Raw genomic sequence first — 57,671 nt, 5'->3', positions numbered from 1 at the left:
ACGTCGGAATGATCCTGACTCAGCGCGTCCGGCTGCGCCGGGCATGGGCGGAAGGGCAACGGCGGAAGGGCAAAGGCGGTATAGCTCGTCGTTATGACGAGGGGCTTCAGGCCCGATGAGCGCAGTGACCCGGCGCTGCCGGGTCACTGTTTAATATTCGTCGCCGCGTACCCGACTGCGATAGCTTTCCCAGTCGAAGCGCACCCACAGGCTGTTGCCGAGGCGCATACGGTCCATGACACGTTCGCCCAGCAGCGTATTCATGCCCGCATGGTCGAGGTTGGATAACATGCCGGTCGGGCGTTTCGAGGAGGACCGGCGATCGACAATCTGGTTAATAATCACTTTTTCGTAGCGCGATTCGCTCTGCATACCGATCTCATCAATCACCAGCAGATCAACACTGCTGAGATCCTGAATCAGCCGCTCTTCGGTAATGCCGCTGCTGCCGCTGAAGGTGCCCTTCATGCTCGACATCAAATCAGCAACCGTCACGATCAGCACGCTTTTACCGCGCAGGATCAGGTCGTTGCCAATCGCGGCGGCCAGATGGTTTTTACCGGTGCCGGGACGGCCTGAAAAGACAAAACTGGCGATGCTGCCATCAAATTCAGCGGCATACTGACGCGCCAGTTCCAGCGCCTTGCGCTGCCCCTCGTTCTCCACCCGGTAATTATCAAATGAGCAGTTCATATGCAGCTCGCGAATGCCGGAACGGCCCATTACGCGCTGCATTTTCATTGCGCGATTCTCACGCACAATCGCCTCTGATCGCAGGCGACCCTGCTCCTGATTCCACGCCAGCAGCTCTTCGCCATTGGCAAATTTAGGACGTGTGCCTGCGGGCATCATTTTTTTCAGACGGTTAAAGAGATCGTTTGGCGTTTTCATCATTCACCTCGGAAACCATCGGGAATGGTACGGTCAGGATCGGGCAACTGCGTGATATCACGCTTCGGTTGCCCGCCGTTTGCGGCACGGTTCATCTGAATGCTGCGTGCCAGTTTCTGTTGCCACTGTACATGATGGAACATCCGGCCTTCCGCCTGCCAGTAAGCCACAAAGGCCGCCAGCTCGCTGGGGGTCACCGGTTCACCCAGCGACACACCCCAGATCGCGGCCTGGCGCGTAAAGTCGGCATCCGGCTGCCAGCCCTGATACATGGCGAACTTACCTGCCGGCGTATGGATCGCGGCGGGGGAATCGTCATACAGGCTGTCATCCAGCGCCACATCATTCGGCTGCCGGGCGGCGGCTTCCAGCGCCAGCAGCTCAGCCAGACGCTTAGGTGTGATGGCGTACATCACCGGCGCATAATTATCTAACACCGCCAGCGTGCCCTTTTCCGCCTGCTGCAGGGCAGTCAGCGGATCCTGTCGGAAGGCATCCAGGCCAATGAGCGTTGAAGTTAAGATTTTAGCTGACATGAAAAGACCTGAGGTTAACGAACACCTTGCGCCGGGAACCCGTCGCCGACGCAGAAGTGTTTATTGTACCTTTTTTAATGATGCGGATCGCTTAAAAAGCAAGAGTGCGGATCAGTGCGAGGTGACCGGAGAAGTGGCGTGACGGGCCGGTGCAGATTCGGTGGCGTGCACGCTGACGGCAGCGGCGGCCGGACGGGTCTGCCATAAATAGCGAACCGAGGCCAGCCAGCACAGGCCGTAACCCAGCAGTTCGGTGCCCTCTTCGGCCATGTTTTTCACCACGCGGTTGTAATCTCCCAGCATCAGGTGCTGCCACAACGCATGAATACCAAACAGTCGTGAGAAGACCAGCACCACTAAAAAGCCGGAGGCCATCACCGGCCAGCTGCGGTGCTGCAGCAGCCTGGCCAGCGCATGCAGGGTTTTTTTCGGCGTCCGCAGCGCGACGGCCAGACAACCGGCCGTCACCGCCAGGGCGAACCAGATCCAGCTGCCATGCTGGATGGCATCAAACACAAAGTCGAGCTCACGGATCAGCATACAGCTATAGAAGCCCGCCACTAAGGTCAGCGCGCCGCGCTGAGCCGGACGGCGCTGGGCCGCAATAAAGAACAGGGCGGCAATCACCGCCAGCATGATTTCCTGGGTGGTTTCAGTAAAAGAAGTTTCGTGCAGCGCATCATTCATCCAGGCCACATCAATATAGATGGGCAATATCATCAGAGCGAGAAAGAGTGCTGCCAGTATGAAGACCGTCATTTCACGGCCAATAATTGTCAAATCGTTGCGCATAGTGTTACCAGTATAATGATTAGCGGACTCATTATATTTTAAACGCCCGATTCCCTTTCTCTTTTCATGCCCCGGTCAGAAGCTGGCGCTGAAGCCAAAGGTATAAAGTTGCTGCTCCTGGTTATTCAGCGCTTCGCTTTGTGAAAACGCGGCGAAAGCCGCCAGATTATCGTTCAGAGGCACTTGTGCACCGATGCTCAGATCGATGCCTTCGGACTGATCGGTGCCGTTCGTCGCCTCACGCCGGGGATTCTGCGGCGTGTCTGCCAGCAGATAGTGATAACTCAGCTGCGCCCAGGGCGATATCCATCCCTGCTGTGAATCGATGCGCCAGCCGACGCTGGCGCTCTGCTCACGACTCTGCTGATCGCTGTAGTCACATTGCAGACAGTTCATCTGCTGCGGATCAACGGCATACTGCGCCACCGGCCCGGTGGTAAATGACGGGGCAATGGGCAGGTCAACCCCAGCCCGATAGCGTTTTCCCAGCGGGGTGGTGCCTACGCTGCCGGTTTCACTGTGGACGGCGATGGGTGACGCGGTGGGAGAGTTGATGGCGGCTTCAAACAGGGCGCGGCTCTCATCGCTGAAGGCGAGTGGCGTCAGGGCGATCTTCTCCGCCAGAATCGTATCGTAGTCGGGCAGAAAGTCGGGATGTTGAGGCGCAGAGATGCCGCCGCGCGCAAAAGTCGGTTGCGTTAAGATTAACAGCCATACAGCACAGCAGATCCGCAGACCTTTCCAACCGCTTCTCGGCAACATCGCTTCTCCAGGCAAGGCTGAAGTTATTATCCGGCGTTTAAATTAAATTTCGGCCCGTCTCTGTTATTTAACCGGTGATCGTTTAACTATCAACCGATTAATTCTAAGATCAAGCGGACCGCTAAAATATTCTCGTTATAAAGGAACAATGCGATGCAACGATGTGGTTGGGTAACGCAGGATCCCCTCTATCTGGCTTATCACGACAGGGAGTGGGGTGTGGCACAGAGAGACAAGCGTGCGCTGTTTGAGATGCTCTGTCTGGAAGGACAGCAGGCGGGGTTATCCTGGATAACCGTGCTGAAAAAGCGGGAAAACTATCGGGCGGCGTTTCACCAGTTTGATCCGCAGGCCATTGCGTTGATGGATGCGGCAGAGATCGACACGCTGATGCTCAACAGCGGCATTATCCGCCACGCCGGAAAAATCGCGGCGATTATCGCCAACGCCCGTGCTTATCTCCAGATGGAAGCAAAAGGGGAGGATTTCAGCCACTTCGTCTGGCAATTTGTCGATAACGTGCAAATCGTTCACCATTATCCTGACTATAGCCAGGCTCCCACCACGTCAGAGCAGGCCATTGCGCTCTCGAAGGCGCTAAAGCAGCGTGGTTTCAAATTCATCGGCCCCACAATCTGCTACTCCTTTATGCAGGCCTGCGGGCTGATAAACGATCATCAGAGCAACTGTTTTTGCCATCCTGACAACCAAAAGGCGTAATTCCCGCTAAATCAGGATTTTTCCTCACTACATTCCCGGCCACCAGGCGGCATAATCGTGCCACTTATGGGAAAGGTTTTCCCCTGTGTGTCGAATGTAAGGGAACAAAAATGCAGAAGAAATTAATCGCCATCACCTTGTTATTAAGCGGCAGTCTGGCCCTGCCAGGTTGTACCACCAATCCTTACACCGGCGAATCTCAGGCGGGTAAGTCAGGTGTGGGCGCAGGCCTGGGTGCGTTAGTGGGTGCCGGTGTCGGCGTACTCTCCTCGTCGAAGAAAGATCGCCGTAAAGGTGCGCTGATTGGTGCTGCAGGCGGAGCCGCACTGGGCGGTGGCGTGGGCTACTACATGGATGTGCAGGAAGCGAAACTGCGCGACAAGATGCGTGGAACGGGCGTCAGCGTGACCCGTAATGGCGATAACATCGTCCTGAATATGCCAAACAATGTCACCTTCGACTCCAGCAGCAGCAATCTGAAACCTGCCGGCGCGAACACCCTGACCGGTGTTTCAATGGTGCTGAAAGAGTATCCGAAAACCGCGGTAAACGTAGTGGGTTATACCGACAGCACCGGCACCCGCGCGCTGAACATGCGTCTGTCACAGCAGCGTGCTGAAAGCGTCGCCAGCGCGTTGATCGTGCAGGGTGTTGCCAGCGATCGCCTGCGCACCCAAGGTGCAGGCCCGGATAACCCGGTTGCCAGCAACAGCACCGAAGCAGGCAAAGCGCAAAATCGTCGTGTTGAGATCACGCTCAGCCCGCTGGGATAAACGCGGTCGCCCCCGCCCGGGGGCGCCTTTTTTCTGTAAAGCATCGCGTTAAAAGTATCAGTAATGTTTCTGCGAATAGAGCCAGCAGAGGCTTTATGGTAGTCTGATCAAAAATTGATCAATGGACGCCTTCCCATGTCTCTTAAAGCCATCGCTGCGGTTTTAGGTCTTTCCGTAACGACCGTCAGCCGCGCCCTCAACGGTTATCAGGATGTCGCTCAGGAGACACGTAAACGCATCGAAGAGGAAGCGCAGCGGCGTGGCTACCGGCCTAATGCGGCGGCCCGGCGTCTGAAAACCGGCCGTGCTAACGCGGTGGGGTTCGTCTACCCGATCGGTGCCTCTCCCCTGAATGGCAGCGACTTCAGCGACATGCTGCTGGCGCTGGAGCATCACCTTGCCCGTTATGACATTAACCTGCTGTTGCTGGCGGATAAGCAGCAAAGTCAGGCGACGCTGACACGCCTGCTGCGCAGTGGCGCCGTTGATGCCCTGATCGTCGGCCACACCACGCCAGAAGACAGTCGGCTTCATGCTCTGCTCCAGACCAATTTTCGTTTTCTGGCGCTGGGCCGCAGCGATCTGCCATCGACCTATGCGTGGTTTGATGTTGATCACCTTGCCGGTTCACAGCTGGCGGTGGGCTGGTCGCTGGCGCAGGGACGGCAGCGGATAGCCTGGCTTGGCAGCAATGAAAACAGTACGCGGGTGCGTGACCGGCGTCAGGGTTATCTGACGGCGCTGGGGGAAGTTACGCCTTACGCGATGGCGGCGGTGGCACCGTCGCGCCGCGCCGGCTATCAGCAAACCCGGGAGTGGCTGGCAGAGGGGCCAGTACCGGAAGTGATCATCACCGACTGCGCTGCGCTGGCTGAAGGCGCGGCTCTGGCGCTGCAACTGGCGGGGCGTGCAGCGGGCGAGGGTGCCATTCTGCTGGCGGGCTGGGAAGGATTGCCGCGAGATGCGATTCTCGATCATCCCATTGTCGCCATTCGTCAGGCGACGCCGCATCAGGCCGGTGAACAGGTGGCTGAAATGGTCATCCGGCTGATTGATGGCGCACCGCCGGAAACGTTACAGACCCTGTGGCAACCCTGGCTGCAATTACCGGCGTAGCGCTTTTTGCGCCGGGCTTTGCTTGTGCTAGTCTCTGCCGGGTTTCTTATTACGCAGGATATCTCATGAAAATCAGGCCGCCTCGCGCCACCATCAGCGATGTTGCTCACGCGGCACGAACCGGTAAAACCAGCGTTTCACGCTATCTCAATGGTGAACTGCATCTGCTCTCTGCCGGTCTGAAAGCGCGGATCGAACAGGCTATTGCTGATCTCAGCTATCGCCCGAGTCAGATGGCGCGCGGCCTGAAGCGCGGACGTACCCGCCTGATCGGGCTGATTATCGCCGATATCACCAATCCCTATTCTGTTGATGTCATGAGCGGTATTGAAGCTGCCTGCCGCGAGCAGGGCTTCACGCTGCTGATGTGTAATACCAATAACGAAGTGGATCTGGAGCAGCACTATCTGCAATTGCTGAGCAGCTATCAGGTTGAGGGCATTGTGGTTAACGCCGTCGGGATGCGCGAAGAGGTGCTGAACCATCTGCAACAATCCCTGCTGCCGATGGTGCTGATTGACCGTAAAATCCCCGATTTTCCCTGCGATGTGGTGGGCCTGAATAACGCCGAGGCAGCTGAAACGGCAACGCGGCATCTGGTCGACAATGGCTATGATGCGCTGCTGTTTCTTAGCGAGCCGCTGGGCAGCGTCAACACGCGCCGTGAGCGCCTGCAGGCCTTCCGCCAGCTACTGGCAGAGCATCCGCAGGTTGAGCATGAGAATACGGAAGTGGCGCTGCATCAGCCCGCCGCGCTGGATCAGGCGCTGCTGGCCTTTCATCAGCGTCACACCGGCAAACGTTGCGCAGTGATGGTCGCCAACGGGGCGCTGACCCTGCAGGTAGCGCGATCGCTACAGCGACTCAATCTGCACTGGGGCCGCGATATCGGCCTGCTCGGTTTTGACGAACTGGAGTGGGCGGCGCTGGCCGGTGTCGGTATCACCACGCTGAAACAGCCCACCTGGCAGATTGGCTACAGTGCGCTGGAACGGCTGATTGCGCGCATCGAAGGCAGCGGATTGCCGGTTGACGAGCAGGTCTTTTCTGGCGAACTTATCGTTCGCGGCTCCAGCCAGCCTCTTAACTGAATTTTAGATTTAACCTTCCGTTTACGTGCTCGCTTCGTGAGCACGATCATAATTTCACAGTTTGCTGCTTTGCTTTGGAACCGGTTCCATTTAGGGTTTTTGTATTCGTTATGGGCAGAACCCTGCCATGGAGTAGAACATGAAACCTGACATCATCGTGGTGACCGCCGCATATGGCCACGCACAGATCGCCGCTCTCGGCGGTCAGCGTGCGCTGCTGCCGATTATCCAGCAGGCGGGCGCAGACGGGGTCGAAATCCGCCGCGAACTGCTTGATGACGCGGCACTGGCCGATCTGCCGGCACTGGCCCGGGCGGTGGCGCAGCATCAGCTGCACAGCAGCTATTCGGTGCCCGATACGCTGTTTTGTGACGGCGGCGAAATCAATCCCCGTATAACCCACTACGTTGAAGAAGCACGCCAGTTAAACGCTCAGCGGCTGAAAGTGGCGCTGGGAGAGTTCACTGGTGCGCTGCCTCGCGAAGCGTTGCAGGCGCTGCTGGCAGATCTGCCGTTTCAGCTGACGGTGGAAAATGACCAGACTGAGCATGGCCGACTGGCTCCGTCAGTCGCCTTTTTCACGGCGGTCAGGGAAGCGGATCTGCCGATCAGCATGACCTTTGATATGGGTAACTGGTGCTGGACCGGTGAGGATGCCGATCAGGCGGCGCAACAGCTGGCTGCGCAGGTGGGCTATGTGCATGTCAAAGCCGCCGTGGCGCACCAGGATAGCTACCGCGCGATTGCGCTGGATGAGGCTGATGACCACTGGCGCACACTGCTGCAACAGTTGCCCGCACAGGCAGCGCGCGGTATTGAATTTCCGCTGGAAGGCGACGATCTGACTGCGGTGACACGCCACTACGTGTCGCTGCTGCGTAACGTGTAAGGAGTGAAGATGACCACGCATCACACTATGCATCACAACGGTCCGCTTGATGTTGTCACTATCGGTGAAGCGATGGCGATGTTCATCGCCCGTGAAACCGGCGACCTGGCCGCAGCAGAGACCTTTGTTAAACGCGCGGCGGGCGCTGAACTCAATGTGGCGACCGGCCTGGCTCGTCTTGGCCTGAAAGTGGGCTGGGTCAGTCGTATTGGCGATGACGCTTTTGGCCGGTTTATCTGCCAGCAGCTGGAAAAAGAGGGTATCGACCACGCCCGGGTGACGGTCGATAAGCGCTATCCCACCGGTTTTCAGCTCAAGTCCAAAGTCGACGACGGCTCTGATCCACTGGTGGAATATTTTCGTAAAGGCTCGGCGGCCAGCCATCTGTCGGTCGACGATTTTGACGCGGACTATTTTGGTTCGGCGCGACATCTGCACCTGAGCGGTGTGGCGGCGGCGCTGTCAGAGAGTTCGCTGGAGCTGCTGAAGCACACCGCCAAAGAGATGCGTGCGCGCGGTAAAACTATCTCGTTTGACCCTAACCTGCGGCCGGTACTGTGGCGCAGCGAAGAGGAGATGCGTAAGCAGCTCAATCTGCTGGCGGAGTATGCCGACTGGGTACTGCCGGGCGAAAAAGAGGGGCTGATTCTGACCGGCTATCGTCAGCCAGAAGCGATCGCGGATTTCTATCTCGATAAGGGCGTGAAAGCAGTCGTGATTAAAACCGGTTGTGACGGTGCCTGGTATAAAACGGCGCAGGGCGAGCAGGGCCAGGTTGAGGCGATAAAAGTCGACAACGTGGTGGATACCGTAGGCGCCGGAGACGGCTTTGCCGTTGGCGTCATCAGCGCCCTGCTGGAAGGTCAGTCGCTGCCGCAGGCGATTCGTCGCGGCAACAAAATTGGTTCGATGGCGATTCAGGTCATTGGTGACAGCGAAGGTCTGCCGACGCGTCAGCAACTGGGCGACGTGTAGTTCGCGCCCCTCTACAGTCACAGGAGTTCCCGATGAAAAAGCAGACAATCGCGCCAAAACGCTGGTGGTTCATCATGCCCATCGTGTTTATCACCTACAGCCTGGCGTATCTCGATCGTGCAAATTTTAGCTTCGCTTCTGCTGCCGGGATTAATGACGATCTCGGCATCACCAAAGGTATGTCCTCGCTGCTGGGTGCGCTGTTCTTCCTGGGTTACTTCTTTTTCCAGATCCCGGGTGCAATTTACGCCGAACGCCGCAGCGTCAAGAAACTGATCTTCTGGTGCCTGATCCTGTGGGGCGGCTGTGCCTCACTGACCGGCGTGGTCAGCAACATTCCGATGCTGGCGGCCATTCGCTTTATTCTGGGCGTGGTGGAAGCCGCGGTGATGCCCGCGATGCTGATCTACATCAGCAACTGGTTTACCAAGTCGGAACGTTCACGCGCCAATACCTTCCTGATCCTGGGTAATCCGGTCACGGTGTTGTGGATGTCGGTCGTGTCAGGCTATCTGATCGAATCGTTTGGCTGGCGTGAGATGTTTATCTTCGAAGGGATTCCGGCGGTGGTCTGGGCGATCGCCTGGTGGTTCCTGGTGCAGGATAAGCCGGCGCAGGCGCGCTGGATGAGCGATGCCGAGAAAGCGGCATTGCAGGCTGAACTGCAGAAAGAGCAGGAAAATATTAAAGCGGTGCGCAACTACAGCGAAGCGTTCCGCAACCGCAACGTGATCATTCTCTGCCTGCAATATTTTGCCTGGAGCATCGGCGTCTATGGCTTTGTGCTGTGGCTGCCGTCGATTCTGCGTAACGGCACGCAGATGGGCATGGTAGAGGCGGGCTGGCTCTCCGCAGTGCCTTATCTGGCGGCGACCATTGCGATGGTGGTGGTATCCTGGGCTTCGGATAAAACCCAGAACCGTAAGCTGTTCGTCTGGCCGCTGCTGCTGGTGGGCGCGCTGGCGTTCCTGGGCTCTTATCTGGTGGGATCGAACAATTTCTGGATGTCCTACACCCTGTTAGTGATTGCCGGTGCCGCGATGTATGCGCCTTACGGACCGTTCTTCGCCATTATTCCTGAGATGCTGCCACGCAATGTCGCCGGTGGCGCAATGGCGCTGATTAACAGTATGGGTGCGCTGGGGTCGTTTATCGGTTCATGGATTGTCGGCTATCTTAATGGAGCCACCGGCAGCCCGTCCGCGTCCTACATCTTTATGGGATCGGCCCTGCTAGTTTCGGTGTGGCTGACGCTGATTGTGAAACCGGCGCAGAACAAAGCGCCGCCGCTGCAGGGTGCAAAACCCGCCTGAAAGCGTAAACGTTAGCCTCTATTTCTCCGGGCGGCCTGCAAGCCGCCCGCTACTTATTGACCGGGAGCCACCGAATGAAACCCGCTGTAATTCTCTATAAAAAACTGCCCGACGATCTTTATGCTCGCCTGGCTGAACAGTGTGACGTGACGGAAATCAGCGATCTCTCGCCGGAAAGCCAGCAGGAACATGCTGCGGCGTTCCAGCAGGCAGAAGGTCTGCTGGGATCGGGCGGTAAAGTGAATGGCGAGCTGCTGGCGAAGATGCCCAATCTGCGCGTCTGCTCCAGCGTCTCTGTAGGCTATGACAATTTTGATGTGGATGCGCTGAATCAGCGTCACGTGGTGCTGATGCACACGCCGACCGTGCTGACCGAAACCGTGGCGGACACCATGATGGCGCTGGTACTGAGCACCGCGCGTCGGGTGCCGGAACTGGATGCCTGGGTCAAAGCGGGCAACTGGCAGAAGAGCATCGGTCCGGCACAGTTCGGCATCGACGTGCATCATAAAACGCTGGGTATTCTCGGCATGGGACGTATCGGGATGGCACTGGCGCAGCGCGCCCACTTTGGCTTCGGCATGAAAATCCTCTACAACGCCCGCCGCGAGCATGAAGAGGCGCAGTCGCGCTTTGGCGCACAGCGCTGTGAGCTGGAGGCGCTGCTGAAGCAGAGTGATTTCGTCTGCATCAGTTTGCCGCTGACTGAAGAGACGCACCATCTGATCGGTGCCGCCGAGCTTGAACTGATGAAGCCGGATGCGGTGCTGATCAACGCCGGTCGCGGGCCGGTGGTGGATGAGAATGCGCTGGTCGCCGCATTGCAGGCGGGCAAACTGCATGCCGCCGGGCTGGATGTGTTTGAGCAGGAGCCGGTCTCTGCCGACTCTCCGCTGCTGTCGCTGCCCAATGTGGTGACGCTGCCGCATATCGGTTCTGCCACCCATGAAACCCGCTACGGCATGATGCAGGATGCGGTAGAAAATCTCCTCGCTGCACTCGGCGGAAGCGTCGAGAAAAACTGCGTGAACCCGCAGGCGCTGAAGTAATCCCCTCGCCTTTCCATTGCGCCCGCCCATGGCGGGCGTTATGGTGGACCCCCGATTCGCTATCACAAATATTTAACCGCTATGTCTTTTTCTCAGTTCGGCGACAAATTTACCCAACATTCCGGCATCTCACGTCTGATGGAAGATATGGGCGCGGGCCTGCGAACGCCCGGCACCATCATGCTGGGCGGCGGTAATCCGGCGCAGATCCCGGCCATGAACGACTACTTTCAGCAACTGCTGCAGCAGATGCATGAGGAAGGCAAACTCAGCGAGGCGCTGTGCAATTACGACGGCCCGCGCGGAAAAGCGACGCTGCTGGCGTCGCTGGCCGGGCTGCTGAGCGATGAGCTTGGCTGGCCCATCACCGCACAGAACATTGCGCTGACTAACGGCAGCCAGAGCGCTTTCTTCTATCTGTTCAATCTGTTCGCCGGTCGTCGGGCCGATGGCAGCAAAAAGCGGGTGCTGTTCCCGCTGGCGCCTGAGTATCTTGGCTATGCGGATGCCGGCCTGGAAGAGGGACTGTTTGTGTCGGCGAAGCCGAACATTGAGCTGCTGCCGGAAGGTCAGTTTAAATATCATGTCGATTTTGAGCATCTGCCGATGAACGAAGAGGTCGGGCTGATCTGCGTATCGCGCCCGACCAACCCTACCGGCAACGTGATCACCGATGATGAGCTGATGCAGCTCGATGCGCTGGCGCAGCAGCATGATGTGCCGCTGCTGATCGACAATGCCTATGGCGTGCCGTTCCCCGGCATCATCTTCAGCGAGGTGCGCCCGCTGTGGAACCCCAACATCATTCTCTGCATGAGTCTGTCGAAGCTCGGCCTGCCGGGTGCGCGTTGCGGCATCATTATCGCTGACGAGAAGACCATCACCGCGCTGAGCAATATGAACGGCATCATCAGTCTGGCGCCCGGCAGTATCGGTCCGGCCATTGCCAATGAGATGATCCGTCGCGGCGATCTGTTGCGGCTCTCCGAAGAGGTGATTAAGCCGTTCTATCAGCAGAAGGTGCAGCAGACCATTGCGATCCTGCGGCGCTATCTGCCGGAAGACCGTTGCCTGATCCACAAGCCGGAAGGGGCGATTTTCCTCTGGCTCTGGTTCCGCGATCTGCCGATCACCACCGAATTGCTTTATCAGCGGCTGAAAGCGCGCGGCGTGCTGATGGTGCCGGGCCACTTCTTCTTCCCGGGACTGGAACAGGCGTGGCCGCACACCCATCAATGTATGCGGATGAATTACGTGCCGGATGCAGAGAATATTGAGCGGGCGGTGCAGATTCTGGCGGAAGAGGTTGAGAACGCCTGGCGCGACAGCTAATCCTGCGTATCGGTTAACGACAGCTGGCACCACTGTGCCAGCTGCTGAATCGCCTGTTCCACCTCTGCATTCCAGCCAAAACCGGCATTCAGCCGGAAACAGTGATCGTAGCGCTGGTCGGTGGCAAAAATGTGGCCCGGCGCAATGCCGATGCCCGCGTTGCGCGCTTTCAGAAACAGCTCGCGCACGTTCAGCGCCTGTCGGGGCATCTCAACCCACAGCACATAGCCTCCTTCCGGATCGGACACCCGGGTTCCCGCCGGAAATTCCCGTAACACTGACTGACGCATTTCACGGATTTGTCGTGCCAGCTCACGCCGCAGCTTACGCAGATGAGCATCATAGCCGCCGCTGCGCAGCAGTTCCGCCACCGCCGCCTGCGACAGCACCGAGGTGCCCATGGTTGAGGTATATTTCAGTGAGGCGATTTTACGCATGTAGTTGACGCTGTGAACCCAGCCAATACGAATGCCTGGCGCCACGGTTTTAGAGAAGCCGCTGCAGAGAATGGCGTTGGGGCTGAAGGCGCGCATCGGGAAAGGGCGGCGTTCACCGAAGGCAGTATCGCCAAAAATATCATCCTCAATAATCACCACGTCGTTTTCATCCGCCTGCCGCGCAATATAGGCCTTATGCTCGTTGGGAATGCTTTTTCCCAGCGGATTGTTGACGTTGCACAGAGTGAGAAAGACCCGCACCGCCTTGCGCTGAAACAGCCCGGTGAGCTTCGCGACATCGACATACCCTTCCGGCCCGGCTTCCACTTCAATCACCCGTAAATTGAGGTTATGCAGCATCTGCAGCAGCACGAAATAGCAGGGTGATTCCACGGCGACTACATCGCCCGGCTGGGTCGTGGCGCGTAGCGACAGCGAGATCGCCTCAATGCAGCCGTTGGTGATCAGAATATCGTCAGCGCTGATATTACAGCCGTAACCCACTGCCCGGCGGGCAATCTCTGTTTTCAGCGGCGCATAGCCGGTGCCCTTCACCGTATTCCCGAGCAGGGCCGGTTTGCTGTAGCCCATCTGACGCATCAGCAGGCCGATGCGCTTGACCGGATAGAGTGCGCTGTCACCGTTGGCCAGATCGAGACGCACCCGGCAGTCTGAGCCAAGCATCGCCAGATGAAGTTCTGTCTGCTCATCAAGCGGCGCGATGGCGCGCGGCTGTTCACTGACGGCGGGCAGCTGACGGGAAGAGGGCCGCTGCGGGGCAACAAAAAAGCCCGATTTGGGGCGGGCAACGGCGTAGCGCTCATCTTCCAGCGTGCGCAGTGTCTTCAGGGCGGTGGTAAGGCTGACATTGTACTGCGTCGCCAGCGTGCGCACCGACGGCAGACGGCTGTCAGGTGCCAGCGAACCGGCATGAATGGCCTGCTTGATCTGTTCTGCGATCTGGCGGTAACGACTGCTCTGACTCTCCTGTTCCCCGATAATATCGGCCATCTGTTCCACCCCATATCGCGCTGATCTGTGCATATTCAACAGAGTACATTCAAAGTACTTTAGGCTGCATCTCTTAATTATTCATAACGCTAAACGGCCCGGCAACCCCGTCAGCCCCGGGCTTCAGACCATAAAGTGATTCTGTTCACCTGAGGAAAACGTGAGAAATGAATAATCTGCCCGCCATGATGAAGGAGATGGAAGCGTATCTGTCACCCGCCATCATTGAGTCTGCTCAGCGCTGCTCTCTTCGCCTGCTGGCAGCGTTGCCGGATCAGCAGCTGCTGGAGAATAACCGTGTGCTGCTCGCCTATGGCGGGGGAAAAGATAGCAGCTACATGGTGGCTTACGTGCGTTACATTCAGGGACTGATCTGGCAGCAGCAGGGCAGCACCTTTCATCTGCGGATCAGCACCAATCGCCATGCGGCGATGAATCAGAGCGTAATGGAGAATATCCACCGCGTTTATCAGTCGCTGGCGATGCATGACGATGAGCGGGTGGAGTGTCTGGTGGTGGATGGCCTGCTGATCCGGCCGTTTGACCGCGACCTGCCGATGCCGGAGAGCGTGCGGCAGCAGAACCGCAATGACGTGCTGATGAATGGCCACCGGTTTCGCGCCGACGCGCGCTCGACCTTCTGCAACGCCTGTAATCTCAGCATGGTGAACTCCTTTGGCCTGGCGGCAGACTACAACGGTGGCGTGGATCTGATTGTTACCGGCGACTCGCCACAGGAGCAGGCCGCCTATGTCGCCTGGGCGCGGCACCTCTCACGGCTGTTTGATGCGCCGGTGGCGGACAAAACCCGGGGCTTCAGCGGGTTTCTGCAGACGCTGGATGGCGTGGCAGAGCGCTACTTCAGCGATGTTTATGGCGCCGATCAGCTGACGCCTGCGCACCGCATCACCCACCAGCTGGCGCGCAATCCACTGTTCTTCAACATCTATCAGGACACCGCCTATGAAGCGGGCGCGCACTGGGCACTGCTCAGCGAATTTATGCGCTTCCGTTTTGATGCGCTGATGTTCAGTTTTTCCGAATCCGACTGCGGTAATCCGACGCTGATGGCGCACCTGCGCGGATTGCGGGCAGAAACGCTGCTGCAGCGCCACTATGCCGAAGGGATCCGCGAATATGTGCGCTTTGCGCTGGGACTGATGGTGAAGAAAGATTTTCCGCCCGCGCTAATCGATGAGATGGCAGCACGCTATCAGGATGACGCCGCGATCCAGCGGCAGCGGCAGCGCGCGGCGGACTTCGCCATACAGGCGTTTGACCTCAGCGAAGATCAGCTGATCTGCATGATCTACTCCCCGTTCCTGGCGCAGGGAGAGCAGCTCGGACACTGGCTGATGCAGCAGCAGATTACGCTGGATGAGGCGGCCATCCGCGACCTGCTTGAGCAACGCAGTGAGGATGGCGCGCTGGCACAGCAGTTAACCCGGCTCTCTGGCATGACGCTGACGCAGATGCGGCACTGCTGGCAGAGCAAGCCGGTCAGTTCGCTGCTGGAGGGCAAAAGTGCCGATCCGCTGTCGCGCGTGCTGCGTTTTGATCCCCACAAAGCGGTGATTCAGGTCAATAACGGTGTACTGAATGACATCGTGACAGAAATCATTTCCGGGCGATAACCCGGTAAGGCGAGGCGATGAAAAAGATTTTTCTGCAAATTGGCGCCACCCGCGACGGGCAAAATCCTTACTGCGCGGTGGCGAAGCGCGACGGCTATTTTACCGTGCTGGCTGAAATGGGTGATTTCGTCGATTACCAGTCGTTAAGCCTGGCTCTGCCATTTGATCTGATCATTCGCCTCGATCGACCCGAGAATCCCTGGGAGGTGATGCAGGCCTATCTGCACGCCGGTTTACTGGCGCATCCGCTGGTGGTGCTGGCGGGCTTTGAAGCCTACAACGCCAGCGCCGGACGACTGCGCGAGATGCTGGCCGGGCCGGATGCGCCCGCCGCCTTTATTCCGCTGGATAAATATGCGCAGCGCATGGCGCTAAAAAAAGCCTGGCCGCGCTTCCCGCAGCCGGAGTTCCGCTTTTTCGCCTCGCCGCTCAGCATTCTGGATGCCGGACAGGCGCTGATCTATCCCTGCGTCGTGAAGCCGGTGGATGGCGGCGGCGGCCTGGGCATCTGGCTGATTGAGCATGCCGATCAGCTGCATAGCGTAGTGAAACAGCTGGTGCAGACCATGAATTACGGCGGACGCGGTTTCAGCGGCTTTATTGTGGAAAGCGCACTGATCGGCGATGAGTTTTCATTACAGGGCGTGGTGCATCAGGGACATCCCCAGGCGCTGACCTGCTGCCAGAAGGTGATTGAGCAGCACCGGGATGCTGAGGGCTGCGTCAGCTTTTATGAGTCGGGGCATGTGGCGATGGCGGCAGCGGCCCTGCCAGCCTCGTTCAGCAGCCTGATGACCTTCTGTTGTGAAACCTTTGGCTATTGTCAGGGTGCATTTCATATCGATTTTATTGTGGTCAACGGCGTGCCGCATTTCCTGGAGATGGGGTTCCGGCTCTCCGGCATGGGTGTGGCGACGCTGGTGCAGGAGGCGACCGGCATCAACTGGGCAGAAGTCACCTTCCGGCTGGAGGCGGGTGGCGCATTGCCCGCGTTTGCCTTCACCACACCCGGTGCGGTCGGCCAGCTGCGGTTACGGCAACCGGCGCAGCTGCAGGCTGCCGAACGCTGGATCGATCAGCATCAGCAGGGCGCGCTGTTACCGCCACTCAGATTGCCTGCGTTACAGGTTTCGTCACGCTCATCGCTCTATGCCGACCTGACGCGTCACGCGGGCATTCTGGCCACTTTCAGCCTGACGGCCACAGCGCGTGAGCCGATTATGACCACTTTTCAGCAGGTGATTGCCGCGCAGCCGGTGGCGGCCGGGAGAGATAAAGTATGTGCAGGATGATTCTGGCGCATGGCCGGTTCGACAGCGCAGAAATTCTGGAGGCGGCGCGCGCCATGAGCTGCGGTGAAAGCGCCGAACACGATGGCCCGATCAAATCACACCCTAACGGCTGGGGCTGTCTGTGGCTCGAAGAGGGCGAGATTCGTACCCTGCACGGCACCGGCGAGTTCGCAGAAGCGCTGCCGGGTATCGATGTGGATCGCCTGCGCAGCCGGTTTCTGGCGGTGCATGTGCGGCACGCCACGCTGAGTAAAAATCAGGGACTGGCGTTTTCTCATCCGCTGTGGCGCAACAGCGCCGGACATCAGTGGTACATGATGCATAACGGCTTTCTGCCGACGATTTACCGTCAGCTCGGTCTGGCCGAATCGCGCTTCGATTCAGAAGAGTATCTGCGTTATCTGGTAGATCAGACCACGCCTGCCGATTTCACCCGCGACTATCTGCGCGCAAAGATGGCGCAGGTAGAGCCGGGCGGCAGCGCAGGGAATGCCATTTTCGTCACCCGTGACAAAGCCTGGGCGTGGCAGTGGTATCCGCACGACACGCCCTGGCCCGACTATTTTACGATGCATTTTCAGCAACAGGATGGTTGCACGCTGATCGCCTCTGAACCCGTGGCAATACCAGGCAGCGCTGGCAACTGGCGGCGAATGAACAATCATGAACTCTATGAAATACCGTTTAGGGAGTGATAAACATGGCAATTTTCAATCAGTTCCGCGTGATTAATCCCAACATGTTTGTGGAATCGACCTGGCTGGATGACATCGTTACCGCACGGGTGCCGCTGCTGGTGCTGCGTAATTTCCTGACGCCAGAGGTGCGGGAAGCGGTGGTGACTGACCTGCAGAGCTGCCGGGAAAAGATCCGTGTCTCCCACTATCCCAATGGCGCGCTGACCACGCTCGGCCCCTATCTGGCGCGTCATACTGCGGCTCCCGATAACTACTTTACCGAGCTGCGCGATATCCAGCCGGCGTTGCCGCCCTCGCTGAATACGCTGCGCGAACAGATTTACCGCTGGGTTCAGCATGCGCTGCGGCTGGAAAGTTTACGCATCGCCCACGAACCGGGTTGTGGAGACTATGCCGGTTCTATCGTGCGCTTTCATGCCAATGGCGTCGCGAACCCGCTGCATAACGACAATATCGTGCGCGACGCCGCAGAGACTTCGCTGGTGGTGACGCAAATCCTGCATCAGCTCAGCTGCGTGGTCTGCCTGCAGGAGTGCAACGCGGGCGGAGCACTGCGTATCTACAACAAAAAGTGGTCGCCAGAGGATGAGCAGTTCAAAACCGCCGGGGAGCTGGGTTATCGCAGTGGGGTGATTGAAAACAGCGAGATCTGCGAATTTTCACCACGCAGTGGCGATATCTATCTGTTTAATCCTGCGTTTTATCATGAGATCGATCGGGTCGAAGGCGATACCCGTATCACCATGGGTTTCTTTTTCGGGCTGACCGATAAAAAAATGAAACACGCTATCGCCTGGAGCTAAGCCGGGTCGTGCCAGAACAGGAGAAGGGAATGACGACGTTTGAAAAAATTACTGCGCTGCTGGATCAGCAGCAGGCCAGCTACCGCGTGGTGGAACATGAGGCGATAGGGCAGACCGAACAGATCAGCCAGATACGCGGTAACCTGCTGGGTCAGGCGGCCAAAGCGATGGTGCTGGAGGTCAGCATGCCGGACGGTGCGCCATCGCGTCAGCTGCTGGCGATAGTGCCGGGCGACTGCCGGATCAATTTCAAAAGTGCGGCGCGCGCCATCGGCGGCAAAAAATCCTCTTTCGCCGCTCCGGAGCTGGCGCAGGCGCTGACGGGCTGTGTGATGGGCGCGGTACCGCCGTTTAGTTTTGATGACCGGCTGGCGCTGCGGGTGGATACCCGGCTGCAACAGGTCGGAACGTTATGGTTTAACGCGGGCGAGCTGGATAAGTCGATCGCGCTGGCTGTAGATGATTATTTTCGCATCGTGGGTGAAGGCTGCTGTGCCGATATCGCGACCCCGATTGCGGTCACCGCCTGACGGCGGGACAAGGAGTTTCTGATGTCGGTAAAAGATATGCTGTTAGCGCTGTGCGTGGTGGTGGCGTGGGGCGTCAATTTTGTGGTGATCAAGCTGGGGCTGCAGGGTATGCCGCCTTTTTTGCTCGCCGGGCTGCGTTTTACCCTGGTCGCCTTTCCCGCCATTTTCTTTGTGCGTCGCCCGCCGATTCCGCTGCGCTGGCTGGTGGTGTATGGCATGACCATCAGTTTTGGTCAGTTCGCCTTTCTGTTCCTGGCGATCAAGCTCGGCATGCCTGCCGGTCTGGCCTCGCTGGTGCTGCAGGCGCAGGCATTCTTTACCCTGTTGCTGGGCGCGCTGTTGCTGGCGGAGAGGCTGCGCTGGAATCATATCGTCGGGATTATCATCGCTACGCTGGGGATGTTTTTGCTGGCAACGGCAGGCATGGAAGGGCAGACCAGCGCCGGTATCACGCTGACCACCATGATGCTGACGCTGTCGGCGGCGCTCTCATGGGGACTGGGTAATATCACCAATAAGATTATTATGCGGAACCGCAGCGTGCCGATCATGTCACTGGTGGTCTGGAGTGCGCTGGTGCCGATCGTTCCTTTCTTTGCCTGTTCGCTGCTGTTTGATGGTCAGGCCGCCATCGTTTACAGCCTGCTGCATATCGGCCTGCAGACCGTGCTGGCGCTGTTCTATCTGGCGTTTGTTGCCACCATTGTGGGTTACGCTATCTGGGGGAATCTGCTGAGTCGCTACGAAACCTGGCGCGTCGCGCCGCTGTCGCTGCTGGTGCCGGTGGTGGGGATTATTACCGCCGCGCTGGTGCTGGATGAGCATCTCTCCGGGCAGCAGATGCTGGGTGCGGTGGTGATTATACTGGGGCTGCTGGTCAACGTGTTTGGTGGCGTGCTGGGTCAGCGCTTAGCGATGCGAACGCAGTCGTAAGGACAAGTCCGCCTTCAGATATAAGGGCAAAAAAAACGCCGCTAACGCGGCGTTTGTCATGGTTACTTCAGAATCTCAATACGGCGTGGTTTCGCCTCTTCCGGCACCAGACGTTCAAGGTCGATGCTCAGCAGACCATTTTCGAGACGGGCATCGCGCACCACAATGTGGTCGGCGAGCTGGAATTTACGCTCGAAGTTACGCTCGGCGATACCCTGATACAGGTATTTACGCTCGGTCTGCTCTTCAGGATGGGCACCCCGCACGATCAGCACGTTATCGTGCGCCGTGATATCCAGTTCGCTCTGAGCAAAACCGGCCACCGCAATAGTAATGCGATAGTGATTTTCATCGACCAGTTCAACGTTATAGGGAGGATAGCCGCCATTGCTCTGATTCTGATTAGATTCGAGCAGGTTAAACAGGCGATCAAAACCGATAGCAGAGCGATAAAGTGGGGTGAGATCAAAATTACGCATATTAAGACTCCTGAATTTCAGCAAGTTTTGGCAACCTTCCACTACTGGACAGGCTGGATATGGCACCCCACTGTCCCTTGCGGCAACGGTGAGTGCGTCCGTAAACTAAAAATGGGTGCCACAAGACCATTTTCAAGAGGGTGAAATGCAATTTTTTTCGCCAAATTGTGGAAATGGCATACACTCAGGACTACTTTTGCCAGACCCAGACGGACTTCGCCCCAGAGTGTTGACGTTGTCTGGCAAGCAAACTCAGCCAGGCTTATGCCATGACTGAAGGGATGATGATGATGAAATTGATGAAGACCTTACCTCTGGCTGGAGTGGTGTGCTGCGCAATGGCAACAACCGGCTGTTCCAGCGTGATGTCTCACACAGGTGCGAGTCAGGGCTACTATCCAGGCACCCGTGCCAGCGCTGACATGCTGTCCGATGGTGATACCAGCTGGGCATTGAAGCCGCTGGCGTTAATCGATCTTCCTTTCTCTGCCGTGCTGGATACGCTGCTGCTGCCGTGGGACTACTACCGCAGCGACAAAGATAAATCTCTCGACTCTCCACGTGAACGCATCCTGCAGAGCGAAAGGCTGGCGCATACGCAGGAAAGCCTGGCGCAGGCGCAGCCTATGCCCCCTATGCGGTCACTGCCGCAACCGTAAAGAGTTGCCGCCAGCCATTCACCTCACGCATATAAGCAATCTGTGTACCATCCGGTGACCAGACCACCGCGTCACCTGATGGCGCCTCTTCTGTTCTGCGGGTCAGACGCTGACATGCGCCGCTCTCAACGTCACATCGCATCACGCTGTTATCGCAGATAAAAGCGATCGCCTGGCCGTCAGGATGCCAGCTAAAGGCGGACTGAATGCTGTGGCTGAGTCGGGTGATCTGACGCGGTTCGCCGCCGTTGGGGGAGACCGTCCAGAGCTGGATCACCTCTGCGGCATCCGCCATCAGAAACGCTATCTGGCTGCCAACCGGTGCGGCGCGCAGCCAGTGGCGAGGTTGCAGAGCCACACCACGGCTGTGCGTCAGGCGACGCTGCTGCACGCCAGCCGGTGGCGCAGGTAACTGCTGGCTGCTGCCCTCCAGCGGCGTCTCTCCGGCGCGGGCGTAATCCTCCAGTGCATCAGGCAGATCAACAATAAAAACTTCAGGCCTTTTTTCGCCCTGCGCCGTCAGCGTGTCGCCAATAAAGGCGATCGCCCAGCGCTGCCAGCTGCCGTCCGGCTTCTGGTAGCCACGCTCACCGACCCAGCACTCCTCACAGGCACGATTAATCTGGTCACTGCCTGGCAGCGGTTCCGCATGCGTCTGGCTCACCAGCAGGCAAAAAAAGGTGCCGTCATATTCGCGCGGATGCTGCTTTTCGGGCGTTACAGCGCAAAGGGGCACCGCGATGCCGACGTTGCGCAGATCGAGCCGGCTATCCAGTTCGTGCATTACGTGGTCATTGTAGGTAAAGCTCAGGCGAGAACCGTCGGGACTGAAGACATGTACATGCGAGCCGCCACGCAGCGCGCCAGGAGTAAACGGTGGCGTGATATCGCAGGCATCCAGATTCACCGCCGCACCGTTCTGAACGATCACCCCGCGCCGGTGGTGGAAGTCATACTGCCAGCTGGCATCGGGATGTTCCGGGCCATGAATGCAGACGTAGCGCGGTGGCAGGTCGGGACTGACCGTCACGACGCCGACATGGGCACCATGCCGGGCCTGATAGAGCACCTCCACCTCACCGGTCATCACATTGACCCGCTCAATGGTCTGACTGGTAAACGATGCGCCCGATGGACGAACGTCAAACGCCAGCCACTGGCTATCGGCAGTCCAGACATTAATATTGGTGAGCTGATGCTGACGGGCAGCAAAGGTGATCTGTTTTTCTGACATGATGAAACCCACGGAGAAAGAGTTGCCCGACAAATTACGCGATTCTGTTTTGCGGTGCAGCAATTTTGCCGGGTTAGGGGATCCGGGCCGAAGCGGCCCGGCAGAGAACAGGCCGTTACAGCACTAACTCTTCGATGGCATGCGCGACGCCATCTTCCATATTGGTTTTGGTGATGAACTGAGCAATTTTCTTAACAGAGTCAATGGCATTCCCCATTGCGACACCCGTTCCTGCGTATTCGATCATCGCCAGGTCATTCTCCTGATCGCCAATCGCCATCACTTCTTCCTGCTTCAGGCCGAGCTTCTCAGCCAGCATTTTGACGCCCTGGCCTTTATTCACCCGACGATCGAGGATTTCGAGGTAATAAGGCGCGCTCTTCAGGATGGTGTAGGTCTGCTGAGCATGCCCGGGCAGGCGGGCAATCGCCGCGTCGAGAAGAGCGGGCCGGTCGATCATCATCAGTTTCGGGAAGCGCATGGCACGATCCATCTCCTCCACCGCGCGGTAGCGCACCGGAATGCCGGTCAGGCTCGCTTCATGGATGGTGTATTCGCTGATGTCTTTGTTAGGGGTATAGAGATGGGTTTTGTCGAATGCCTGGAAATGTACGCCAAGCTCACGTGCCAGGTTCTCAATGTAGAGGTAGTCGTCAAAGGTCAGCGTCACTTCCGCCACGCACTCACCATCTTCGGCCTGATGAACCAGCGCACCGTTGTTGCTGATCGCGTACTGGCCGGGCGTCTGCATATCCAGTTCCATGAGATAGCGCTGGATACCCACAAACGGCCGGCCGGTGGTCAGAACAATCGACACCCCTTGCTGACGGGCGCGATCCAGGGCGGATTTCACCGCCGGTGTGATCTCATGTTGCGGGTTGAGCAGGGTGCCATCCATGTCGATAGCGATCAATTTAATAGCCATAGAGTCCTCGTAGCGTCTGGGTTTTGTTCAATGCTAGCGCGATTCAGCGCACATTGACCAGTTTCATGGCAGGCGAGAACGGCCAGCTGACCGCCAGCTTCAGGCGGTAAAGAGATCGCGGTGGATTTTAATCACGGCTTTTCGGATTGTTGCGGGTTCGCCAGGGGCGCAGCAGGGACGATGAATATCGTGCGGGAAAAAGAGCGCGAACATGCCGGGCATCAGCGTAATCACAGACTCATTCAATATCTTCTGATAAAAAACGACGTCTCGCTGCTGGGCAAAATCTTCGGTGATGTGCTGGTCGGGATGGGCGCGGGCCACGCCAATATTTTCGGTGCCTGCCAGCAGATACTGAATATCGATGTAGTTGAAGTGGGACTCCGCTTTACGTGCGCTGGCCGGTTCGGTCATCATCTCCTGCACCAGACAGAACATTTTGTTGTCGGGCAGGATCTCATATTTGCCGGTTTCCAGCTGGCTGAAATCTGTGCTGGCAATCCAGCTTATCGCCTGATCGACTACCGGATGAAAGGCGTGACGTTCTCTGTCCCAGTCGTGACGATCGCAAACAATCATGGTGTAACTCCCTGTGTGGAATAGTGCGCGGTAAATGCGCAAAGAGGGGCAAGAGTAAGGGAGCAGACCGGGTTAAAACGTGATCGGGATCGCAGCCTGCGGGCAGGAAGGCACCTCCTGGCGGGTTTTCCGCCCGGACGGCACAAAAAAAAGGCCATCACCTGGGTGATGGCCTTTCATCGCTGATGCCGGTTAAATATCGATATTGGCGGCTTTCAGCGCATTTTCTTCGATGAAGGCGCGGCGCGGTTCAACCGCATCGCCCATCAGGGTAGTGAACAGCTGATCAGCGCCAATCGCATCTTTAATGGTAACGCGCAGCATACGACGGCTGTCTGGATCCATGGTGGTTTCCCACAGCTGCTCCGGGTTCATCTCGCCCAGACCTTTGTAGCGCTGGACCGAGAGGCCGCGACGCGACTCTTTAATCAGCCACTCAATCGCCTGTTCGAAGCTTGCCACTGGCTGACGACGCTCGCCACGTTCGATGTAAGCATCCTCTTCCAGCAGACCACGCAGTTTGCTGCCCAGGGCGCAGATTTTGCGATACTCAGGACCCTGAATGAAATCAGCATCCAGCGGATAGTCAGTATCTACACCGTGGGTACGGACGCGCAGTACCGGCTCGAACAGGTTTGATTCGCGGTTTTCACGCACCTGTGCCAGATAGGTGCTGCCGTGCGCTTCGCGTTCAGTCAGATAGCTCACCAGACCATTCAGCCAGGTTGTAACCTCTGCTTCGCTGGTCAGGTCGCTCAGCGTGTCGTGATAAATCATCGCACGCAGCATGGCCATCGGATAACGGCGCTCCATACGCTTGATCATCTTCTGGGTGCTGTTGAAGTCAGTGACCAGCGTCTCCAGCGGCTCACCGCCCAGCGCCGGCGCGCTGGCATTGGTGTGCAGCGTCGCGCCATCAAGCGCGATAGCGATCTGGTATTGATCCATCGCTTCATCATCTTTGATGTACTGCTCCTGCTTGCCTTTCTTCACTTTGTAGAGTGGCGGCTGGGCGATATAAACGTGGCCGCGCTCAATGATTTCAGGCATCTGACGATAGAAGAAGGTCAGCAGCAGGGTACGGATGTGCGAACCATCGACGTCGGCATCGGTCATGATGATGATGCTGTGATAGCGCAGCTTGTCCGGGTTGTACTCGTCGCGACCAATACCGCAGCCCAGCGCGGTGATCAGCGTGGCCACTTCCTGGGAGGCGAGCATCTTGTCGAAACGCGCTTTCTCAACGTTAAGAATCTTACCTTTCAGCGGCAGAATCGCCTGGTTTTTACGGTTACGGCCCTGTTTGGCCGAGCCGCCTGCGGAGTCACCCTCCACCAGGTAGATTTCAGACAGCGCCGGGTCGCGCTCCTGGCAATCCGCCAGTTTGCCTGGCAGACCCGCCAGGTCCAGCGCGCCTTTACGGCGGGTCATTTCACGGGCGCGGCGTGCCGCTTCACGGGCACGGGCAGCGTCGATGATTTTGCCGACTACAATTTTGGCGTCTGATGGGTTTTCCAGCAGGTATTCAGCCAGCAGTTCATTCATCTGCTGCTCAACCGCTGTTTTCACCTCGGAGGAGACCAGTTTATCTTTGGTCTGCGAGGAGAATTTAGGATCCGGCACTTTCACCGAAACCACAGCGATCAGACCTTCACGGGCATCATCACCGGTGGCGCTGACTTTGGCCTTCTTGCTGTAACCCTCTTTTTCCATGTAGGCATTCAGGGTACGGGTCATCGCTGAACGGAAACCGGCGAGGTGTGTACCGCCGTCGCGCTGTGGGATGTTGTTGGTAAAGCAGTAGATATTTTCCTGGAAGCCGTCGTTCCACTGCAGCGCCACTTCCACACCAATGCCATCTTTCTCGGTAGAGAAATAGAACACGGTAGGGTGAATCGGGGTTTTGTTTTTGTTGAGGTACTCAACAAACGCCCGGATGCCGCCTTCATAGTGGAAGTGATCGCTTTTGCCATCACGCTTATCATCCAGACGAATCGACACGCCGGAGTTCAGGAATGAGAGTTCACGCAGGCGTTTCGCCAGGATGTCATACTCAAAATCGCGCACGTTGGTAAAGGTTTCGTGGCTCGGCCAGAAACGCACACGGGTCCCGGTAATGTCGGTCTCACCCGTCACCGCCAGCGGTGCCTGCGGTACGCCATGGACATAAATCTGCTGATGCACTTTGCCTTCGCGACGAATGGTCAGCTCCAGCTTCTGCGACAGGGCGTTAACCACGGAGACGCCCACGCCGTGCAGGCCGCCGGAGACTTTATAGGAGTTATCATCGAACTTACCGCCAGCATGCAGCACGGTCATGATCACTTCAGCGGCAGAGATGCCCTCTTCTTCGTGAATACCGGTAGGAATGCCGCGTCCATCATCCTGCACCGATACGGAGTTATCGGCATGGATGGTGACCACAATGTCACTACAGTGACCAGCGAGCGCTTCGTCGATTGCGTTATCCACGACCTCGAATACCATGTGATGCAGACCGGTACCGTCATCGGTATCGCCGATATACATGCCCGGGCGTTTGCGTACCGCATCAAGTCCTTTCAGGACTTTAATACTTGAGGAGTCATAAGAATTCGACATCAACGTTTCTCGCTCATTTTAATCTTCAGGTTGAACCGCTATTTTACCCTGTTCCACGCGGAACATCTTGCCCTTTTCGTCGGTCATGTCGATTACATGTCCGGCAGAAATTGCGCTGACAAACACCTGAGCCTGAGTGGCTTTTAACCGTTCCGCCAACAGGCGTCGGCGGCTCTCATCCAGCTCAGAAGCAAAGTCATCAATGAGGTAAATACAGCGGCGTCCGCTCTGGCTTGTCAGGAACTCGCCCTGTGCCAGACGCAATGCACACATCAGCAGTTTTAACTGCCCGCGTGAGAGTAAATCTTCTACCGGCGTCCCTTCAGCCCGAATACGAAAATCCGCTTTATGGGGGCCGCTGGCGGTATAGGTCAGTGCGCGATCGCGCTCGAAGTTACGTTCCAGCAGTTCGGCGTAATCGCTCTCTTTATCCCAGCCACGCTGGAATGAGAAGCGCAGCTCAAATTCCGGCAGAAACTGGCCACAGGTGGCGGTGATCTCCGCGGAAATCGCCGCACTGTATTCCGCCCGCCACTGGCTGATCTGTTCAGCCAGCGGAACCAGCTCCTGATCCCAGGGACGAATCTGGCTGTAACGTGAGACCTGGCGCAGCGCCGCGTTCCGCTGTTTAAGCAGGCGGCGCATGTTGTTCCAGGCGTTAAAAAAGCCGGGGGTGTTATGAAAGCAGCCCCAGTCGACATAGGCTCTGCGATATTTGGGGCCGCCATTCAGCAAACTAAAGCCTTCAGGGGTGATTAACTGCATCGGCAACAGCTGCGCCAGCTCCGCGACCTTGTGACCATCGCTGCCATCAATGCGCACTTTGCTGTCACCGGCACGGTTTTTGGTCAGCCCGACTGAAATTTCCCGCTCTTTGTTTTCCAGACGCCCATGCAGCACAAACGCCGCCTCGTCGTGACGAATCACGCGTCCCGCCTGCAGGCTGCGAAACGAACGGCCATGCCCCAGAGTATGAATCGCTTCTAAAACGCTGGTTTTACCACTGCCGTTGGCGCCGACCAGGAAATTAAAGCCGGGTGCCAGTTGCAGGTCAGCCTGCTCAATATTACGAAAATCTTTGATAAGAAGGCGGGTTAAAGCCATGAATCAGTCCAGCGTGAAGGGCAATAAAATTTTGGGCCTGGCGATCCAGGGCGTCAACGGCAAAGCAGGTTTGCCCGATACCTCAGTCACCAGGCCGTCGGCGTCGCAGCTACGTTGTGCCCCGCCAGCGCACAGCCACCGGAGCGTACTGAAGTACGTGAGGATGGCGAGCACTGCCGGGGCACAACGTAGCAAGTAAGCCAGGCCGATATATTCTACAAGAAGCGCGCAGGCCCTGGGAGCATACTGAAATATGTGACCAGGGGCGAGCACTGCCCGGAATCAGAATGGCAAGTAAGCCAGGCCGATATATTCTACAAGCGCATGGGCATGACGACATAGGCCGCTGCCGGGCTCGCCACATCCTCAATCTGCACGCTCGACACCGAATCGGTCAGCAGCAGACGGACGTTTTCGCACTTCAGCGCATTCAGCACATCCAGCACGTAACTGACGTTGAAGCCAATCTCCAGTTCCGTGCCGTTATAGCTGACATCCAGCATCTCTTCCGCTTCTTCCTGTTCAGGGTTATTGGCGGTGATCTTCAGCTGATTTTCGGTGATATAGAGGCGAACACCGCGGAACTTCTCGTTAGAGAGGATAGCGGCGCGGGCAAAGGCCTGTTTGAGCAGATCGCAGCCCGCTTCCAGCGCTTTGTCGGGATTCTTCGGCAATACGCGACGATAATCGGGGAAACGGCCATCAACCAGCTTAGAGGTAAAGATGTAGTCGCCGACATGCGCACGGATATTGCTGCCGCCAATCTGAACCTGCAGCGGAGTATCGCCGCCATCCAGCAGACGCAGCAGTTCAATCACGCCTTTACGCGGCACAATCACCGAATGACTCGGCAGCGCCTGACCAATTGGCATGGAGCAGACGGCCAGACGGTGACCGTCAGTGGCCACGGTGCGCAGCTCTTCCCCTTCGGTTTCAAACATCATACCGTTGAGGTAGTAACGCACATCCTGATGCGCCATCGAAAACTGAGTCGCTTCAATCAGCCGTTTCAGCGTCGCCTGCGGCAGGGTAAATTCAACTTCACTCTGCCAGTCGTCAAGATTCGGGAAGTCACTGGCGGGCAGGGTCGACAGCGAAAAACGGCTGCGGCCAGAGCGCACCAGCATGCGATCGCCTTCCAGTGCCAGAGTAATTTCTGCGCCATCCGGCAATCCGCGACAGATATCGAGGAATTTACGCGCCGGAACGGTGGTGGATCCAGGCTCATGTGCCTGAGTCAGCGCCACGCGTGCGACCATCTCCATTTCCAGATCGGTACCGGTCAGCAACAGCGAACCTTCAGTTACCTGCAGCAGCAGGTTTCCAAGGATCGGCAGCGTCGGACGACCACCCAGGGGGCCACTTACTTGTTGCAGCGGCTTCAGCAGCTGCTCACGTTCAACAATAAATTTCATAGCGTCAGGAAGATAATGTTCTGATGAGATTAGAGAAATCTTCTTTGATATCGTGGCTCTCTTCACGCAGCTGCTCAATCTTGCGGCAGGCATGAAGCACCGTTGTATGGTCGCGACCCCCAAAAGCATCGCCAATTTCTGGCAAGCTATGGTTGGTTAACTCTTTCGCCATCGCCATCGCCATCTGGCGTGGACGTGCCACCGAGCGCGAACGGCGCTTGGAAAGCAGATCCGCCACCTTAATTTTGTAGTACTCAGCCACGGTCTTCTGAATATTATCGATGGTGACCAGCTTTTCCTGCAGCGCCAGCAGATCGCGCAGCGCTTCGCGCACGAAGTCGATGGTAATCGCCCGGCCAGTAAAGTTGGCATTGGCGATCACGCGATTCAGCGCGCCTTCCAGCTCACGCACGTTAGAGCGTAACCGCTTGGCAATAAAGAAGGCGACTTCACCAGGCAGACGGATGTCGTTCTCATCCGCTTTTTTCATCAGGATCGCCACACGCGTTTCCAGCTCAGGCGGCTCGATCGCCACCGTTAAACCCCAGCCGAAACGTGATTTAAGACGATCTTCCACCCCGTTGATCTCTTTTGGATAGCGATCCGAGGTGAGGATGATCTGCTGATTGCCCTCTAATAAGGCATTAAAGGTGTGGAAGAACTCTTCCTGCGATCGCTCTTTATTAGCAAAGAACTGAATGTCATCGATCAGCAGCGCATCTACCGAACGGTAGTAGCGTTTGAACTCTTCAATCGCATTGTTCTGCAGTGCTTTAACCATGTCCTGCACGAAGCGCTCGGAGTGCATATAAACCACTTTTGCATTGGGTTTTCGGGCAATGATGCCGTTGCCCACCGCATGCAACAGGTGCGTTTTACCGAGACCGGTGCCGCCATACAGAAACAGCGGGTTATAAGCGCCGCCTGGATTATCCGCCACCTGACGTGCCGCCGCGCGCGCCAGCTGGTTAGATTTACCTTCGACGAAGTTATCGAAGTTATGACGGTTGTTCACATTTGAGCGATAGGTGACGTCGGCTGGTGCCGGGACATTATCCCAGCTGGGACGCATAATCTGCGTCGGGGCCGGACGAATATGGCTCTGTACGGGCATCACGGGCGCGCTGACGCTGGCCATTACGGGCTGGCTGACCGCTGCCGCCTGCTGCTGAACCGGGCGCGTTCCCACTTCAAAACGCAGTGCGGGCACGTTCGGACCGCAGAATTCATTCAGCAGTGCATTGATACTATTAAGGTATTTGTCCCGAACCCAGTCGAGTACGAAGCGATTTGGAGCATACAAGGCAAGCGTATTGTCGTTTAACTCAGCCTGTAGTGGACGGATCCACATGCTGAATTCGGTGGCAGGAAGCTCATCCTGCAAACGGGCAAGACACTGTTGCCAAAGCGTAAGTGACACGGCGGACTCCACTCGTACAAATTCGAAAAGAATAGTAGGCGTTACTCTAAGAAACGTTCATTTTTGACACAGACGCTAAGAAAGCGCCTGCGACCGCTATCAGCGGTTTTCCGTCCTGCAATCACCGGAGGATCGTCAGCGGAAGGGCGGATCATAGCGCAAAGCGAGGCAGAGATCTTCCCTTTCTACACAGTTTTGATCCTTTTTATCCACAGGCCAGAGGCGCGCAAAGAAGTTTACGCCAGTTGCGGGAAAAACCAGCAGGGATCTGACGCAATCCATTAAAATTTCGGGCGACATCTCATTTTATCCCCAGGATCCGGCAAGCCGATCGCAATAAGATCCCGTGCGATCCTTGCGCTTTAGTGCGGAGCCCGTATAATTCTCCACCCGACATTGAGCCATCAGGCGCAAAGTCGGGACTCTGCGGGCTGTATGCGGGTTTTCAGGCACTATGACACGCGAAGTAAATTGACTCGGGACTGTACAATTATTACAATCCCGCCTCTTTATTAAAGACACATTGAGGCGTAGGTCGATTTTCTGGCCCGAAACGCGTCACCCAGTGAAAATTTTCAAGTTTAGGTAGAAACCGCCATGAAACGCACTTTTCAACCGTCCGTACTGAAGCGCAACCGTTCACACGGTTTCCGTGCTCGTATGGCAACAAAAAATGGTCGTCAGGTTCTGGCACGTCGTCGTGCTAAAGGCCGTTCTCGTCTGACCGTTTCTAAGTAATAAAGCAAGCCCTGATGGGTAAGCTCGCATTTCCCAGGGAGTTACGTTTGTTAACTCCCACTCATTTCACTTTCGTCTTCCAGCAGCCACAACGGGCTGGCACGCCGCAAATTACTATTCTCGGCCGCCTTAACGCGCTGGGGCATCCCCGCATCGGTCTCACCGTCGCTAAAAAACATGTGAAACGCGCTCATGAACGCAACCGGATCAAGCGATTGACCCGCGAAAGCTTTCGTCTGCGTCAACATGAACTGCCGTCGATGGACTTCGTGGTGGTCGCGAAGAAGGGGGTTGCCGATCTGGATAACCGTATGCTGGCGGAAGCGTTGGAGAAATTATGGCGTCGTCACTGTCGCCTGGCGCGCGGCTCCTGATCGTCCTGATACGCGTCTATCAACGCGGCATCAGTCCATTACTGGGACCACACTGTCGGTTTCACCCGACCTGCTCTCATTACGGAATTGAGGCATTACGCAGGTTCGGCCTGATAAAAGGCAGTTGGTTGACATTAAAACGCGTATTAAAATGCCACCCCTTGAACCCGGGTGGTGACGATCCTGTGCCGCCAAAAACCTTTGATACCAGAGAACATTAACGATGGATTCGCAACGCAATCTCTTTCTCATCGCTTTTCTGTTCGTGACCTTTATGATCTGGCAAGCCTGGCAGACGGACCACGCTCCGCAGCCACAGCAGACGCAGACCACACAAGGCACAAACAGCGTAGCGGGTGATACCGCCAGTCAGGGTGTACCGGCCAGCGGTCAGGGCCAGACGATCACCGTTAAGACTGATGTCCTGTCATTGAATATCAACACCCGAGGCGGTGATGTTGAACAAGCACAGCTGCTGACTTTCCCGGACAAACTGGGTTCTAACCAGCCGTTCCAGCTGCTTGAAACAACGCCAGCGTTCCTTTATCAGGCACAGAGTGGTTTGACCGGTCGTAATGGCCCGGATAACCCGAACAACGGCGCGCGTCCGCTGTTCAACGCTGCGCAGGATCACTTCGAGATGGCTGATGGCCAGTCCGAACTGCGTGTGCCGATGACCTACACCGCTGAAAATGGCGTGGTTTACACCAAAACCTTCATCTTCAAGCGTGGCGAATATGCCGTTAATGTCGATTATCATGTCAACAACACCACCCAGCAGCCGCTGGAAGTGTCGCTGTTTGGCCAGCTGAAGCAGACCATCGATCTGCCTAAGCATCGTGATACCGGCAGCAACAACTTTGCTCTGCACACCTTCCGTGGCGCGGCCTACTCCACCAGCGAGTCGAAATATGAGAAGTATAAATTCGACACCATCGCGGATAACGAGAACCTGAACGCCACCACCAGCAATGGCTGGGTTGCGATGCTGCAGCAGTACTTTGCAACGGCATGGGTTCCGCGTACCGAAGGCACCAACACCCTTTACACCAGCAACCTGGGTAATGGCGTGGCGGCGATTGGCTATAAATCTGCACCGGTCACCATTGCCGCGGGCGCACAGCAGAATCTGGGTGCAACGCTGTGGGTCGGCCCGGAAATTCAGGACAAGATGGCAGCGATTGCGCCGCACCTTGATCTGACCGTAGATTACGGCTGGTTGTGGTTTATCTCTCAGCCGCTGTTCAAACTGCTGAAATTTATCCACAGCTTCATCGGTAACTGGGGCTTCTCCATTATCGTGATCACCTTCATCGTGCGCGGCATTATGTACCCGCTGACCAAAGCGCAGTACACCTCGATGGCGAAGATGCGCATGCTGCAGCCGAAAATTCAGGCGATGCGTGAGCGTCTGGGTGATGACAAGCAGAAGCAGAGCCAGGAAATGATGGCGCTGTATAAAGCAGAGAAAGTGAATCCGCTGGGTGGCTGTCTGCCGCTGGTGATTCAGATGCCAATCTTCCTGGCGCTTTACTACATGCTGTCAGGCTCGGTTGAACTGCGTCATGCGCCATTTATTCTGTGGATCCATGACCTGTCAGCGCAGGACCCGTACTACATCCTGCCGATTCTGATGGGCATCACCATGTTCTTCATTCAGAAGATGTCACCGACCACCGTGACCGATCCGATGCAGCAGAAGATCATGACGTACATGCCGGTGATTTTCACCGTGTTCTTCCTGTGGTTCCCGTCAGGTCTGGTGCTGTACTACATCGTCAGCAACCTGGTCACCATTCTCCAGCAGCAGCTGATTTATCGCGGCCTGGAAAAACGTGGTCTGCATAGCCGCGACAAGAAGAAAGCGTAAGCGATCCAGAGCGGGAGTAATCCCGCCCTAAAATAGTCTATTCTCAGGCGGTCAAAGCGACCGCCTGTGTTTTTTGTAGCGAGAGAAAATTTATGAGCCACAGCGATACCATTGTTGCCCAGGCGACGCCACCCGGACGCGGCGGCGTAGGCATTCTGCGCGTCTCTGGCGCGCAGGCGGCAGAGGTCGCCCGCCAGCTGCTGGGCAAACTGCCTAAGCCGCGTTACGCCGATTATCTGCCGTTCACCGATAGCGATGGCCGCGTGCTGGATCAGGGCATTGCGCTGTGGTTTCCTGGCCCCCACTCCTTTACCGGTGAAGATGTGCTGGAGCTGCAGGGCCACGGCGGCCCGGTGATCCTGGACCTGCTGCTGAAGCGCATCGTGGCGCTGCCTGGCGTGCGTATCGCTCAGCCGGGTGAGTTTTCAGAGCGTGCGTTTCTGAATGACAAGCTCGATCTGGCGCAGGCCGAAGCGATTGCTGACCTGATTGATGCCAGCTCTGAGCAGGCGGCGCGTTCGGCAGTGAACTCCCTGCAGGGCGTCTTCTCCACCCGTATCAATCATCTTGTGGAAGCACTCACTCACCTGCGGATCTATGTCGAAGCCGCTATCGACTTCCCGGATGAGGAGATCGATTTCCTCTCTGACGGCAGAATCGAAGCGCAGCTGAATACGGTGATCGGCGACCTGGATGCCGTCCGTGCCGAAGCACGTCAGGGCAGCCTGCTGCGTGAAGGGATGAAAGTGGTGATTGCGGGCCGGCCTAATGCGGGCAAATCGAGCCTGCTGAATGCGCTGGCGGGCCGTGACGCCGCCATCGTCACGGATATCGCAGGCACCACCCGTGACGTACTGCGTGAGCATATTCATATTGATGGCATGCCGCTGCATATCATCGACACCGCCGGTCTGCGTGAAGCCAGCGACGAAGTGGAGCGCATCGGGATTGAGCGCGCCTGGCAGGAGATCGAACAGGCTGACCGCGTGCTGTTTATGGTGGACGGCACGACGACCGACGCCACCGAAGCGGCGGCTATCTGGCCCGATTTCGTCTCCCGTCTGCCGCCCGAACTGCCGATTACCGTGGTCCGCAACAAGGCGGATGTTACCGGGGAGTCTCTCGGTCTGACAGAAGTAAATGGTCACTCACTGATTCGTCTGTCGGCACGCACCAGCGCGGGCGTGGACGAGCTGCGCGATCACCTGAAGCAGAGCATGGGCTTCGCCGGCAATATGGAAGGCGGCTTCCTGGCGCGTCGCCGTCATCTGCAGGCGCTGGAGCTGGCGGCAACGCACTTACAGCAGGGTAAAGCGCAGCTGCTCGGTGCCTGGGCCGGTGAGCTACTGGCGGAAGAGTTGCGTCTTGCCCAGCAGGCGTTAAGCGAGATCACCGGCGAGTTCACTTCTGACGATCTGCTGGGTCGCATCTTCTCCAGCTTCTGTATCGGTAAATAACCGTGCTGGCCTGATAGCGTCCTGCTGTCAGGCCAGATTTCCTGCCACGCTGCTCCCCTGTTATTCCCGCTTCTGCGTTGATTCTTGCTGATATGTTATTTTGCGGCGGCACGGCATTGCCGTATAACGGTTGAAGCGCCGATCTGACGAGCGGCGACGGATTGCGGTGAATAATCCCCGCCTTATCCCGCCGAGTCGGGCCGGACGCAAACCCACTACGTGAACACCATTGGGCGAACTTTTTCGCCTGAAACAGGAGAGTTGCATGAGTACACCGCTCGACACTGCCGCACTGGACACGCTGTTTAATGACGCCCGCACCCATAGTTACTGGCAGGCTAAGCCCGTCGATAACGCCCTGCTGGAGCAGCTCTATGCTTTAACGGCACTGGGCCCGACCTCGGCGAACTGCTCGCCTGCGCGATTTGTTTTCGTGACCTCGGCGGAAGGCAAAGAGAAGCTGAAACCGGCACTCTCTTCCGGCAATCTGGAAAAAACCATGAGCGCGCCGGTCACGGTGATTGTGGCCTGGGACCGCGAGTTCTATGAGCAGCTGCCCGCCCTGTTCCCCCATGCTGATGCGCGCAGCTGGTTTACCGGCAGTCCCGAGGCGGCAAAAGAGACCGCTTTCCGTAACAGCAGCCTGCAGGCGGGCTACCTGATTCTGGCGGCGCGTTCGCTGGGTCTGGATGCCGGTCCGATGTCCGGGTTTGATCCGGCCAAAATCAATGACGCCTTTTTCCCCGACGGTCAGTATCAGGTTAACCTGCTGATTAACCTCGGCTACGGTGATGCGTCAAAACTGCATCCGCGCCTGCCTCGACTGAGCTTTGAGCAGGCGAGCCGTTTCGCCTGATGCTGCCCGCGTCGCGAGTCGAATCGCGACGCGGATGACCTTAAACAGCGTGTCACCCTCCGAACCGTTCAGCGGCGCAGCATTTTTTGCAGGCGCTTTTGCTGCCAGCGCTGCGTCAGGCCATGAAAAACAAAGGTCCTCAATGCCCGGACAAACAGCACCGCTCCCCAGATCGCTGCGACCCAGAGCGACCAGTGATCATCCGGTGCCGTCACATGATTAAGCACAAACAGCAGTCCGCAAACCACTACTGCGGTAATCAGTGAACGGTAAAAGCGCGCCTCACCGAGGAGCCTGCTGCGTGCATCAACAATCCGCTGATCCAGCGCCTGATCCTCCCCGTTCTGTGGACCGGTCAGATCAGCAACGTTCACTTCAAAGACGGCAGCCAGCGCACTCAGTGTTTCCAGCCCCGGTCGCTCGCCATTTTCAATCCGCTGCACGGTGCGGGTGCTCAGTCCCGCCATTTCTGCCAGTTGTTCCTGTGACCACGCCCGGGCCAGTCGATGTTCTTTGAATCTGTTGATGCTGCTCATTCGCATTCTCCGTAGTAACAGACAGGAAGGAAAAGTGTGCGGCGAAACGTCCGGCAGTAACACGATCCTGACCCGACAGCAGCCTGACATCCGCATGACAACGCTGTCACAGCAACTCCGGCTGCCAGCAGGATGGCTAATCAGGCACGCACATCAAACCCGGTTCTGCTGAGGTTGTCCCCTGATGAAACACCATTCGCCTGCTCATCCTATTCCGAATTTACCCCAATCTGTGCGTTGCCAGGTGCATTAAGGTAAGAAAATTCCTACAATGCTTCTGATGATTATCTGACCATTTTCACGGAGCGACAGATGGCTGGTCATTTTGTACGCTGGACGGGCGATCCCGGCTTCCCGGCTAATGATTTACGCATTCCCCAGGCTATCACCGACACGGCACAGCAGTTTGCTGACAAACGCCGTGGGCGATTTCTTGCCGCCCGTACCCTGCTGGCACAACTGATGCTACGGGTTTATGGCATTGGTGAACTGCCGCGCCTGCTTATCCAGAGCAACGGACGCCCCGTTTTTGCTGACAGCGATCTGCCCGATTTCAGCATCGCCTATGCGGGTAATACGGTGGGTGTGCTGCTGGCCGAAGAGGGTGGACGTGCCGGTCTGGATATGGAGATTGTGCATGCCAGAAGCCGTCAGACTCAGGAGCAGCTGATTCAGGGATTAACCTCGGGCGAGATCGCCTGGATCAATGCCCAGCAGGATGCCATGGAGGCGGTGACGCAGATCTGGACATTACGCCAGAGCATTCTCAAGCTGACGGGAGAGGGCGATCGGGGACTGGATTCGCTGCGCCTGTTGCCCGGTGCGGGTCGGCTGCGATCTTCACTCTATCCCGATATTCAGGTGGTGTGTGATGCGGAGCCCATGCTGGTCTGGTCGTGTGCGCTGTCGTCTGCGACTCAGCGTCTGCATCTGTGGGAGATGGATAACGCCTTTCAGTGGCACGCATTACGCGAAATAGAGATGGGTAAGCCCAACATCGGGCCTCATGCTCTGCGGCTGACCAGCCTGCCCAGCGAGCGCAGCCTGCATCCTGAAATGTAAAAAGCCGCAACCCGGAGGTTGCGGCCCTGAATGCGCTTAGTGCGCGTCTACAAAGACAATCTTCAGCACAAACAGCAGAGCAACAATTACTACGCAGGGGCTGATTTCACGCCAGCGGCCAGTACCCAGCTTCATGACGCAGTAAGCGATGAATCCCAGCGCAATGCCTTCGGTGATGGAAAAACTAAAGGGCATCATGGCGGCGGTCACAAACGCCGGAACGGCTTCGGTCAAATCATCCCAGCGTACGCGCGACAGGCTGGCGGTCATTAACACCCCAACGTAAATCAGCGCGCCCGCAGCGGCGTAGGATGGCACCATCGCGGCCAGCGGTGACAGGAAGGTCACCAGCAGGAACAGCAGGCCGGTCACCACTGCCATCAGGCCGGTACGGCCACCAATCGCCACGCCCGAGGTGCTTTCGATATAGGCGGTCACGGATGAGGTGCCTGCCAGCGCGCCACTCACTGAACTGATGCTGTCGACATAGAGCGCCTGCTGCATGCGCGGGAAAGTGCCGGTTTCATCGGTCAGTCCCGCTTTGTCGGTGACGCCGATCAGCGTGCCGGAGGAGTCGAACAGATTGACCAGCATAAAGGAGAAGATTACGCCTGCCATGCCGATGTTGAAGGCGCCTTTGATATCCACCTGGCCAACCACAGAAGTAATGGAAGGCGGCGCAGAAAACAGGCCGACAAACTTCACGTCGCCCAGCATCCAGCCGATAGCAGTGGTAACCACCATCGAGATCAGCACTGCCGCGTGGATATTGCGTGATGCCAGAATAGCGATGATAAAGAAGCCCAGCGCGCCCAGCAGTACGCTGTGCGAGGTCAGGTTCCCCACGGCCACCAGGGTATCGGGATTCGGCACGATAATACCGGCATTCTTCAGCCCCATCATGGCGATAAACAGGCCGATACCGGCGGTAATGCCGACGCGCAGGCTCAGCGGGATATTGGCAATCATCCAGTAGCGAACCCGCAGCAGCGTCAGGATCAGCAGGCCGACCGCACCCCAGAAGATCGCGCCCATACCCACCTGCCACGAATAGCCCATCGCGCCAACCACCACAAAGGCGAAAAAGGCGTTCAGCCCCATTGCGGGCGCCAGCGCCACCGGCAGATTGGCAAACAGTCCCATCAGAATGCTGCCGAAAGCGGCAATCAGACAGGTGGTCACAAACACCGCCTGGGTATCCATGCCGGCGACGCCGAGGATCTGCGGATTGACGAAGACGATGTAGACCATCGTCAGAAAGGTGGTGATACCCGCGATCACTTCGGTGCGCACCGTGGTGCCATGTTCCTGCAGCCTGAAGATGCGCTGCAAAACGCCTTGCTTGCTCATGCCATCCATCCAGAAGAAAAAATCATCGGCGCGTATCCTGGCGATTTTACCGGGGCAATACAATGATTTTTCGCAACCGATTGCCAGTCTCGCAATCTGCGCTGAGTGCGGTAGAGTGTGGAGCATACCCCTGAATCGAAGGATAGAGTCTGATGTCAGTAGAATGCGTCTTTTTTGATTGCGATGGCACGCTGGTGGACAGTGAGTTGCTCTGTACCCAGGCCTACGTCAACACCTTTGCCCGTTACGGCCTGGAACTGTCGCTGCAGCAGATGTTTGAGAAGTATAAGGGCGTCAAACTCTACGACATTATTCGTGACGTCGGCGACGCGCATCAGGTGACGCTGCCGATGGAAGAGGTGGAGACTGCTTATCGCGCAGAGGTCGCGCGGCTGTTTGATCAGCAACTGCAGCCCATCCCGGGCGCGAAAGCGCTGGTTGAGCAGATCAAGGTGCCGATGTGCGTGGTTTCAAACGGGACGGTAAAAAAGATGCAGCACTCGCTGGGCTTAACCGGCATGCTGCCGCTATTTGCGGAGCACCTTTACAGCGGCTATGACATTCTGCACTGGAAGCCCGATCCGGAACTGATGTACCACGCGGCGGAACAGATGCAGGTGCCGATTGAGCGCTGCATTCTGGTGGATGACTCCGAAGCGGGCGCCCGCGCCGGTATCGCCGCTGGCATTCCGGTCTACTACTACTGCGCTGACCCACACAACCCTGAACTGGATCACCCGCTGGTGACGCGCTTCGACGATTTGGCGCAACTGCCTGCGCTGTGGCGCGCCCGTGGCTGGGATCTGGTATAGCGCGGGCCAGCATGACACACACCGTCTGGTTTTTAACCCTGCCCGGTGTGATGGCGCTGGATCTCACCGGCCCGGCCGAGACGCTGAAGCTGGCGGGCGAGCACTTTATGCTGCGCTACATCGGCCCGCAGCCGGAGGTGGTCTGCTCCACCGGCATGACCATTGGCGGCATCGAACCGTTACCGGAACAGTTGCCCGCCGGGAGTCTGCTGGTGGTGCCTGGCGTCTATGACTCGCAGCTCTGTTACGCCACGCCGCAGGCCGGAGAGGCTCGCGACTGGCTGATGCGCCAGCACGGCGCGCTGCGCGCGCAGACCTTTATGCTGGTCTGCGTCTGCTCGGGAGCGCTGCTGGCGGCGCAGGCAGGCATGCTGGATGACGTGGTCTGCACCACTCATCATGATGTGATTGCCCGCCTGAAAGCCGCAGCCCCGCGCGCACGGGTGCAGGAGAACCGGGTGTTTGTCGGGCATGAGAATATCTGGACCAGCGCAGGCATCACGGCGGGAATCGATCTGGCGCTGCATCTGATTAATCAGCTCTGTGATACGCAAACCGCGCTGGCGGTAGCGCGGGAGATGGTGGTCTGGTTCCGCCGTGCCGGTGACGATCCGCAACTTTCGCCGTGGCTGCGTTACCGCAACCACATGCATCCGGCCATTCATCGGGCGCAGGATCTGATGATTGCCCATCCTGAGCACGGCTGGACCCTGACCGAGCTGGCTGGACGCACGCATGTCAGCAGCCGCCATCTGGCGCGGCTGTTTCGCCAGCAACTGGGGATTAGCGTGCGTGAATACCATGAGCAGTTGCGGGTTGGCGTGGCACGCCAGCGTCAGCAGCAGGGTGAATCTGCCGAAAAAGCGGCGCTGGCGGCGGGGTTTTCATCGGCGCGCCAGCTACGGCGCGCCCGCCAGCGTGAAGCCAATCAGCTGACAAAGTGACGGGTATCGACGCGTTTCAATGCCATACCCAGCAGCAGGCTGCCGCCCAGCGTCAGCCCGAACACCCAGGGCAGGTCGAGCCACGGACGCGACATATCATCGTAATGATGTGTACGCAGGTAGTGAATGAACAGCGCATGAAAGCCGTAGATCGGCAGTGAATAGCGCGCAATCACCGTTAAACCCGGCAGCGTGCGCTGGTTCAGGCTGTTTTTAAACACGATGAGCAGGCTGATCGCGGCGATAAACACCAACGGTCCGCAGTAGAGATACCAGGTGTCATTAAACGCCCCGTTGACGATCAGCGCCTGTTTCGTCCCCAATGTAATGCCAATCACACAGGCGATAAACAGCCCGGCAGCCAGCGGCGTCAGGCCGCGCCGGGTCGTCTCCATCGTGCCGATAGCCCGTCCCAGCAGCGCATAGAGCAGGTAGTAGATACTGTCACCGCTGACATAGAGATTAACCGGCAGAAAGTGAAACGGCCCCAGCGACTGGCTGACCGTATTGGGATTGGCGAGCACCGCCAGCACCAGCACCAGCAGCGCCACGTAGCGCGCCTGCACGGTTTTTACCTGGATCAGGGGCGACAGCAGATAGATGCCGATCAGCGCAAAGAAGAACCACAGGTGATAAAACACCGGCTTCTGCAGCATCTTCAGGATTGATCGCCCTTCGCTGATGGGGGTCAGCCAGGTGATATAGGCCAGCGATACCGCGCTGTAGAACAGCAGACAGAGCACCAGCCGGAGCATATGGCGCGGCTGGGCGCTGCGTTCGCCGAAAAACAGATAGCCGGAGATCATAAAGAACAGCGGAACACAGACGCGTGATGCTGAGTTCAGCAGATTAGCCGCATCCCAGGTGATGCCAGTCACCGCCATCGGCCCGGTGATATACCAGGTGGTGGTATGAATCACGATCACCATCAGACAGGCAACCGCGCGTAAATTATCGATCCAGTAAATCTTCTGCGGCATGGCATCCTCTTGCGCATCGCGTCCGTGCGCAAAAGGGTAGCCAAATGCGACCAGAGCAACAACTGCTGCCAGCAGGATTCGGAGCCATCTGTATGCCAGCGCCCTGAATCACCGCGAAAACGCGCCGGTAGCGCCTGGGATTTACGGCTGCACATCGCGCGGTCAAAGGGTATACTGTCGGCCTCTTTTTTTAATCTAACCGAAGCGCGTGCACACTCAACATGCAAAAGTTTGATACCAAAACCTTTCAGGGGCTGATCCTGACCTTGCAGGATTACTGGGCGCGTCAGGGCTGCACCATTGTCCAACCGCTGGACATGGAAGTGGGCGCTGGCACTTCACACCCGATGACCTGCCTGCGCGCACTCGGCCCGGAGCCGATCGCCGCCGCTTACGTGCAGCCATCACGCCGTCCTACCGATGGCCGCTACGGTGAAAACCCGAACCGCCTGCAACACTATTACCAGTTCCAGGTGATCATCAAACCCTCACCGGACAACATTCAGGAGCTCTATCTTGGCTCGCTGAAAGAGCTGGGTATGGACCCGACGGTGCATGACATTCGCTTCGTGGAAGATAACTGGGAAAACCCGACGCTGGGTGCCTGGGGACTCGGCTGGGAAGTGTGGCTCAACGGCATGGAAGTGACGCAGTTCACCTACTTCCAGCAGGTTGGCGGCATGGAGTGTAAGCCGGTGACCGGCGAGATCACCTACGGTCTGGAGCGTCTGGCGATGTACATCCAGGGCGTCGACAGCGTTTACGATCTGGTGTGGAGCGACGGTCCGCTGGGCAAAACCACCTACGGCGACGTGTTCCATCAGAACGAAGTGGAGCAATCCACCTATAACTTCGAATACGCCGACGTTGATTTCCTCTTTACCTGCTTCGAGCAGTATGAGAAAGAGGCGCAGCATCTGCTGGCGCTGGAAAAACCGCTGCCACTGCCCGCCTACGAACGCATTCTTAAAGCGGCACACAGCTTCAACCTGCTGGATGCCCGCAAAGCGATCTCGGTAACAGAGCGTCAGCGCTATATTCTGCGCATTCGTACCCTGACCAAAGCCGTGGCTGAAGCTTACTACGCCTCTCGCGAGGCAATGGGCTTCCCGATGTGCAATAACAAAAAGTAAGAGGCAGCCATGACTGAACAAACCTTCCTGGTGGAGATCGGCACCGAAGAGCTGCCACCAAAAGCCCTGCGCAGCCTGGCAGAAGCCTTTGCCGCGCAGGTCACTGCTGAACTGGATGCCGCTAACCTGAGCCACGGCGAGGTCAGCTGGTTTGCTGCGCCGCGTCGTCTGGCGCTGAAAGTCGCAAACCTGAGCGCCTCACAACCCGATCGGGAAGTAGAGAAGCGTGGACCGGCGATCTCTGCTGCGTTTGACGCTGACGGCAATGCGACCAAAGCCGCTGAAGGCTGGGCGCGTGGCAACGGCATTACCGTCGATCAGGCTGAACGTCTCGCCACCGATAAAGGCGAATGGCTGGTTTATCGCGCTCAGGTCAAAGGCGAAGCGGCTCAGGCGCTGCTGCCCGCAATGATCGCTACCGCGCTCAGCAAGCTGCCGGTGCCAAAACTGATGCGCTGGGGCAACAGCGATGTGCAGTTCGTTCGTCCGGTTCACACCGTGACGATGCTGCTGGGCGATGAGCTGATCCCAGGCACCATTCTGGGCATTAAGTCAGATCGGGTTATTCGTGGTCACCGCTTTATGGGTGAAAGCGAAATCACGCTCGACAACGCCGATCAATACCCCGATGTGCTGGAAAAACGTGGCCAGGTCATTGCCGACTATCAGGTCCGCAAAGCGATGATCAAAGCCGATGCTGAAGCGGCAGCACGCCGTTTAGGCGGCAACGCTGATATCAGCGACAGCCTGCTGGAAGAGGTGACATCGCTGGTGGAGTGGCCGGTGGTCCTGACCGCGACCTTTGAAGAGAAATTCCTCAAGGTGCCTGCGGAAGCGCTGGTCTACACCATGAAAGGCGATCAGAAGTATTTCCCGGTGTATGACAATGACGGCAACCTGATGCCGAACTTCATTTTCGTCACCAACATCGAATCCAGCGATCCGCGCCAGATTATATCCGGCAACGAAAAAGTGGTACGTCCACGCCTGGCCGATGCGGAGTTCTTCTTTAATACCGACCGCAAAAAGCGTCTGGAAGATCACCTGCCGCGTCTGGAGACGGTGCTGTTCCAGAAAGAGCTGGGCACGCTGCGCGATAAAACCGATCGCATTCAGGCCCTGGCGGGCTGGATTGCCGGTGAAATTGGCGCAGATGTGAATCACGCCACCCGCGCGGGCCTGCTGTCGAAGTGTGACCTGATGACCAACATGGTCTTCGAGTTCACCGACACCCAGGGCGTGATGGGCATGCACTACGCGCGTCACGACGGCGAAGCCGAAGATGTTGCGGTGGCGCTGAATGAGCAGTATCAGCCGCGCTTTGCCGGTGACGATCTGCCGTCCAGCCCTGTCGCCTGTGCACTGGCGATTGCCGATAAAATGGATACGCTGGCCGGTATTTTCGGCATTGGTCAGCATCCAAAAGGCGACAAAGACCCGTTCGCACTGCGTCGTGCGGCGCTGGGCGTGCTGCGTATCATCGTTGAGAAGAACCTGCCGCTCGACCTGCAGACTCTGACCGAAGAAGCGGTGCGCCTGTATGGCAGCAAGCTGAGCAACGCCCGCGTGGTGGATGATGTGATCGACTTTATGCTGGGTCGCTTCCGCGCCTGGTATCAGGAAGAGGGTCACAGCATCGACACGCTGCAGGCGGTTCTGGCGCGTCGTCCGACCCGTCCGGCTGACTTTGATGCACGCATGAAAGCGGTGTCGCACTTCCGTACGCTGGAAGCAGCCGCAGCACTGGCGGCGGCGAACAAGCGCGTCTCTAACATTCTGGCAAAATCGACTGAAACGCTGAATGAGAGCGTGCAGGCGTCGCTGCTGAAAGAGAATGAAGAGATCCAGCTGGCGACCTTTGTCACTGCGCTGAGCAGCAAGCTGCAGCCTTACTTCGCTGAAGGTCGTTATCAGGATGCGCTGGTCGAACTGGCACAGCTGCGTACTGCGGTAGACAACTTCTTCGATAAAGTGATGGTTAACGCCGACGATCAGGCGGTGCGGGTTAATCGCCTGACGCTGCTGTCAAAACTGCGTGAGCTGTTCCTTCAGGTCGCGGATATCTCACTGCTACAGTAATGCTATTTGTTGTGCGGAAAAGGGACGAGCAATCGTCCCTTTTTTTATGGGATTTTTTGGCCTGATGTTTTCAACTCATACCTGAGTGTGACCGCTATAGCGGCCATTTTTTAGGGTGCAAATGAATACGCTAAAGTGCTCAAACTGCCATTGCCGGTCATCAGGAATCGGCTGTTTCGATGCGCCAGATTATAAATATTATGTCTATATATCAAAATGTTACTTGTTAATTTTTCTCCGGTCATACTCTAAAGTTTTTCATCAATCCGGTGGTTAAGAAACCGCCCTAAAGATAGCCAGCCCTCTTGTTTTTCCCCTTTCCTGATGGATAATTCGCCAGAATTTACACCCGGTTACATTTAGTGAAATGGAATTTTCATGAAAAGGATTTGTTTATCGCTCTGTCATCCGCCAGTGCGTCTGCTCGCCATGGTGGCAGGCGCGCTGCTCTGCTCTGCTTCCCCGCTGATGGCAGCCCCGCCAGCCGATAATCCCCGCGAAGAAGGCCAGGCGATTGATGCCCGCGAGCAACTGCGTCAGCAGACGCGCGAGCGCGTGCTGCAACAGCAGAATGCGCCGCAGGCGAATGAACATCTTCCCCGTCCTGATAGTCGTCTGCCCGGTTATCCTGCCGGTGAGCAACCCTGCTTTACCATCAATCAGATCGCCCTGACTGGCGACGAAGCCAGCCGTTTTCAGTGGGCGCTCGACGCCGCCGCGGATGCCACCGGCCGCTGCCTGGGCGGACAGGGCATCGTGCTGGTCATTAACAAAGTGCAGAATGCAATTCTCGCCAAAGGCTATGTCACCACCCGCGTCATGGCACAGGAGCAGGATCTGACTAAAGGCGTATTAACGCTGACGTTACAGCCGGGCCGTATCAGCAGGATCCGTTTTGATGAACCGGTTTCCTGGCGTGGACGGCTGTGGAATGCGATTCCGGCGTCATCGGGCGAGATATTAAATCTGCGGGATATTGAGCAGGGGCTGGAAAACTTCAAGCGGGTGCCCAGCGCCAGTGCCGACATTAAAATCGTGCCGGGCGAGCAGGAAGCCACCAGCGATCTGCAGGTCAACTGGCGCGAAGGCAGACCGGTGCGGCTCAGTCTGGGACTGGATGACAGCGGCTCCAGAAGTACCGGGCGCTACCTCGGTTCCGCCACCCTCGCAGTGGATGCGCCCTTTGCGCAGAACGATCTGTTTTACGCCAATATTGGCAAAAATCTGTTTGAGCATGGGCCGTTCGGTAACCGCTCGCACACCCTGAATTACTTTTTCCCGATAGGCTACTGGGCCGTTTCCGCCAACTACAACGACTACACCTATCACCAGAACATCCCCAATGCCAATGAGGTGCTGCGCTACAGCGGCAAGAGCGATAATTTCCAGCTCACGGTCTCCCGGGTGCTCTACCGCGATCAGTCGAACAAAACCACGCTTAATCTGCGTGGCTACCGCAAACATTCCACCAACGCCGTCAACGATATCGACATTGTGCAGCAAAAGCGGCGCACCGCGGGCTGGGAACTGGGCCTGAATCAGCATAGCTATCTGGGCAGCAGCACGCTGGACGCCAGTATCGCCTGGCGGCGCGGTACTGGTGCGTTTAATGCGCTTCCTGCACCAGAAGAGTCGCGTCATCAGGGCAGCGCGCGTACCGGCATATTGCTGGGCGACCTCGGCATCAACCATCCTTTCGCTGTGGGCGAGCAGCCCTGGCGGGTCTACAGCAGTGTGCGGGGCCAATGGAGTCCGAATGCCCTGACGCCACAGGAGCGCATGGCGATTGCCGGCCGTTATACGGTACGCGGCTTCGACGGTGAACAGATGTTGTCGGGGGAAAAAGGACTGCTGTGGCGCAACGAAATTGGCTGGAATCTTTTCTCGCACGGACATGAGCTCTATCTGGCTGCCGATTATGGCCGGGTAAGCGGACCTGCGACTTGCGACCTGGTCGGACATCAACTGGCAGGCAGTGCAATAGGCGTACGCGGCGCGCTCTGGGGGCGCTTCAGCTACGACCTGTTTGCGGGCATTCCGCTCTATAAACCCGCGGGATTTCATACATCAGGCGCGACGGCGGGTTTCAGCGTTAACCTGGAAATCTGACCACCAAAGCGGGCGATCCCGCTATCTGAACTGAGTGACTTTCACATGGATGTGACCCATGAATAAACATTGCTATCGCATTATCTTCAGCCGCACCCATGGGGAACTCCGGGTGGTGTCAGAACTTGCCCGCAGTTGCAGCACGGAGCCCGGTCAGAGCCGTGGCAACGGCACGCCGCGTCTCTGGGTCACTTTACGCCGCGCGGCGTGGCTGCTGGGAATGGCCCTGTTTGCCGGGCCTGCAATGGCGAACGGCATTGTGGCGGATAGCAATGCTACGCCAGGACAGCGGCCGGACGTCATCGCCACCCAGAACGGGCTGCCGCAGGTTAATATCACCGCCCCCAATCAGGCGGGTATCTCGCATAACCAGTATCAGCAATTCGATGTCGCGCAGAACGGCGCCATCCTGAATAACTCCGCAGTGATGACCTCAACACAACTGGCCGGAATGATTCAGGGCAACCCGAATCTCAACCCAGACACCCCAGCGGCGCGGGTAATCATCAACGAAGTAAACAGCAATAATCCCAGCCAGCTGCGCGGTTATATGGAAGTGGCGGGCGGACGGGCGCAGGTGATCGTTGCCAACCCGGCCGGGATTGTCTGTAACGGATGCGGCACCATCAACGCCGGACGGATGACGCTGACCACCGGCAAACCACAGCTCAACGCTGACGGCAGTCTGGCGGGTTATCAGGTCGAACGCGGCGTGGTGCGCATTGAAGGCGGCGGACTCAACGGCGATCCCCGTCATGATACTGAGTATGTTGACGTACTGGCCCGCGCGGTGGAGATCAATGCGGGCGTCTGGGCCAAAAAAGAGCTGACGGTGGTGGCCGGTCGCAATCGCGTAAGCGCAGACGCACAGACGGTCACACCGCTGGCTGACGACGGCAGCGCCAGACCTGAACTGGCGATCGACATGGGGCAGATGGGCGGCATGTACAGCGGCCAGATCCGCATGATAGGTACTGAAGCGGGCGTCGGCGTGCGAAATCAGAACGCTCAGGTGCAGGCGGGCAAAACGCTGGTGGTGAGCAGCGAAGGTAAGCTTGTCTGGCAGTCGGCGGCGCAGGATGGCGTGACGCAGGCCGGAGGCGACATCAGTCTTGCGGCCAGAGAGGATATCGATTATCAGGGCAAGCTCCACAGTGGCGGTCAGCTGACGGTCCGGAGCCGCGAAGGCGGAATCACTCAGTCCGGCACCCTGGCGGCGGCAGGTGATGTGCGGCTGACGGCGGCCCGCAGCATCCAGAGCAGCGGACACCTGCTGGCAGGCAGCGATGCCAGTAGCCAGGTTGTACAGGAAGCTAATCTGCAACTGGAGAGCCAGGATACCATTCGGGCCAGCGGCAGCCTGCTGAGCAAAAAAGAGGTCAGCGCGCGCGGACGCCGGGTCGATCTCAGTGGCGCTCAGGTCGCCGCCAGCCGCGCAACGCTGACGGCTCAGGAGGGCGGTGTTGCCGTGCGGCAGGCGGTGATTAATGGCACGGAGCTGGTGATTAACACGGCAGGTGATATCGAGGCGCAGCAGGCGCAGATTAGTGCCGGGCGCTGGCAGATTGATGGACGCAGCCTGTTCAGCCAGCAGGCCGGATGGTCGCAGACCGGAAGTGGCGAAAGCCGCTTCACGTTGAGTGGTGGGCTGGATAACAGCGACGGAGCGATTGAGAGCAGGCAACTCAGCTTCCGGGCCGCCTCGCTCAATAACCAGCGTGGACGCATGGTCGCACTCGACAACGCCGCCCAAAAATGGCGGATTGACGGTCTGCTCGACAATACCGCGGGTGAGCTGGGTAACAACGGCGATCTGACGCTTGAGACAGGCAGCCTGACTAACCAGGGCGGCACCGTCAAAACCAAGGCATCGCTGGCTATTAATGCCAGCACGGCTGTAAACAACAGTCAGGGTAAGCTGCTGGCCGGTGATGCGCTGACGCTCAGCGCGGGCGGTGATCTCGATAATCACGCTGGCACGCTGAACGGTGGTCAGCTGTCGCTGACCGCACAGCATCTGAATAATGCGCAGGGTGAAATCGTCAGCCAGGGCGATCTTGATCTGACGACACTACAGGGCCTGGATAACAGCGATGGCTGGATCGAAGCGGGTCATCATCTCTCACTCAACAGCGGCGGACTCTGGCAGAACCGCGACGGAACGGCACAGGGCGGTGAGCGGGTCACGGCGGCCGCAGATCAGCTCAATAACGCCAGCGGCCGGTTGCAGTCTGGCGGTGATCTGGAGCTGACCAGCCGTGGCGATATCCTCAACCAGAGCGGCAAACTCACGGCGAAAAATGCCCTCGCGGTCCATGGCACCGCAGCGACGCTATTTGATAACGATGGCGGATCGCTGCAAAGCGGCGGCGATCTGCTGCTGCAGGGCGGCGCACTGAACAATCGCCAGTCAGGGCAGATTCTCAGCCAGCAGGCACTGACGCTGAACCTGGCGGGCGACTGGGACAATCAGGGTGGCACCCTGACCGGTAATGGCCGCACGCAGGCCAGCGCCGCAAATCTGTTGAATGCTCAGGGCGCGATCAATGCGCTGGATACGCTGGATATGCAGGTTGCTGGTCGTCTGGATAACAGCAATGGCCGCATCTTCAGCCGGTTAAGCCAGACGCTTCAGGCGCAGGAGATGAGCAATACGCAGGGCTGGATGGGCAGCCAGGGACGCTGGACTGCCACGACTGCCGGTTTCGATAACACGGCGGGCAGCGTACAAAGTCAGCAGCAGGCTGAACTCTCGGCGAACTGGCTTAGTAACGCCAGCGGCGTGTTGCAATCGGCTGCTGGCATGGCGTTACGCATTGAGCAGGATATCAACAACCTGGCCGGTAAAGTCTCTGCTCAGCAGCAGCTTACCGTTCAGGGTCAGACCGAAGGCAGCCGCACCGGTAACATTAACAATGCGGGTGGCCAATGGCTGGCTGGTGAGGGGCTGACTATTACCGCTGCGCGACTCGATAACACCCAGGGCGGTCTGCTCTACAGTCAGCGGCAGTTGAAGCTGAATCTGGCCGGGGATCTGCATAACCAGGCCGGTAAGATCCAGAGCGGCGAAGCGTTCCAGCTGGATGCGCAGACGCTGAACAACGCAGGCGGCAACATCGACAGCCAGCAACAGCTGACACTTCAGTTGTCAGGGCAGTTTGATAACAATGGCGGCGCGGTACGCAGCAATGGCAGACAGCAGATCAATGCCGCAGCGATCAACAACCGTCAGGGCGTGTTCAGCAGCCGTGAAGCGATTAATCTGACCACCGGGCAGCTGGAGAATGCCAGCGGCACACTAATCAGCCAGGGCGCGGGAAGTTATCACGTCGGCACGCTCAATAATCAGCAGGGCAAAGTCCACAGCGGCGCGGCGCTGACCCTTGAAGCCGCACAACTGAACAATCAGGGCGGCCAGCTTGTCGCCACCCAGGATCTTGTGCTGAACGCCACGGCGATCGATAACCGTACCCAGGGTGTGATCAGCAGTCAGGCGGGGCTCTCACTGCAGGCCGATCGCCTTATCAACCGCGACGGCGGTCTGTTACTCGGCACCACCTACAGCGACATTACTGCCCGTGATATCGATAACAGCGCCGGACGGCTGCAGAGCGCCGGAACGCTCATGCTGCGCGGTGTTGCACAGCTGGACAACCGTCAGGGACGGGTGCTGGCGAATGGCGATCTCACCCTCAATGGTGATCTCTCACCGACTGATTCAACGCTGGTGCTGCTCAATCAGAGCGGACGGCTGGAGAGTGCTGGCGCATTAAACATCCATGCACACTCTTTCGATAATCAGGGCGGCACGCTGCTGGGCCTGCAAGCTCTGAGGCTGAGCGCGCAACAGGACTACACCCGCCAGGCGGACGAAACCATCAGCAGTAACGGCACGGTGACTGTCTCTCTGAGCGGGGCGTTTACTAACCTGGTGGACTGGCTGCTGCCGGGTAATCTGGTGCTGAATGCGGCAGGCATAACCAACCCGGCGATGCTGGTGGGCAAAACAGTTCAGCTCACGACCGGTGCGCTGCTGAACAGCGGGCGTCTTGAAGCCGACGACCTGACGCTGAATGTCGACTCGCTGGATAACCGTGCCGCGTTGATAGGTGATGAAGTCATCGTGCGTTCCCGGGTGATCGACAACCATGGACAGCCTGCGGTCATCGCGGCAACTCAAAACCTGACCCTGCAGGCCCGTGAGCGGCTGAGCAACACAGATGGCGCGCTGCTCTATAGCGGCAATCGCCTGTCATTGCATAGCGATGACCTGATCGAGAACCGGGCGAGCTTTATTGAAGCGGACGGTGATATGACGCTGGAAGCGCGGCGGCTAGACAACCTGCGCGAAGGGCTGGTGATAGAGCGTGAGGCTGAGACCAGCGACTACAAGTGGCATCGTTATAACTACTACTGGCGATCTTACGGCTCAGCAGTGAGCACGGATCTCAGCACCATGGCGTCAACGACTCAGCAACTGACTTTCCAGGATGAGGCCGCGGCGCAGAGCAATCCTTACGGCACCCTGCTGGCAATTGACGCAGTGGGCAAACGCGCTCAGGTACGGGTCATGAACAATCAGGGCGTGCTGACCGATCTTTGGGTTAACTATCTGGCACTGAACCCCAGCGCCGATGGCACGTATGCCATGACGTTCTATGAAACCCGCGGATTCCGGCAAAATAACGTACCGACTCCCTATCAAAATACGGTGTGGCGTGAACATGATCGTGGACGTCTGGAGCAATGGGATCCCGAAAAACATATCGACATCGACAATGCGCCGTTCGTTACTGATTACAACAATTTCCGTGAACGAACTGCAACTGGCACCATAACGCGTGATCGGCTGGTCAGCGAAGGCATGGGTGCCCGTATTCTGGCGGGCGGCAACATGATCCTGCGCATCACCGGAGCGTTACTCAACGATGCCAGCGTGATCACGGCTAACGGCAATCTGACACTGGATGGCGGTGGTAGCATTGATAACCGGGGCTACTCGGTTAATGAGCGACGGCAGGAAGTGATTGTCGACCACTATGACAAGGATACCCATCACTGGTATCCGACCTTCAATTCCGATGAGACCACCGCCCTGGCAACCGTTGACGGCATCATTACCGGCAACGGCAACGTCAGCATTAACGGGGCCAGCATCAGCAATACCACCGTTAATCAGGCGCAGATAAGCCAGCTTGAAGCGGCGCTGCAGGCAGTGGACGCTGAGCGTGCGGAGTATGAACGTAATCCACTGGCCTTCACCGTAGACGGCGTCGCCCGCCATGACGGCGACACAGAACTTACGACGGGTGATAACACATCGGGTCGCCCACTGTTACCGGCTGAACTGGCCCTGACGGCGCTACAACAGCTGGAGAAAGTCGCCACAACCATCCCCAATAATGGTCTGTTCAGCCAGCATACCGCGGCGGGCAGCCCGTATCTGATCGTGACTGACGAGCGTTTTACCAGCAAGAGCAAATTTATCAGCAGCGACTATCTGCTTGAACGGGTGGGTTACGACCCGTCACAGGTGCATAAACGCCTGGGCGACGGTTTTTATGAGCAGCGTCTGGTTCGCGAGCAGGTCCTGAAACTGACCGGCAGGCCTTCCGTTAACGGCTGGGATGCGATGGCGCAGTATCAGGAGCTAATGAACAACGGCTCTAAAGTGGCGCAGGATTTCCATCTGGTGCCGGGCGTGGCGTTGACGCCGCAGCAGATTGCGGCGCTGCAACAGGATATCGTCTGGCTGGTCAGCGAAACGGTTGATACGGCAGACGGCCCTCAGACGGTGTGGGTGCCGAAAGTTTATCTGGCACAGACCACGCTGCGCCTGACTGGCGCGGGCGCGGTGATTGGCGGCGGTAATCTGCAGCTCTCGGCAGACAGCGTGACTAATGCCGGTAACCTCTTTGCGGACCAGGCGCTCTCCATCGACAGCGGGCAGTTTCAGCACCTGGGTGGCGACATCACGGCGGGCAGCATTGATGTGAAGGCGGAGACGCTGACGATCAGCACCGATCTGCAGAATGCCCTGCGTCAGGCGACGATGAGTGCTGAGGATATCAGCCTCAGCGGCACCGATATCCGGCTGCAGGGCGCGAAACTCAATGCCACCAATAACCTCAGTCTGAGCGCGCACAACAACCTTGAGATCGGTGCCGCGAAAAGCAGTCACAGCGGCAGCCTGAACGTGATCTCCGGGGCGATGGGTAACCGCACCAGCAGCGGCATAGAAGAAGCGGGCAGGCGCATGGCGCAGGTCAGCGGCGAGTGGCAGCAGGCGCAGGGCAGCGAGCTTAACGCCGGTGGCAATCTTCTGCTCTCGGCCGGTCGTGATCTGACGCTGACTGGTAGTCAGGCCAGCGCCTCCGGCTCCGCCCGGGTTCAGGCTGGTGGCGACATCCGCATCGGCGCTGAAACCACCACCAATACCACCCATCTTGAGGCTGGCAGCCGGACTTCATCGGTCAGCAACAGCCGTCAGGAAGATCGCCTGGTGCTCAGCACCCTGAGCGGTGACCAGGGCGTGACGCTGGTGGCGGGTAATAACCTGCTGGCCGAAGGCGCGCAGGTTGACAGTACCGAGGGCCGCATTGGCGTCAGCGCGCAGAACGTTACCATTAAGGACGCGCGTACCCGCACGCAGGACCTGGACAGCGAGAACAGGCGGCTGGGTAATACCCGCAGTCATCGTGACGAGGAGACGATTCGCGAGGGCAGCATGGGAAGCACCTTCGGCGGAGAACAGGGCGTAACGGTTATCGGGCGTGAGGGTGACGTGACGGTCACCGGCAGCACGCTGCACAGCGGACAGGGTGCTGTTGCGCTGCAGGCGAAAAAGGATGTCATCCTCAGCCACACGACAGACAGCGAGCACCGCGTCTCAGAAGAAAAAAGTCGCGGCCGGAAAACTAAGGGTGAACGCTCAGAGGAAATGCTGAGTGAGAACGTGGTGGGGAGCACGCTCAGTGGACGTGATGGCGTCACGGTGGTGGCGCAGGACGGCAGCATCACCGCCACGGCCAGCACTCTGCACAGTGAGCTGGGGGCCGTTGCACTGCAGGCGAAACAGGATGTGACCCTCAATACCGCCACCGAACGGGCGTTGGACTTTAGTGAAGAACGTTCTGAGAGAAAAGGCTTCCTGAAAAAGAGCAGCAGCCACACTATTACGCAGGACGGCAGCACGCGTGAGAACGGTAGCCTGCTGAGCGGCGAAAGCGTCACGGTCATCGCCGGACGCGACCTGACGGTGACCGGATCGGCGGTGGCTGCCGATCAGGACGCCAATCTGCGGGCCGGGCGCGACGTGGAGATCGGCGCGGCGACCGAGACCGACAGCCACTACCAGCTGAAAGAAAAGAAAAAAAGCGGGCTGATGAGCAGCGGCGGCATCGGCTTCACCATCGGCAAGCAGTCCACGCGGCACGAAATTGATGAGAAAGGCACCACCCAGAGCCAGAGCGTCAGCACCATCGGCAGCAGCCAGGGCAGCGTGGACATCACGGCGGGCAACCGGCTGCACGTCGGCGGCGCAGACCTGGTGGCAGGTCAGGACCTGAACCTGACGGGCGACAGCGTAACTATCGACCCGGGCTTTGATTCACGCAGCCGTAAGGAAACCTTCGAGCAGAAACAGAGCGGTCTGAGCATCGCCCTGTCAGGCACGGCAGGCAGCGCGCTCAACACGGCGGTCAGCAGCGCGCAGCAGGCCAGGAAGTCGGGTGACGGGCGGGTCAGCGCGCTGCAGAACACCCAGGCGGCGCTGAACGGGGTGCAGGCGGCGCAGGCGGCTCAGATGGACGGGCTGAATACTGCCGCCGCGGACGCGCACAATGCAGCCGGCGACCTGAAGCCCGGGCAGGACGGCTATCAGGCGGGATCGACCAACACCATCGGCGTCAGCGCCTCGTACGGCAGTCAGTCGTCGAAAAGCGAAACGCGAACTGAAAGCAGCCAGTCGCAGGGCAGTACGCTGACGGCAGGCCGGAATCTGACCGTCACGGCAACCGGTAAAAACGGCACGGCGCAGAGCGGCGACATCAGCATCTCCGGCAGCCAGCTGAAGGCGGGCGGCGACCTGAGCCTGGATGCGTCGCGGGACATCCTGCTGCAGTCGGCGCAGAACACGCAGAGCACCGATGGGAAAAACAGCAGCAAGGGCGGCAGCGTCGGGGTCGGCATCGGCGTGGGGTCGGGCGGCTATGGCATCAGCGTGTCGGCGAGCGTCAACGCGGCGAAGGGCAGCGAAAAAGGCAACGGGCTGACGCACAGCGAGACCACGCTGGACGCGGGCAACCGGCTCAGCCTGACCAGCGGGCGCGACATCACGCTCACGGGCGCGCAGGCCAGCGGTGAGAGCGTGAAGGTGGACGCGGGCCGCAACCTGACGCTGACCTCAGAGCAGGACAGCGACCGCTACGACAGTAAACAGCAGAGCGCCAGCGCGGGCGGCAGCTTCACCTTCGGCTCAATGACCGGGTCGGCGAACGTGAACGTGAGCCGGGATAAGATGCACAGCACCTGGCAGAGCGTGGCGGAGCAGACCGGGATTTTTGCCGGGAAGGGCGGCTTTGACGTCACGGTAGGTGAGCATACGCAGCTGAACGGCGCGGTCATCAGCTCAACGGCGACGGCGGATAAAAACCGGCTCGACACCGGCACGCTGGGCTTTGGTGACATAGAGAACCACGCAGAATATGACGTGCAGCATCAGAGCGCGGGCATGAGCACCGGCGGCAGCATCGGCGGTCAGTTCGCCGGGAACATGGCGAACGGCATGCTGGCGGGGCTGAACGGCAGCGGAAGCGCGGACTCCACCACGAAGGCGGCGGTGAGCGAAGGCACTATCGTTATCCGCGATAAGGAACAGCAGATGCAGGACGTGGCGGACCTCAGCCGCGACGTGGCGAATGCCAATCCGGGGCTGGACGTCATCTTCGACAAGGAGAAGGAACAGAACCGGCTGAAGGCGGCGCGGCTCATCGGGGAAATCGGCGCGCAGGCGGGAGATATCGCGCGGACGCAGGGCCAGATAGCGGGCATGAAGGCGCAGCAGGACCCGGCGGCTCTTCAGGCGGCGCGTGAGCAGCTGGCGGCAAGCGGTAAGCCTTATACGGAAGCCGATATATCGCAGCGGGCGTATGACAACGCGATGAAGCCGTTCGGCACGGGTTCGTCGCTGCAGCAGGGCATCAGCGCAGTGACGGCGGCGGTGCAGGGCCTGTCGGGCGGGAACGTGGCACAGGCGATAAGCGGCGCGTCGGCACCGTACCTGGCGGAAAAGATACACGAGCTGACCACGGACGCGAACGGTAAAGTTAATACCGAAGCGAACCTGATGGCGCACGCGGTGCTGGGTGCGGTAACCTCGTACGCGGCGGGCAACTCGGCACTGGCCGGAGCCTCGGGCGCGGCGATGGGTGAGTACATCGCGCAGCAGATGTATCCGGGCGTTAAACGTGAAGACCTGTCTGAGGAGCAGCGGCAGACGATAAGCGCGCTGGGGACGCTGGCGGCGGGTCTGGCGGGCGGCGTGGTTGGTGACAGCACGGCGGATGCGGTGGCGGGCGCGCAGGCGGGAAAAACGTCGCTGGAAAATAACGCACTGAGTGACATTGCGCAGGCGCAGTCTGAAGGTAAGACGCCGGAACAGAAGGCCGGTGAGTACGTTGAGGCGGAAAACGAGCGCTATAAGAAGGCAAACTGCGGCGGCATGAGCGCCGAAGCCTGCTCGGTGAAGATGTACACTGAACGGCGTGAAGCACTGAAAGATATGGCCTCGGTGGGTGCTGACTTCGTACCTGTTGTGGGTGATATCAAAAGCTTTGCGGAAGCGCAGTCGGCGCTTGATTACCTTGTGGCTGCAATCGGTATCATTCCTGGCGCGGGAGATGCGGCAGGCAAGGTCATCAGGGCAGCAGAAACGGCGCTGAAGAAAGGCGACGTGGCTGAAGCGTCGAAGCTGATTAATAAGGCCAGCGATGAAATATCAGGGCATTTACCGAGTCCTGGCCAAATATCTTTACCAAGCTCTGGAGTTGGATCTAATGCTGCATTCTCAGTTAACAATGCACAACTAGGTAAAAAGCTTGGAAAACACGTTGAAGATTTTGGTGGTAATGCATCGAACGCAGCAGATAGACAGCGTGTATTAGATATTATCAATGATATCGGTTCTCACCCGGATAAAGTTATTGCTGGAAAATTTGCGGGGCAAGGTACTGGAATTGGGGCCAGTCGTGGAGATGTATTTTTTAGGATCAAGGGTAATAATGTTGTTGTTACCAAACCAGATGGTAGCTTCGTCACTATCCTTAAAGATGGTATTAATAATACATCTGTAATAAATGCATTGAAGGGGGATCCGAAATGATTAATGTTGTGGGAGGATATCAAAAATGGGCTCGCAGTGTCGTTGGAAGAAAGCTTCTAAGGGTTAATGGGGTGATTTATTCGCTTGAAACTCATGATTTTAGTCACCCTCAGCAATTACAGCTTGTTTTTTCAGAAGTTGAAGAGATGGAGAGTTTTAAATGTGGAAGGAATGGCTCGACACTTGAATTAACAGACGTACCTCTCCAGGGAAATGATCTTGGCGAATATGGGAGAGAAACGGTCATTGATATTTCACACGTTTATCCGTTCGTTAATTATATCGAAAAAAAACTTTTAAAAGTATTTTTAATTTTTTCTTCATTAGAGGATGCATTTATAGGTGTAAAGCTGGTTTTTGAAGGTGAATTAATCTTGTTCATTATGAATGTTGGAGATGAAATAAGTATGTTGGAATCTTTGTCGTCATCATATGAACAAGACGAAGGTATTAAATATCAACACTTATAAATTAGAACCTAGACCTCAATTAACCGACGTTTTCTTAACTTTAATGATCAGATTTTCGCGTACAGCAGGTTCGGAATGGGGCGTCAGGCGTAGTAGGCCATCAGCATCGGCATGAGTTCAGGCGGCTAATGCATCAGCGTGTCGACGAGCGTGAAGGTGGATGCGGGCCGCAACCTGACGCTGACCTCGGAGGAAGACAGCGACCGCTACGACAGTAAGCAGCAGAGCGCCAGCGCGGGCGGCAGCTTCACGTTCGGCTCGATGACCGGGGGCGGCGAACGTGAACGTTACCGGGGCTGTCTGGTGGGAACCTTGCGCAGGCGATAAGCGGCGCGGCGGCACCGTACCTGGCGGAAAAGATACATGAGCTGACGACGGACGCGAACGGTAAGGTTAATATCCAGGCGAACCTGATGGCGCACGCGGTGCTGGGTGCGGTAACCTCGTACCATTCCTGGCGCGGGAGATGCGGCAGGCAAGGTCATCAGGGCAGCAGAAACGGCGCTGAAGAAAGGCGACGTGGCTGA

Annotated in this window: 47 protein-coding genes; 31 read left to right on the top strand and 16 right to left on the bottom strand. The window is 57.8% G+C overall.

The genetic code is table 11. The features are described from left to right. Window positions 1-150: 150 nt before the first annotated feature. The 4 genes from dnaC to HFD95_RS16490 form a co-directional block, all read right to left on the bottom strand. On the bottom strand, window positions 151-891 hold the full coding sequence (gene dnaC, locus HFD95_RS16505; protein ID WP_010258898.1) for a DNA replication protein DnaC: 741 nt from the start codon (window positions 889-891) through the stop codon (window positions 151-153). Continuing rightward, window positions 891-1,427 (bottom strand): primosomal protein DnaT, encoded by a 537-nt coding sequence (gene dnaT, locus HFD95_RS16500; RefSeq protein ID WP_010258900.1) that lies wholly within the window; start codon window positions 1,425-1,427, stop codon window positions 891-893. Before dnaT ends, dnaC begins: the two co-directional genes overlap by 1 nt. A 111-nt stretch (window positions 1,428-1,538) precedes the next feature. Beyond that, on the bottom strand, window positions 1,539-2,219 hold the full coding sequence (locus HFD95_RS16495; protein WP_010671597.1) for a hypothetical protein: 681 nt from the start codon (window positions 2,217-2,219) through the stop codon (window positions 1,539-1,541). A 75-nt stretch (window positions 2,220-2,294) separates the two neighbouring features. Then, window positions 2,295-2,981 carry an autotransporter gene (locus tag HFD95_RS16490; protein WP_010258902.1) on the bottom strand — a complete coding sequence of 229 codons (687 nt, stop codon included), beginning with the start codon at window positions 2,979-2,981 and terminating at the stop codon, window positions 2,295-2,297. Window positions 2,982-3,134: 153 nt separating this feature from the next. Between HFD95_RS16490 and HFD95_RS16485 the strand changes: the two genes are divergently transcribed. The 9 genes from HFD95_RS16485 (at window position 3,135) to HFD95_RS16445 (ending at window position 12,239) form a co-directional block, all read left to right on the top strand. Further along, the gene (locus tag HFD95_RS16485) at window positions 3,135-3,701 is read left to right on the top strand and encodes a DNA-3-methyladenine glycosylase I (protein WP_045139480.1); all 567 of its coding nucleotides are present in this window, start codon (window positions 3,135-3,137) and stop codon (window positions 3,699-3,701) included. A 110-nt stretch (window positions 3,702-3,811) separates the two neighbouring features. After that, window positions 3,812-4,474, top strand: a complete 663-nt coding sequence (locus HFD95_RS16480) for an OmpA family lipoprotein (RefSeq protein ID WP_010258904.1) — start codon at window positions 3,812-3,814, stop codon at window positions 4,472-4,474. A 135-nt stretch (window positions 4,475-4,609) separates the two neighbouring features. Continuing rightward, complete coding sequence (locus HFD95_RS16475) at window positions 4,610-5,590, top strand: LacI family DNA-binding transcriptional regulator (RefSeq protein ID WP_061703506.1); 981 nt, start codon at window positions 4,610-4,612, stop codon at window positions 5,588-5,590. A 65-nt stretch (window positions 5,591-5,655) separates the two neighbouring features. After that, entirely contained in the window at window positions 5,656-6,681 is a 1,026-nt protein-coding gene (locus tag HFD95_RS16470; protein WP_167430509.1) for a LacI family DNA-binding transcriptional regulator, read from the top strand. Between the two features lie 139 nt (window positions 6,682-6,820). Further along, entirely contained in the window at window positions 6,821-7,570 is a 750-nt protein-coding gene (locus HFD95_RS16465) for a hypothetical protein (protein WP_033773196.1), read from the top strand. A 9-nt stretch (window positions 7,571-7,579) separates the two neighbouring features. Continuing rightward, a complete protein-coding gene (locus HFD95_RS16460) occupies window positions 7,580-8,545 on the top strand; it encodes a sugar kinase (RefSeq protein WP_010671602.1) in 966 nt (321 codons plus the stop codon). Between the two features lie 32 nt (window positions 8,546-8,577). Continuing rightward, on the top strand, window positions 8,578-9,858 hold the full coding sequence (locus tag HFD95_RS16455) for an MFS transporter (RefSeq protein ID WP_010258909.1): 1,281 nt from the start codon (window positions 8,578-8,580) through the stop codon (window positions 9,856-9,858). 74 nt (window positions 9,859-9,932) lie between these two features. After that, window positions 9,933-10,907 (top strand): glyoxylate/hydroxypyruvate reductase GhrB, encoded by a 975-nt coding sequence (gene ghrB / locus HFD95_RS16450; RefSeq protein WP_167430508.1) that lies wholly within the window; start codon window positions 9,933-9,935, stop codon window positions 10,905-10,907. An 81-nt stretch (window positions 10,908-10,988) separates the two neighbouring features. Further along, entirely contained in the window at window positions 10,989-12,239 is a 1,251-nt protein-coding gene (locus HFD95_RS16445; RefSeq protein WP_033773199.1) for a valine--pyruvate transaminase, read from the top strand. Here HFD95_RS16445 and HFD95_RS16440 read toward each other — a convergent pair. Then, entirely contained in the window at window positions 12,236-13,687 is a 1,452-nt protein-coding gene (locus tag HFD95_RS16440; RefSeq protein ID WP_010258912.1) for a PLP-dependent aminotransferase family protein, read from the bottom strand. The two genes, HFD95_RS16445 and HFD95_RS16440, sit on opposite strands and share 4 nt — an antisense overlap. Window positions 13,688-13,854: 167 nt before the next feature. On the opposite strand from HFD95_RS16440, the gene HFD95_RS16435 reads away from it, so the two are divergent. The 6 genes from HFD95_RS16435 to HFD95_RS16410 are packed head-to-tail and all read left to right on the top strand — an operon-like array spanning window position 13,855 to window position 19,577. After that, window positions 13,855-15,321 (top strand): hypothetical protein, encoded by a 1,467-nt coding sequence (locus HFD95_RS16435; protein ID WP_022624801.1) that lies wholly within the window; start codon window positions 13,855-13,857, stop codon window positions 15,319-15,321. 17 nt (window positions 15,322-15,338) lie between these two features. After that, window positions 15,339-16,613, top strand: coding sequence for an acetyl-CoA carboxylase biotin carboxylase subunit family protein (locus tag HFD95_RS16430; protein ID WP_167430507.1), 1,275 nt, complete (start codon window positions 15,339-15,341; stop codon window positions 16,611-16,613). Continuing rightward, window positions 16,601-17,308, top strand: a complete 708-nt coding sequence (locus HFD95_RS16425) for a class II glutamine amidotransferase (protein WP_167430506.1) — start codon at window positions 16,601-16,603, stop codon at window positions 17,306-17,308. Before HFD95_RS16430 ends, HFD95_RS16425 begins: the two co-directional genes overlap by 13 nt. Window positions 17,309-17,313: 5 nt before the next feature. Beyond that, on the top strand, window positions 17,314-18,114 hold the full coding sequence (locus HFD95_RS16420) for a hypothetical protein (RefSeq protein ID WP_010671609.1): 801 nt from the start codon (window positions 17,314-17,316) through the stop codon (window positions 18,112-18,114). Window positions 18,115-18,143: 29 nt separating this feature from the next. Then, window positions 18,144-18,644, top strand: a complete 501-nt coding sequence (locus HFD95_RS16415; protein ID WP_010258916.1) for a YbaK/EbsC family protein — start codon at window positions 18,144-18,146, stop codon at window positions 18,642-18,644. A 21-nt stretch (window positions 18,645-18,665) separates the two neighbouring features. Then, window positions 18,666-19,577 (top strand): EamA family transporter, encoded by a 912-nt coding sequence (locus HFD95_RS16410; protein ID WP_158131264.1) that lies wholly within the window; start codon window positions 18,666-18,668, stop codon window positions 19,575-19,577. 62 nt (window positions 19,578-19,639) lie between these two features. On the opposite strand, the gene ibpA is transcribed toward HFD95_RS16410, so the two are convergent. Further along, complete coding sequence (gene ibpA / locus HFD95_RS16405; protein ID WP_010258920.1) at window positions 19,640-20,056, bottom strand: small heat shock chaperone IbpA; 417 nt, start codon at window positions 20,054-20,056, stop codon at window positions 19,640-19,642. A 290-nt stretch (window positions 20,057-20,346) separates the two neighbouring features. Between ibpA and HFD95_RS16400 the strand changes: the two genes are divergently transcribed. Continuing rightward, the gene (locus HFD95_RS16400; protein WP_223564587.1) at window positions 20,347-20,715 is read left to right on the top strand and encodes a YceK/YidQ family lipoprotein; all 369 of its coding nucleotides are present in this window, start codon (window positions 20,347-20,349) and stop codon (window positions 20,713-20,715) included. Here HFD95_RS16400 and HFD95_RS16395 read toward each other — a convergent pair. From HFD95_RS16395 to dnaA, 7 genes are all read right to left on the bottom strand, one after another. Continuing rightward, complete coding sequence (locus tag HFD95_RS16395) at window positions 20,690-21,949, bottom strand: DUF3748 domain-containing protein (protein ID WP_167430505.1); 1,260 nt, start codon at window positions 21,947-21,949, stop codon at window positions 20,690-20,692. The two genes, HFD95_RS16400 and HFD95_RS16395, sit on opposite strands and share 26 nt — an antisense overlap. A gap of 115 nt (window positions 21,950-22,064) precedes the next feature. Beyond that, on the bottom strand, window positions 22,065-22,874 hold the full coding sequence (gene yidA / locus HFD95_RS16390) for a sugar-phosphatase (RefSeq protein ID WP_010258924.1): 810 nt from the start codon (window positions 22,872-22,874) through the stop codon (window positions 22,065-22,067). Between the two features lie 99 nt (window positions 22,875-22,973). After that, a complete protein-coding gene (locus HFD95_RS16385; protein ID WP_010258925.1) occupies window positions 22,974-23,453 on the bottom strand; it encodes a YhcH/YjgK/YiaL family protein in 480 nt (159 codons plus the stop codon). Between the two features lie 192 nt (window positions 23,454-23,645). Further along, a complete protein-coding gene (gene gyrB / locus HFD95_RS16380) occupies window positions 23,646-26,054 on the bottom strand; it encodes a DNA topoisomerase (ATP-hydrolyzing) subunit B (protein ID WP_010258926.1) in 2,409 nt (802 codons plus the stop codon). A gap of 18 nt (window positions 26,055-26,072) precedes the next feature. Next, window positions 26,073-27,158 (bottom strand): DNA replication/repair protein RecF, encoded by a 1,086-nt coding sequence (gene recF, locus HFD95_RS16375; protein ID WP_010258927.1) that lies wholly within the window; start codon window positions 27,156-27,158, stop codon window positions 26,073-26,075. Between the two features lie 314 nt (window positions 27,159-27,472). Beyond that, window positions 27,473-28,573, bottom strand: a complete 1,101-nt coding sequence (dnaN, locus tag HFD95_RS16370) for a DNA polymerase III subunit beta (protein WP_010258930.1) — start codon at window positions 28,571-28,573, stop codon at window positions 27,473-27,475. A 4-nt stretch (window positions 28,574-28,577) separates the two neighbouring features. Beyond that, a complete protein-coding gene (dnaA, locus tag HFD95_RS16365) occupies window positions 28,578-29,993 on the bottom strand; it encodes a chromosomal replication initiator protein DnaA (protein ID WP_031591042.1) in 1,416 nt (471 codons plus the stop codon). 597 nt (window positions 29,994-30,590) lie between these two features. Between dnaA and rpmH the strand changes: the two genes are divergently transcribed. The 6 genes from rpmH to HFD95_RS16335 all read left to right on the top strand — a co-directional run bounded on the left by rpmH (window position 30,591) and on the right by HFD95_RS16335 (window position 35,288). Continuing rightward, window positions 30,591-30,731 (top strand): 50S ribosomal protein L34, encoded by a 141-nt coding sequence (gene rpmH, locus HFD95_RS16360; RefSeq protein WP_003849659.1) that lies wholly within the window; start codon window positions 30,591-30,593, stop codon window positions 30,729-30,731. 14 nt (window positions 30,732-30,745) lie between these two features. Next, window positions 30,746-31,105, top strand: a complete 360-nt coding sequence (rnpA, locus tag HFD95_RS16355; RefSeq protein WP_008926396.1) for a ribonuclease P protein component — start codon at window positions 30,746-30,748, stop codon at window positions 31,103-31,105. Further along, window positions 31,069-31,326, top strand: coding sequence for a membrane protein insertion efficiency factor YidD (gene yidD, locus HFD95_RS16350; RefSeq protein ID WP_008926397.1), 258 nt, complete (start codon window positions 31,069-31,071; stop codon window positions 31,324-31,326). Before rnpA ends, yidD begins: the two co-directional genes overlap by 37 nt. 2 nt (window positions 31,327-31,328) lie before the next feature. Continuing rightward, on the top strand, window positions 31,329-32,975 hold the full coding sequence (yidC, locus tag HFD95_RS16345; RefSeq protein WP_010258933.1) for a membrane protein insertase YidC: 1,647 nt from the start codon (window positions 31,329-31,331) through the stop codon (window positions 32,973-32,975). Between the two features lie 92 nt (window positions 32,976-33,067). Further along, a complete protein-coding gene (mnmE, locus tag HFD95_RS16340) occupies window positions 33,068-34,432 on the top strand; it encodes a tRNA uridine-5-carboxymethylaminomethyl(34) synthesis GTPase MnmE (RefSeq protein ID WP_122459560.1) in 1,365 nt (454 codons plus the stop codon). A 265-nt stretch (window positions 34,433-34,697) separates the two neighbouring features. Next, on the top strand, window positions 34,698-35,288 hold the full coding sequence (locus tag HFD95_RS16335; protein WP_031591047.1) for a malonic semialdehyde reductase: 591 nt from the start codon (window positions 34,698-34,700) through the stop codon (window positions 35,286-35,288). Between the two features lie 68 nt (window positions 35,289-35,356). On the opposite strand, the gene HFD95_RS16330 is transcribed toward HFD95_RS16335, so the two are convergent. After that, a complete protein-coding gene (locus HFD95_RS16330; protein WP_033759357.1) occupies window positions 35,357-35,824 on the bottom strand; it encodes a helix-turn-helix domain-containing protein in 468 nt (155 codons plus the stop codon). Window positions 35,825-36,136: 312 nt separating this feature from the next. Here HFD95_RS16330 and HFD95_RS16325 point away from each other — a divergent pair, with 312 nt between their 5' ends. Next, window positions 36,137-36,886 (top strand): 4'-phosphopantetheinyl transferase superfamily protein, encoded by a 750-nt coding sequence (locus HFD95_RS16325; RefSeq protein ID WP_010258937.1) that lies wholly within the window; start codon window positions 36,137-36,139, stop codon window positions 36,884-36,886. A gap of 36 nt (window positions 36,887-36,922) precedes the next feature. On the opposite strand, the gene HFD95_RS16320 is transcribed toward HFD95_RS16325, so the two are convergent. Further along, window positions 36,923-38,236, bottom strand: coding sequence for an NCS2 family permease (locus HFD95_RS16320; protein WP_010258938.1), 1,314 nt, complete (start codon window positions 38,234-38,236; stop codon window positions 36,923-36,925). Window positions 38,237-38,388: 152 nt separating this feature from the next. Between HFD95_RS16320 and yieH the strand changes: the two genes are divergently transcribed. Continuing rightward, on the top strand, window positions 38,389-39,048 hold the full coding sequence (gene yieH, locus HFD95_RS16315; RefSeq protein WP_167430504.1) for a 6-phosphogluconate phosphatase: 660 nt from the start codon (window positions 38,389-38,391) through the stop codon (window positions 39,046-39,048). An 11-nt stretch (window positions 39,049-39,059) separates the two neighbouring features. Next, window positions 39,060-39,992: a GlxA family transcriptional regulator gene (locus HFD95_RS16310; RefSeq protein ID WP_167430503.1), complete on the top strand. Its 933-nt coding sequence runs from the start codon at window positions 39,060-39,062 to the stop codon at window positions 39,990-39,992. Here the strand turns inward: HFD95_RS16310 and HFD95_RS16305 are convergent. Next, on the bottom strand, window positions 39,977-40,972 hold the full coding sequence (locus HFD95_RS16305; RefSeq protein WP_010671618.1) for an acyltransferase: 996 nt from the start codon (window positions 40,970-40,972) through the stop codon (window positions 39,977-39,979). The two genes, HFD95_RS16310 and HFD95_RS16305, sit on opposite strands and share 16 nt — an antisense overlap. Before the next feature lie 221 nt (window positions 40,973-41,193). Here HFD95_RS16305 and glyQ point away from each other — a divergent pair, with 221 nt between their 5' ends. From glyQ to HFD95_RS16275, 6 genes are all read left to right on the top strand, one after another. Further along, window positions 41,194-42,105, top strand: coding sequence for a glycine--tRNA ligase subunit alpha (gene glyQ / locus HFD95_RS16300; protein WP_010258942.1), 912 nt, complete (start codon window positions 41,194-41,196; stop codon window positions 42,103-42,105). A gap of 9 nt (window positions 42,106-42,114) precedes the next feature. After that, window positions 42,115-44,184, top strand: coding sequence for a glycine--tRNA ligase subunit beta (gene glyS / locus HFD95_RS16295; RefSeq protein ID WP_010258943.1), 2,070 nt, complete (start codon window positions 42,115-42,117; stop codon window positions 44,182-44,184). Between the two features lie 378 nt (window positions 44,185-44,562). Next, window positions 44,563-46,293, top strand: a complete 1,731-nt coding sequence (locus HFD95_RS16290; protein ID WP_167430502.1) for a ShlB/FhaC/HecB family hemolysin secretion/activation protein — start codon at window positions 44,563-44,565, stop codon at window positions 46,291-46,293. A 58-nt stretch (window positions 46,294-46,351) separates the two neighbouring features. After that, on the top strand, window positions 46,352-56,674 hold the full coding sequence (locus tag HFD95_RS16285) for a hemagglutinin repeat-containing protein (RefSeq protein WP_167430501.1): 10,323 nt from the start codon (window positions 46,352-46,354) through the stop codon (window positions 56,672-56,674). Further along, window positions 56,671-57,144: a hypothetical protein gene (locus HFD95_RS16280; RefSeq protein ID WP_167430500.1), complete on the top strand. Its 474-nt coding sequence runs from the start codon at window positions 56,671-56,673 to the stop codon at window positions 57,142-57,144. The genes HFD95_RS16285 and HFD95_RS16280 overlap by 4 nt, the downstream gene beginning before the upstream one ends. A gap of 138 nt (window positions 57,145-57,282) precedes the next feature. After that, the gene (locus HFD95_RS16275; protein ID WP_073832249.1) at window positions 57,283-57,471 is read left to right on the top strand and encodes a hypothetical protein; all 189 of its coding nucleotides are present in this window, start codon (window positions 57,283-57,285) and stop codon (window positions 57,469-57,471) included. Window positions 57,472-57,671: the final 200 nt, after the last annotated feature.

The organism is Pantoea sp. EKM10T (assembly GCF_011800685.1).
Taxonomy (GTDB): domain Bacteria; phylum Pseudomonadota; class Gammaproteobacteria; order Enterobacterales; family Enterobacteriaceae; genus Pantoea; species Pantoea agglomerans.
This window is presented reverse-complemented; position numbering and strand designations above follow the sequence as displayed.

Excerpts from the sequence above, each read along its gene's own strand:
- dnaC (WP_010258898.1), bottom strand. The coding sequence starts at position 891 with ATGAAAACGCCAAACGATCTCTTTAACCGTCTGAAAAAAATGATGCCC.
- dnaT (WP_010258900.1), bottom strand. The coding sequence starts at position 1,427 with ATGTCAGCTAAAATCTTAACTTCAACGCTCATTGGCCTGGATGCCTTC.
- HFD95_RS16495 (WP_010671597.1), bottom strand. The coding sequence starts at position 2,219 with ATGCGCAACGATTTGACAATTATTGGCCGTGAAATGACGGTCTTCATA.
- HFD95_RS16490 (WP_010258902.1), bottom strand. The coding sequence starts at position 2,981 with ATGTTGCCGAGAAGCGGTTGGAAAGGTCTGCGGATCTGCTGTGCTGTA.
- HFD95_RS16485 (WP_045139480.1), top strand. The coding sequence starts at position 3,135 with ATGCAACGATGTGGTTGGGTAACGCAGGATCCCCTCTATCTGGCTTAT.
- HFD95_RS16480 (WP_010258904.1), top strand. The coding sequence starts at position 3,812 with ATGCAGAAGAAATTAATCGCCATCACCTTGTTATTAAGCGGCAGTCTG.
- HFD95_RS16475 (WP_061703506.1), top strand. The coding sequence starts at position 4,610 with ATGTCTCTTAAAGCCATCGCTGCGGTTTTAGGTCTTTCCGTAACGACC.
- HFD95_RS16470 (WP_167430509.1), top strand. The coding sequence starts at position 5,656 with ATGAAAATCAGGCCGCCTCGCGCCACCATCAGCGATGTTGCTCACGCG.
- HFD95_RS16465 (WP_033773196.1), top strand. The coding sequence starts at position 6,821 with ATGAAACCTGACATCATCGTGGTGACCGCCGCATATGGCCACGCACAG.
- HFD95_RS16460 (WP_010671602.1), top strand. The coding sequence starts at position 7,580 with ATGACCACGCATCACACTATGCATCACAACGGTCCGCTTGATGTTGTC.
- HFD95_RS16455 (WP_010258909.1), top strand. The coding sequence starts at position 8,578 with ATGAAAAAGCAGACAATCGCGCCAAAACGCTGGTGGTTCATCATGCCC.
- ghrB (WP_167430508.1), top strand. The coding sequence starts at position 9,933 with ATGAAACCCGCTGTAATTCTCTATAAAAAACTGCCCGACGATCTTTAT.
- HFD95_RS16445 (WP_033773199.1), top strand. The coding sequence starts at position 10,989 with ATGTCTTTTTCTCAGTTCGGCGACAAATTTACCCAACATTCCGGCATC.
- HFD95_RS16440 (WP_010258912.1), bottom strand. The coding sequence starts at position 13,687 with ATGGCCGATATTATCGGGGAACAGGAGAGTCAGAGCAGTCGTTACCGC.
- HFD95_RS16435 (WP_022624801.1), top strand. The coding sequence starts at position 13,855 with ATGAATAATCTGCCCGCCATGATGAAGGAGATGGAAGCGTATCTGTCA.
- HFD95_RS16430 (WP_167430507.1), top strand. The coding sequence starts at position 15,339 with ATGAAAAAGATTTTTCTGCAAATTGGCGCCACCCGCGACGGGCAAAAT.
- HFD95_RS16425 (WP_167430506.1), top strand. The coding sequence starts at position 16,601 with ATGTGCAGGATGATTCTGGCGCATGGCCGGTTCGACAGCGCAGAAATT.
- HFD95_RS16420 (WP_010671609.1), top strand. The coding sequence starts at position 17,314 with ATGGCAATTTTCAATCAGTTCCGCGTGATTAATCCCAACATGTTTGTG.
- HFD95_RS16415 (WP_010258916.1), top strand. The coding sequence starts at position 18,144 with ATGACGACGTTTGAAAAAATTACTGCGCTGCTGGATCAGCAGCAGGCC.
- HFD95_RS16410 (WP_158131264.1), top strand. The coding sequence starts at position 18,666 with ATGTCGGTAAAAGATATGCTGTTAGCGCTGTGCGTGGTGGTGGCGTGG.
- ibpA (WP_010258920.1), bottom strand. The coding sequence starts at position 20,056 with ATGCGTAATTTTGATCTCACCCCACTTTATCGCTCTGCTATCGGTTTT.
- HFD95_RS16400 (WP_223564587.1), top strand. The coding sequence starts at position 20,347 with ATGAAATTGATGAAGACCTTACCTCTGGCTGGAGTGGTGTGCTGCGCA.
- HFD95_RS16395 (WP_167430505.1), bottom strand. The coding sequence starts at position 21,949 with ATGTCAGAAAAACAGATCACCTTTGCTGCCCGTCAGCATCAGCTCACC.
- yidA (WP_010258924.1), bottom strand. The coding sequence starts at position 22,874 with ATGGCTATTAAATTGATCGCTATCGACATGGATGGCACCCTGCTCAAC.
- HFD95_RS16385 (WP_010258925.1), bottom strand. The coding sequence starts at position 23,453 with ATGATTGTTTGCGATCGTCACGACTGGGACAGAGAACGTCACGCCTTT.
- gyrB (WP_010258926.1), bottom strand. The coding sequence starts at position 26,054 with ATGTCGAATTCTTATGACTCCTCAAGTATTAAAGTCCTGAAAGGACTT.
- recF (WP_010258927.1), bottom strand. The coding sequence starts at position 27,158 with ATGGCTTTAACCCGCCTTCTTATCAAAGATTTTCGTAATATTGAGCAG.
- dnaN (WP_010258930.1), bottom strand. The coding sequence starts at position 28,573 with ATGAAATTTATTGTTGAACGTGAGCAGCTGCTGAAGCCGCTGCAACAA.
- rpmH (WP_003849659.1), top strand. The coding sequence starts at position 30,591 with ATGAAACGCACTTTTCAACCGTCCGTACTGAAGCGCAACCGTTCACAC.
- rnpA (WP_008926396.1), top strand. The coding sequence starts at position 30,746 with ATGGGTAAGCTCGCATTTCCCAGGGAGTTACGTTTGTTAACTCCCACT.
- yidD (WP_008926397.1), top strand. The coding sequence starts at position 31,069 with ATGGCGTCGTCACTGTCGCCTGGCGCGCGGCTCCTGATCGTCCTGATA.
- yidC (WP_010258933.1), top strand. The coding sequence starts at position 31,329 with ATGGATTCGCAACGCAATCTCTTTCTCATCGCTTTTCTGTTCGTGACC.
- mnmE (WP_122459560.1), top strand. The coding sequence starts at position 33,068 with ATGAGCCACAGCGATACCATTGTTGCCCAGGCGACGCCACCCGGACGC.
- HFD95_RS16335 (WP_031591047.1), top strand. The coding sequence starts at position 34,698 with ATGAGTACACCGCTCGACACTGCCGCACTGGACACGCTGTTTAATGAC.
- HFD95_RS16330 (WP_033759357.1), bottom strand. The coding sequence starts at position 35,824 with ATGAGCAGCATCAACAGATTCAAAGAACATCGACTGGCCCGGGCGTGG.
- HFD95_RS16325 (WP_010258937.1), top strand. The coding sequence starts at position 36,137 with ATGGCTGGTCATTTTGTACGCTGGACGGGCGATCCCGGCTTCCCGGCT.
- HFD95_RS16320 (WP_010258938.1), bottom strand. The coding sequence starts at position 38,236 with ATGAGCAAGCAAGGCGTTTTGCAGCGCATCTTCAGGCTGCAGGAACAT.
- yieH (WP_167430504.1), top strand. The coding sequence starts at position 38,389 with ATGTCAGTAGAATGCGTCTTTTTTGATTGCGATGGCACGCTGGTGGAC.
- HFD95_RS16310 (WP_167430503.1), top strand. The coding sequence starts at position 39,060 with ATGACACACACCGTCTGGTTTTTAACCCTGCCCGGTGTGATGGCGCTG.
- HFD95_RS16305 (WP_010671618.1), bottom strand. The coding sequence starts at position 40,972 with ATGCCGCAGAAGATTTACTGGATCGATAATTTACGCGCGGTTGCCTGT.
- glyQ (WP_010258942.1), top strand. The coding sequence starts at position 41,194 with ATGCAAAAGTTTGATACCAAAACCTTTCAGGGGCTGATCCTGACCTTG.
- glyS (WP_010258943.1), top strand. The coding sequence starts at position 42,115 with ATGACTGAACAAACCTTCCTGGTGGAGATCGGCACCGAAGAGCTGCCA.
- HFD95_RS16290 (WP_167430502.1), top strand. The coding sequence starts at position 44,563 with ATGAAAAGGATTTGTTTATCGCTCTGTCATCCGCCAGTGCGTCTGCTC.
- HFD95_RS16285 (WP_167430501.1), top strand. The coding sequence starts at position 46,352 with ATGAATAAACATTGCTATCGCATTATCTTCAGCCGCACCCATGGGGAA.
- HFD95_RS16280 (WP_167430500.1), top strand. The coding sequence starts at position 56,671 with ATGATTAATGTTGTGGGAGGATATCAAAAATGGGCTCGCAGTGTCGTT.